Origin of the sequence: Amycolatopsis ruanii (assembly GCF_003385175.1) — a bacterium.
Taxonomy (GTDB): Bacteria; Actinomycetota; Actinomycetes; order Mycobacteriales; family Pseudonocardiaceae; genus Amycolatopsis_E; species Amycolatopsis_E thermalba.
Genome location: NZ_PQHY01000046.1, coordinates 1 through 54,877, shown reverse-complemented (window position 1 = coordinate 54,877; position 54,877 = coordinate 1). Strand labels below are relative to the sequence as shown.

The 54,877-nt window shown below is 72.4% G+C and carries 50 protein-coding genes and 1 pseudogene; 25 read left to right on the top strand and 26 right to left on the bottom strand.

From position 1 onward, the window contains the following. Positions 1 to 43: 43 nt before the first annotated feature. Genes D0D28_RS22955 through D0D28_RS22945 form a run of 3 tightly spaced genes read right to left on the bottom strand, consistent with a single transcriptional unit; the run spans position 44 to position 4,113 of the window. Positions 44 to 1,366 (bottom strand): carboxyl transferase domain-containing protein, encoded by a 1,323-nt coding sequence (locus D0D28_RS22955; RefSeq protein WP_116112248.1) that lies wholly within the window; start codon positions 1,364 to 1,366, stop codon positions 44 to 46. Next, positions 1,359 to 2,798, bottom strand: coding sequence for an acyl-CoA synthetase (locus D0D28_RS22950; RefSeq protein WP_116112246.1), 1,440 nt, complete (start codon positions 2,796 to 2,798; stop codon positions 1,359 to 1,361). Before D0D28_RS22950 ends, D0D28_RS22955 begins: the two co-directional genes overlap by 8 nt. A gap of 16 nt (positions 2,799 to 2,814) precedes the next feature. Further along, positions 2,815 to 4,113: an SLC13 family permease gene (locus tag D0D28_RS22945; protein ID WP_116112243.1), complete on the bottom strand. Its 1,299-nt coding sequence runs from the start codon at positions 4,111 to 4,113 to the stop codon at positions 2,815 to 2,817. A 115-nt stretch (positions 4,114 to 4,228) separates the two neighbouring features. Here D0D28_RS22945 and D0D28_RS22940 point away from each other — a divergent pair, with 115 nt between their 5' ends. From D0D28_RS22940 to D0D28_RS36935, 5 genes and pseudogenes are all read left to right on the top strand, one after another. Beyond that, positions 4,229 to 4,912 (top strand): FadR/GntR family transcriptional regulator, encoded by a 684-nt coding sequence (locus D0D28_RS22940; RefSeq protein ID WP_198958136.1) that lies wholly within the window; start codon positions 4,229 to 4,231, stop codon positions 4,910 to 4,912. A gap of 56 nt (positions 4,913 to 4,968) precedes the next feature. Beyond that, on the top strand, positions 4,969 to 5,622 hold the full coding sequence (gene tsaB / locus D0D28_RS22935) for a tRNA (adenosine(37)-N6)-threonylcarbamoyltransferase complex dimerization subunit type 1 TsaB (RefSeq protein ID WP_116112240.1): 654 nt from the start codon (positions 4,969 to 4,971) through the stop codon (positions 5,620 to 5,622). Then, positions 5,619 to 6,089 (top strand): ribosomal protein S18-alanine N-acetyltransferase, encoded by a 471-nt coding sequence (gene rimI, locus D0D28_RS22930; RefSeq protein WP_094003949.1) that lies wholly within the window; start codon positions 5,619 to 5,621, stop codon positions 6,087 to 6,089. Before tsaB ends, rimI begins: the two co-directional genes overlap by 4 nt. Then, a complete protein-coding gene (tsaD, locus tag D0D28_RS22925; RefSeq protein ID WP_116112237.1) occupies positions 6,089 to 7,135 on the top strand; it encodes a tRNA (adenosine(37)-N6)-threonylcarbamoyltransferase complex transferase subunit TsaD in 1,047 nt (348 codons plus the stop codon). The genes rimI and tsaD overlap by 1 nt, the downstream gene beginning before the upstream one ends. 118 nt (positions 7,136 to 7,253) lie before the next feature. Continuing rightward, a pseudogene (locus D0D28_RS36935) lies at positions 7,254 to 7,730 on the top strand (glutamate--cysteine ligase); the annotation flags it as partial. Between the two features lie 255 nt (positions 7,731 to 7,985). Here D0D28_RS36935 and D0D28_RS22915 read toward each other — a convergent pair. The 3 genes from D0D28_RS22915 to D0D28_RS22905 form a co-directional block, all read right to left on the bottom strand. Beyond that, on the bottom strand, positions 7,986 to 9,878 hold the full coding sequence (locus tag D0D28_RS22915) for an N-acetylmuramoyl-L-alanine amidase (protein WP_116112235.1): 1,893 nt from the start codon (positions 9,876 to 9,878) through the stop codon (positions 7,986 to 7,988). Positions 9,879 to 9,950: 72 nt separating this feature from the next. After that, positions 9,951 to 11,510, bottom strand: coding sequence for an alkaline phosphatase D family protein (locus D0D28_RS22910; protein WP_094003955.1), 1,560 nt, complete (start codon positions 11,508 to 11,510; stop codon positions 9,951 to 9,953). Positions 11,511 to 11,608: 98 nt separating this feature from the next. After that, positions 11,609 to 11,992 (bottom strand): winged helix-turn-helix transcriptional regulator, encoded by a 384-nt coding sequence (locus D0D28_RS22905; protein WP_094003956.1) that lies wholly within the window; start codon positions 11,990 to 11,992, stop codon positions 11,609 to 11,611. Between the two features lie 67 nt (positions 11,993 to 12,059). On the opposite strand from D0D28_RS22905, the gene D0D28_RS22900 reads away from it, so the two are divergent. The 3 genes from D0D28_RS22900 (at position 12,060) to groL (ending at position 15,667) form a co-directional block, all read left to right on the top strand. Next, positions 12,060 to 12,914, top strand: coding sequence for an NADP-dependent oxidoreductase (locus D0D28_RS22900; protein ID WP_116112233.1), 855 nt, complete (start codon positions 12,060 to 12,062; stop codon positions 12,912 to 12,914). 765 nt (positions 12,915 to 13,679) lie between these two features. Next, positions 13,680 to 13,973 carry a co-chaperone GroES gene (gene groES / locus D0D28_RS22890; RefSeq protein ID WP_026153773.1) on the top strand — a complete coding sequence of 98 codons (294 nt, stop codon included), beginning with the start codon at positions 13,680 to 13,682 and terminating at the stop codon, positions 13,971 to 13,973. 77 nt (positions 13,974 to 14,050) lie between these two features. Next, entirely contained in the window at positions 14,051 to 15,667 is a 1,617-nt protein-coding gene (gene groL / locus D0D28_RS22885; protein ID WP_116112230.1) for a chaperonin GroEL, read from the top strand. Between the two features lie 289 nt (positions 15,668 to 15,956). On the opposite strand, the gene D0D28_RS22880 is transcribed toward groL, so the two are convergent. Next, positions 15,957 to 16,697 (bottom strand): SDR family NAD(P)-dependent oxidoreductase, encoded by a 741-nt coding sequence (locus tag D0D28_RS22880; protein WP_116112260.1) that lies wholly within the window; start codon positions 16,695 to 16,697, stop codon positions 15,957 to 15,959. A gap of 95 nt (positions 16,698 to 16,792) precedes the next feature. On the opposite strand from D0D28_RS22880, the gene D0D28_RS22875 reads away from it, so the two are divergent. Continuing rightward, entirely contained in the window at positions 16,793 to 17,401 is a 609-nt protein-coding gene (locus tag D0D28_RS22875; RefSeq protein ID WP_205413336.1) for a TetR/AcrR family transcriptional regulator, read from the top strand. A 40-nt stretch (positions 17,402 to 17,441) separates the two neighbouring features. On the opposite strand, the gene D0D28_RS22870 is transcribed toward D0D28_RS22875, so the two are convergent. Then, positions 17,442 to 17,744 (bottom strand): WhiB family transcriptional regulator, encoded by a 303-nt coding sequence (locus tag D0D28_RS22870; protein WP_094003959.1) that lies wholly within the window; start codon positions 17,742 to 17,744, stop codon positions 17,442 to 17,444. A gap of 273 nt (positions 17,745 to 18,017) precedes the next feature. On the opposite strand from D0D28_RS22870, the gene D0D28_RS22865 reads away from it, so the two are divergent. The 5 genes from D0D28_RS22865 to D0D28_RS22845 all read left to right on the top strand — a co-directional run bounded on the left by D0D28_RS22865 (position 18,018) and on the right by D0D28_RS22845 (position 22,238). Continuing rightward, on the top strand, positions 18,018 to 18,917 hold the full coding sequence (locus D0D28_RS22865) for a MerR family transcriptional regulator (protein WP_240323317.1): 900 nt from the start codon (positions 18,018 to 18,020) through the stop codon (positions 18,915 to 18,917). Between the two features lies 1 nt (position 18,918). After that, positions 18,919 to 19,755 carry a hypothetical protein gene (locus tag D0D28_RS22860; RefSeq protein WP_116112224.1) on the top strand — a complete coding sequence of 279 codons (837 nt, stop codon included), beginning with the start codon at positions 18,919 to 18,921 and terminating at the stop codon, positions 19,753 to 19,755. Positions 19,756 to 19,896: 141 nt separating this feature from the next. After that, the gene (locus D0D28_RS22855; RefSeq protein ID WP_116112221.1) at positions 19,897 to 20,493 is read left to right on the top strand and encodes a response regulator transcription factor; all 597 of its coding nucleotides are present in this window, start codon (positions 19,897 to 19,899) and stop codon (positions 20,491 to 20,493) included. 254 nt (positions 20,494 to 20,747) lie between these two features. After that, positions 20,748 to 21,320, top strand: coding sequence for a sigma-70 family RNA polymerase sigma factor (locus tag D0D28_RS22850; protein ID WP_116112219.1), 573 nt, complete (start codon positions 20,748 to 20,750; stop codon positions 21,318 to 21,320). Further along, positions 21,321 to 22,238 carry an anti-sigma-D factor RsdA gene (locus D0D28_RS22845; RefSeq protein ID WP_116112216.1) on the top strand — a complete coding sequence of 306 codons (918 nt, stop codon included), beginning with the start codon at positions 21,321 to 21,323 and terminating at the stop codon, positions 22,236 to 22,238. It abuts the gene before it with no gap. 414 nt (positions 22,239 to 22,652) lie between these two features. Here D0D28_RS22845 and D0D28_RS22840 read toward each other — a convergent pair whose 3' ends face one another. Then, the gene (locus D0D28_RS22840) at positions 22,653 to 23,051 is read right to left on the bottom strand and encodes a DUF5319 domain-containing protein (RefSeq protein WP_162830649.1); all 399 of its coding nucleotides are present in this window, start codon (positions 23,049 to 23,051) and stop codon (positions 22,653 to 22,655) included. A gap of 164 nt (positions 23,052 to 23,215) precedes the next feature. Between D0D28_RS22840 and guaB the strand changes: the two genes are divergently transcribed. Both guaB and D0D28_RS22830 read left to right on the top strand, forming a co-directional pair. Continuing rightward, positions 23,216 to 24,718, top strand: a complete 1,503-nt coding sequence (gene guaB / locus D0D28_RS22835) for an IMP dehydrogenase (RefSeq protein WP_094003964.1) — start codon at positions 23,216 to 23,218, stop codon at positions 24,716 to 24,718. A 74-nt stretch (positions 24,719 to 24,792) separates the two neighbouring features. Then, complete coding sequence (locus tag D0D28_RS22830) at positions 24,793 to 25,926, top strand: GuaB3 family IMP dehydrogenase-related protein (RefSeq protein WP_116112214.1); 1,134 nt, start codon at positions 24,793 to 24,795, stop codon at positions 25,924 to 25,926. A 9-nt stretch (positions 25,927 to 25,935) separates the two neighbouring features. Here the strand turns inward: D0D28_RS22830 and D0D28_RS22825 are convergent, their stop codons facing one another. The 4 genes from D0D28_RS22825 to D0D28_RS22805 all read right to left on the bottom strand — a co-directional run bounded on the left by D0D28_RS22825 (position 25,936) and on the right by D0D28_RS22805 (position 31,629). Further along, positions 25,936 to 26,199, bottom strand: coding sequence for a hypothetical protein (locus D0D28_RS22825; RefSeq protein ID WP_240323315.1), 264 nt, complete (start codon positions 26,197 to 26,199; stop codon positions 25,936 to 25,938). A 512-nt stretch (positions 26,200 to 26,711) separates the two neighbouring features. After that, positions 26,712 to 28,064 carry a glucosyltransferase gene (locus tag D0D28_RS22815; RefSeq protein ID WP_116112211.1) on the bottom strand — a complete coding sequence of 451 codons (1,353 nt, stop codon included), beginning with the start codon at positions 28,062 to 28,064 and terminating at the stop codon, positions 26,712 to 26,714. Beyond that, positions 28,061 to 29,056, bottom strand: a complete 996-nt coding sequence (locus tag D0D28_RS22810; RefSeq protein WP_116112208.1) for a class I SAM-dependent methyltransferase — start codon at positions 29,054 to 29,056, stop codon at positions 28,061 to 28,063. The genes D0D28_RS22815 and D0D28_RS22810 overlap by 4 nt, the downstream gene beginning before the upstream one ends. Next, positions 29,053 to 31,629, bottom strand: a complete 2,577-nt coding sequence (locus tag D0D28_RS22805; protein WP_240323316.1) for an HAD family hydrolase — start codon at positions 31,627 to 31,629, stop codon at positions 29,053 to 29,055. Before D0D28_RS22805 ends, D0D28_RS22810 begins: the two co-directional genes overlap by 4 nt. A gap of 181 nt (positions 31,630 to 31,810) precedes the next feature. Here D0D28_RS22805 and D0D28_RS22800 point away from each other — a divergent pair, with 181 nt between their 5' ends. Beyond that, a complete protein-coding gene (locus tag D0D28_RS22800; protein WP_094003969.1) occupies positions 31,811 to 33,544 on the top strand; it encodes an FAD-dependent oxidoreductase in 1,734 nt (577 codons plus the stop codon). On the opposite strand, the gene D0D28_RS22795 is transcribed toward D0D28_RS22800, so the two are convergent. After that, positions 33,516 to 34,961: an aldehyde dehydrogenase family protein gene (locus D0D28_RS22795; protein WP_116112202.1), complete on the bottom strand. Its 1,446-nt coding sequence runs from the start codon at positions 34,959 to 34,961 to the stop codon at positions 33,516 to 33,518. The two genes, D0D28_RS22800 and D0D28_RS22795, sit on opposite strands and share 29 nt — an antisense overlap. 66 nt (positions 34,962 to 35,027) lie before the next feature. Continuing rightward, positions 35,028 to 35,609 carry a TetR/AcrR family transcriptional regulator gene (locus D0D28_RS22790; RefSeq protein ID WP_116112199.1) on the bottom strand — a complete coding sequence of 194 codons (582 nt, stop codon included), beginning with the start codon at positions 35,607 to 35,609 and terminating at the stop codon, positions 35,028 to 35,030. 68 nt (positions 35,610 to 35,677) lie between these two features. Here D0D28_RS22790 and D0D28_RS22785 point away from each other — a divergent pair, with 68 nt between their 5' ends. From D0D28_RS22785 to D0D28_RS22775, 3 genes are all read left to right on the top strand, one after another. After that, positions 35,678 to 36,085 (top strand): DUF4345 domain-containing protein, encoded by a 408-nt coding sequence (locus tag D0D28_RS22785; protein WP_116112197.1) that lies wholly within the window; start codon positions 35,678 to 35,680, stop codon positions 36,083 to 36,085. A gap of 233 nt (positions 36,086 to 36,318) precedes the next feature. Next, on the top strand, positions 36,319 to 37,878 hold the full coding sequence (gene guaA / locus D0D28_RS22780; protein ID WP_116112194.1) for a glutamine-hydrolyzing GMP synthase: 1,560 nt from the start codon (positions 36,319 to 36,321) through the stop codon (positions 37,876 to 37,878). Positions 37,879 to 37,913: 35 nt separating this feature from the next. Beyond that, entirely contained in the window at positions 37,914 to 38,435 is a 522-nt protein-coding gene (locus D0D28_RS22775) for a hypothetical protein (protein WP_162831157.1), read from the top strand. A gap of 130 nt (positions 38,436 to 38,565) precedes the next feature. Here D0D28_RS22775 and D0D28_RS22770 read toward each other — a convergent pair whose 3' ends face one another. Both D0D28_RS22770 and D0D28_RS22765 read right to left on the bottom strand, forming a co-directional pair. Continuing rightward, entirely contained in the window at positions 38,566 to 38,811 is a 246-nt protein-coding gene (locus D0D28_RS22770) for a hypothetical protein (RefSeq protein WP_094003973.1), read from the bottom strand. Beyond that, positions 38,804 to 40,066: a PspC domain-containing protein gene (locus D0D28_RS22765; protein WP_116112254.1), complete on the bottom strand. Its 1,263-nt coding sequence runs from the start codon at positions 40,064 to 40,066 to the stop codon at positions 38,804 to 38,806. Before D0D28_RS22765 ends, D0D28_RS22770 begins: the two co-directional genes overlap by 8 nt. A gap of 114 nt (positions 40,067 to 40,180) precedes the next feature. On the opposite strand from D0D28_RS22765, the gene D0D28_RS22760 reads away from it, so the two are divergent. Next, on the top strand, positions 40,181 to 41,530 hold the full coding sequence (locus D0D28_RS22760; protein WP_116112188.1) for an ATP-binding protein: 1,350 nt from the start codon (positions 40,181 to 40,183) through the stop codon (positions 41,528 to 41,530). Then, on the top strand, positions 41,527 to 42,201 hold the full coding sequence (locus tag D0D28_RS22755) for a response regulator (protein ID WP_094003976.1): 675 nt from the start codon (positions 41,527 to 41,529) through the stop codon (positions 42,199 to 42,201). The genes D0D28_RS22760 and D0D28_RS22755 overlap by 4 nt, the downstream gene beginning before the upstream one ends. Here the strand turns inward: D0D28_RS22755 and D0D28_RS22750 are convergent. Beyond that, positions 42,159 to 43,079, bottom strand: a complete 921-nt coding sequence (locus D0D28_RS22750) for a DMT family transporter (RefSeq protein WP_116112251.1) — start codon at positions 43,077 to 43,079, stop codon at positions 42,159 to 42,161. The genes D0D28_RS22755 and D0D28_RS22750 overlap by 43 nt on opposite strands. Before the next feature lie 83 nt (positions 43,080 to 43,162). Between D0D28_RS22750 and D0D28_RS22745 the strand changes: the two genes are divergently transcribed. Further along, entirely contained in the window at positions 43,163 to 44,065 is a 903-nt protein-coding gene (locus D0D28_RS22745) for a LysR family transcriptional regulator (RefSeq protein ID WP_116112186.1), read from the top strand. A gap of 244 nt (positions 44,066 to 44,309) precedes the next feature. Here D0D28_RS22745 and D0D28_RS22740 read toward each other — a convergent pair whose 3' ends face one another. The 7 genes from D0D28_RS22740 to D0D28_RS22710 all read right to left on the bottom strand — a co-directional run bounded on the left by D0D28_RS22740 (position 44,310) and on the right by D0D28_RS22710 (position 50,658). Further along, positions 44,310 to 45,254: a serine/threonine-protein kinase gene (locus tag D0D28_RS22740; RefSeq protein WP_116112184.1), complete on the bottom strand. Its 945-nt coding sequence runs from the start codon at positions 45,252 to 45,254 to the stop codon at positions 44,310 to 44,312. An 80-nt stretch (positions 45,255 to 45,334) separates the two neighbouring features. Next, on the bottom strand, positions 45,335 to 46,864 hold the full coding sequence (locus tag D0D28_RS22735) for a serine/threonine-protein kinase (RefSeq protein ID WP_116112181.1): 1,530 nt from the start codon (positions 46,862 to 46,864) through the stop codon (positions 45,335 to 45,337). A 184-nt stretch (positions 46,865 to 47,048) separates the two neighbouring features. Then, positions 47,049 to 47,891, bottom strand: coding sequence for a hypothetical protein (locus tag D0D28_RS22730; RefSeq protein ID WP_116112178.1), 843 nt, complete (start codon positions 47,889 to 47,891; stop codon positions 47,049 to 47,051). A gap of 163 nt (positions 47,892 to 48,054) precedes the next feature. After that, positions 48,055 to 49,086 (bottom strand): hypothetical protein, encoded by a 1,032-nt coding sequence (locus tag D0D28_RS22725; protein ID WP_094004036.1) that lies wholly within the window; start codon positions 49,084 to 49,086, stop codon positions 48,055 to 48,057. 342 nt (positions 49,087 to 49,428) lie between these two features. Beyond that, complete coding sequence (locus tag D0D28_RS22720; protein WP_094003981.1) at positions 49,429 to 49,734, bottom strand: hypothetical protein; 306 nt, start codon at positions 49,732 to 49,734, stop codon at positions 49,429 to 49,431. Between the two features lie 65 nt (positions 49,735 to 49,799). After that, positions 49,800 to 50,105 (bottom strand): chorismate mutase, encoded by a 306-nt coding sequence (locus D0D28_RS22715; RefSeq protein WP_094003982.1) that lies wholly within the window; start codon positions 50,103 to 50,105, stop codon positions 49,800 to 49,802. A gap of 166 nt (positions 50,106 to 50,271) precedes the next feature. Beyond that, on the bottom strand, positions 50,272 to 50,658 hold the full coding sequence (locus tag D0D28_RS22710) for a DUF1707 SHOCT-like domain-containing protein (protein WP_116112176.1): 387 nt from the start codon (positions 50,656 to 50,658) through the stop codon (positions 50,272 to 50,274). A gap of 110 nt (positions 50,659 to 50,768) precedes the next feature. Here D0D28_RS22710 and pcrA point away from each other — a divergent pair, with 110 nt between their 5' ends. Then, a complete protein-coding gene (gene pcrA, locus D0D28_RS22705; protein WP_116112173.1) occupies positions 50,769 to 53,174 on the top strand; it encodes a DNA helicase PcrA in 2,406 nt (801 codons plus the stop codon). 565 nt (positions 53,175 to 53,739) lie between these two features. Further along, a complete protein-coding gene (locus D0D28_RS22700; RefSeq protein WP_116112171.1) occupies positions 53,740 to 53,982 on the top strand; it encodes a hypothetical protein in 243 nt (80 codons plus the stop codon). A 19-nt stretch (positions 53,983 to 54,001) separates the two neighbouring features. Here the strand turns inward: D0D28_RS22700 and D0D28_RS22695 are convergent, their stop codons facing one another. After that, positions 54,002 to 54,817: a M23 family metallopeptidase gene (locus D0D28_RS22695; RefSeq protein WP_233157105.1), complete on the bottom strand. Its 816-nt coding sequence runs from the start codon at positions 54,815 to 54,817 to the stop codon at positions 54,002 to 54,004. Between the last annotated feature and the right edge of the window lie 60 nt (positions 54,818 to 54,877).

Genomic DNA, 54,877 nt, shown 5'->3' with positions numbered 1-54,877 from the left:
GTCGGGAACCTGCCCGCCCCGCCCAACCGCCCCCGCGCCGCCTTCAGCGGGTCACGATTCCCCGTGCGATGCCGAGCTCCACCAGGTCCTGCGGCCGCAACCGCAGCTGGTTGGCCGTCTCCGGGACCTCCGACGGCGCCCGCTTCAGGATCGATGCCGCCGCCTCCGGGGACGTCACCGAGAAGAAGCTGTCCGGCGTCACCCACGTCCGCTCGGGGTGGGCGAACGCCAGCGCGCCCCCGGAGCCGCCCTCGCCGATCACCAGCGTCGTCACCGGCACCCGCGCCCCGGCCACCGCCGCGAACACCTCCGCGATCGCCGCGCCCGCGCCCGCCCGCTCCGCCGCCGGGTCGTTCGCCGCGCCGGGGGTGTCCACCAGCGTCAGCACCGGGATCCCCAACCGGTCCGCCAGCCGGATCAGCCGCGCCGCCGTCCGGAAACCCGACGGCAGCGTCGCCGTCCCGCACTGCGCCGCATACGCCACCGTCACGCCCGAGCGCATCCCGAACCCGCACCGCACCCCGGGATCCACCCCACCGCAGCGATCACCGCTGATGTCCTCCCGCCAGTCGAAATACGCGTCCAAATAGGACTCCGCGCGCGGACGCGAAGGAGCCCGGGCGGCCCGCACCGCGGCCCAGCCATCCGACGGCAGGTCACCGGAACCGAGCGCCGACGGCGGCGGCGCGGGCGCACCATCGGCACCGGTCAGCAGCGACAACCACCGGCCCAGCCGCTCACCCAGCTCCGCCGCCGGCACGATCTGGTCCACGTGCCCCGACGCCAGCTGCGACTCCGCCGTGTAGGCCGCAGCGTCACCCGCCGGCCGCACCCGCGACCCGGCGAACCCGACCTGCGCCCCGGGCAGGGCCAGCGCCACGTCCGAACCCGCGCCGAGCGTGGCCCAGCCGCCACCGGTCGTCGGGTCCCGCACGACCGCGACCTGCGGCAACCCGGCGGCCCGGGTCAACGCCGCCTGCCGCGCGATCCGCTGCAGCTGGGACAGCGCCGCCATGCCCTCCTGCATGCGGCTGCCGCCGGTCGCGATCATCGACACGACCGGCGTCCGCAGCTCCCGCGCCCGCTCGAACGCCGCCTCGATCCGGTCACCGGTGCGCCGCCCGAGCGAACCGCCGAGGAACCCGAACTCCCACGCGATCACGGTCGCCTCGGTGCCGCCGAACTTGCCGACCCCGCACACCACCGATTCCTGTTCACCGGTGCGCTCCACGGCCCTGGCACGCGCGGAGTCGTAACCGGGCCAGCCGATCGGGCCGTCCACACCGGACTCATCGGGCTCCGGCGCCGGCAGCTCGGTGAACCCGGAGCACACCGAGCCGATCACCGCGCGGGCGCTCTCACGCATTCAGCGCCCGCTTCATGACCTTGCCCATGTCGTTGCGCGGCAACGCGTCCAGGAACCGCACGACCCGCGGCCGCTTGTGCGGCGACAGCAACCGCGCCACGTGGTCGGCCAGCTCCTGCTCCGCGGGCGGCTCCCCGGCCGGCACGATCCACGCCACGATCCGCTCGCCCAGGTCCGGGTCCGGCTCGCCGGTCACCGCGGCCTCGGCCACGCCCGGGTGCTCCAGCAGCGCGTTCTCGATCTCCCCGGCGCCGATCTTGTAGCCGCCGCTCTTGATCAGGTCGGTGGCCTTGCGCCCGACGATCCGGTAGTAGCCGTCGGCGTCCCGGGTCGCCATGTCGCCGGTGCGGAACCAGCCGTCGTCAAACACCTCCGCGGTCGCGTCCGGCCGGTTGAGGTACTCGGTGAACAGGTTCGGCCCGCGGACCTGGATCTCGCCGACCGTCTCACCGTCGCTGGTCTCGATCACCGCGCCGGACTCGTCGACCAGCCGCACCTCGACCCCGCGCAGCGGCACGCCGACCGTGCCGGGCTTGCGCTCGCCGTCGGCGCGGACGCTGGTGTTCATCAGCGTCTCGCTCATGCCGTAGCGCTCCACGACCCGCTGCCCGGTGGCCGCGCGGATGCGTTCGTGGTCGTGCACCGGCAGCGCCGCCGACCCGGACACCAGCAGCCGCGCCCCGCTCAACGCCTTCGCCAGCTCCGGGTTGCCGCCCACCTCCTCCGCGATGCGGTGGTACATCGTGGGCACGCCGAACATCATCGTCGCCTCGGTCGACAGCTCCCGCGCGATCACGTCGGTGGCGAACCTGCCGGTGTGGTGCACGGTGCCGCCGCGGCGCAGCGGGCCGAGGATTCCCAGGATCAGGCCGTGCACGTGGAACAGCGGCAGCGCGTGCACGAGCACGTCGTCCGCGCTCCACTGCCAGGCGTCCTCCAGCGCGTCGAGCGTGCTGGAGATCGCGCGCCGCGGCAGCACCACGCCCTTCGGCGGCCCGGTGGTACCCGAGGTGTAGACGATCAGCGCGGGAGCCTCGTCACCCGGCTCTTCGGGCAGGTCACCGGGGCTGCCGATCAACGCGACCTGCTGGCGCGGCAGGTTCGCCAGCCGCTCCGGCAGTTTCGCGCCCGGCTCGCTGAGCACGAGCGAGGGCGTGCTGTCGCTCACGATGTGGTCGAGTTCGCGTTCGCCGATCTTCGGGTTGACCGGAACCGCCGGGACGCCCGCGAGCAGTGCCGCGACCACGGCGACGCTCGTGTGGATGGTCGGCGTCGCCCACACCGCCACCCGGGTGGGGGACTGGGCGCGGATCTCCCGGGCGAGTGAACCGGCGATCGCCGCCAGTTCCGCGTAGTCGAGCGAGACCTCGCCGAAGCGCAGGGCTTCCTTCTCGGGCGGCTCCGCCAGGGCCGGGAACAACCGTTCGGGCACGTGAACTCCTTACAGATCAGCCGAATCCGGGCACGATGAACACGAGCCAGGCCACGGCGGGTACCACGGCGACCATGATGCCGCCGTAGACGAGCAGTTGCCGGAAGAAGGAATCCCGGTCCACCTCGCGGGCGTTGGCGAGCACCAGCGCGCCGTTGGTGGAGAACGGGCTGACGTCGACGACCGTCGCCGACACCGCGAGCGCGCAGATCATGCCGACCGGGCCGACCGTGCCGAGCGCGAGGAACGGCACCGCGAGCGGGATGAGCGCGCCCATGATCCCGACCGAGGACGCGAACGCCGACACGATCGCGCCGATGTAGCACAGCAGCAGCGCGGCGATCAGCGGTGCGCCGATGCCGCCGACGCCCTCGCCGGCCCACTCGATCGTGCCCATCTCCTGCAGCACGCCGACGTAGGTGAGCACGCCGCAGATCAGCAGCACGGTCGGCCAGGTGACCTCGCCGACGGCCTTCTTGCTGGTCGCGGGCCAGATCACGCTGAGCACGACGGCCAGGGTCATCGCGGTGAGGCCGACGTCGAGGTCGAACACCAGGGTGGCCACGACCAGCACGGCCAGGCTCGTGAGCGTGGCGATGCGGGGCGCGTTCAGACGGATGCGTTCGCGCGTTCCGGTGCCCGCCAGGCCGGTGGTGGTGGGCGGGCCGCCGGTGCCCGCGGCGACGAGTTCGCGCTCCTCGGCCGGCGCGGAGGCCACCTGCCGTTTGCGCAGCACCACGAACACGACCGCCGCGATGACCAGGTTGACGACGAAGCTGGCCAGGAAGAGCGTGATCTCGCTGCCGCCGAGGCGTTCGCGCGCGACGATGCCGTTGACGATCGTGCCGTAGACGCTGATCGGCGAGAAGCCGCCGGCCTGCGCGCCGTGCACGACCATCGCGCCCATGAGCAGCGGGTGGATGCCGTACTGGGCGGCGAACCCGAGCGCGACGGGCGCGACGATGGCGACCGCGGCCGGGCTGACCGCGCCGATCGCGGTGAGCAGCGCGGTGATCGCGAAGGTGACCCAGGGGATCAGCGCGACGCGGCCGCGGACGAGCCGGACGGCGGCGTCGACCAGCCAGTCCGTGGTGCCGTTGGCGCGGGCGATGGCGAACAGGAACGTGACGCCGACGAGCACGACGAACAGGTCGCCGGGGAAGCCGGCGAAAATCTCGTCGGCATCCATGTTCGCGGCCAGCGTGCCGACGCCGAACGCGGCCGCGAAGGACAGCACCCCCATGTTGATCGAGCGGGTCGTCGCTATCACGAAGACGACCGCGAGGACGAGGATCGAGATCAGCTCAGCGGACATCCGGAGAACTCCCGCCGTTGGGATTCAAGTGGCTGAGTGGCTGAACCACTTTGCGGCTCAGCCACTCAGCCTGTCAAGGGCTAGGCTGCGGAACGTGTCTGATGCGCTGAGTCCGATGGCTCGTCCACGGCTGTACGAGCAGGTCCTGGAGCGGTTGCGGGCGTACGCGGCCGATGCCGGGCTGCGCGCGGGTGACCGGTTGCCCGCGGAGCGTGACCTGGCGCAGCGGCTCGGGGTGAGCCGCGCGTCGGTGAAGCAGGCGATCGTCGTGCTGGAGGTGCAGGGCCTGGTCGAGACCCGCCACGGCGGCGGGACCTACCTGGTGCGGGACGCGCTGGACGCCGAGCCGGTCGAGCGGCTGGTGGAGCGCCGCCGCCGGTTGCCGGACGTGCTGGACGCGCGGGAGGCGCTGGAGACGAAGCTGGCCGAGCTGGCGGCGATGCGCCGGACCGAGGACGATCTGGCCGCGCTGGAGTCGGCGCTGGAGTTCATGGCCGCGGAGATCCGCGACGGGGGAGCCGGCGTCGAGGGTGACCGCCGGTTCCACGCCGCGGTCACCGGGGCCGCGCACAGCGCCCTGCTGGCCGAGTTCATGGACGCGATAGCCGACCAGATCACCGAGAGCCGCACCGAGTCGCTCCGCCAGCCGGGCCGTCCGCCGCGCTCGCTGGACCAGCACATCCGCATCGCGGAGGCGATCCGCGACCGCAACCCGAAAACCGCTGCCGAAGCGATGCGGGACCACCTCCGCACGGTCGCCGAGGTGCGCTTGCTGAGCTGGGACCCGGAAACCCCCTGACCACCCGCGTGGGGCGGTAACCGCAGGTCGGCGGGCACGCCGTACGCTGGAGTGCTGTGCTGGTACTGGCTCTGGACACGTCGACGCCCGCGGTGACCGCCGGGGTCGCCGAACTCGCCACGGGCGTCACCGTGCTCGCCGAGCGCGTGACGCTCGACGCGCGTGCGCACGGCGAACTCATCACCCCGCACGCCCTCGACGCCACGCGGGAAGCGGGCGTCGCGCTCAAGGACGTCGGCGCGATCGTCGTCGGCGCCGGGCCAGGGCCGTTCACCGGTCTGCGGGCCGGTCTCGGCACCGCCGCCGCCCTCGGGCACGCGCTCGGCGTCCCGGTCCACCCGGTCGGCAGCCTCGACGCGATCGCCCAGCAGGTCGACGCCGGCGAGCCGTTCTCCGTGGTCACCGACGCCCGCCGCCGCGAGGTCTACTGGGCCGCCTACGACGCGACCGGCGCCCGCACCGGCGGCCCGCACGTCCAGGCGCCCGCCGAGCTGTCCCTCGGCCTCGCCGCCGGGGACGGGGCCCGCCGCTACGCCGAGCAGCTCGGCGCGCGCGTGGTCGAGCCGTACTACCCGGGCACCGCGGGCCTGGTGGCAGCCGCCCGCGACGCGCTCACCTCGGGAGCCGCGCCCGCCCCGCTGACGCCGCTCTACCTGCGCCGCCCGGACGCCGTCGAGCCCGGCGCGCGGAAGCGGGTGACCACGTCGTGAAGCTCGCCAAGCTGCGCCGCAAGGACATCCCGCGCTGCGTGGAGATCGAACAGGTCCTCTTCGCCGGAGACGACCCGTGGAGCGCCCGCGCGTTCCACAGCGAGCTGGACTCCGGCGGCTACTACCTCGGCGCGTACACGCCCGAGGACGTCCTGATCGGCTACGGCGGCCTGGCGGTCGTCGGCAGCCGGGGCGACTACGAGGCCAGCGTCCACACGATCGGTGTCGACCCGGGCTACCAGGGCCAGGGCGTCGGCACCGCGTTGCTGCGGGCCCTGCTCGCCCGCGCCGACGAGGTGCGCGCGCCGGTGTTCCTCGAGGTCCGCACCGACAACGACCGGGCCCAGGAGCTGTACCGGCGGCACGGTTTCGAGCAGATCGGCCTGCGCAAGCGTTACTACCACCCGTCCGGTGCGGACGCGTACACGATGATGCGTCCCGCCGTGACCAAGCAGGAGGTGGGCTGATGTCCCGCGTCATCCTCGGCATCGAAAGCTCCTGCGATGAGACCGGCGTCGGCCTCGTGCGGCTGCACGACGACGGCACCGTCGAACTCCTCGCCGACGAGGTCGCCTCGAGCGTCGAACAGCACGCGCGCTTCGGCGGTGTGGTGCCGGAGGTCGCCAGCCGCGCCCACCTGGAGGCCATGGTGCCCACGGCCGAGCGGGCGTTCGCCGCGGCCGGGCTCGGGCTGTCCGATGTGGACGCCATCGCGGTGACCGCGGGCCCGGGGCTGGCCGGTGCGCTGCTGGTCGGCGTCTCCGCGGCGAAGGCCTACGCGGCGGCGCTGGACGTTCCGCTCTACGGCGTCAACCACCTGGCCGGGCACATCGCGGTGGACACCCTGCAGCACGGCCCGCTGCCGAAACCGTGCCTGGCGCTGCTGGTGTCCGGCGGGCACACGCAATTGCTGCGGGTGGACGACATCGCGGGCGAGATCACCGAGGTCGGGTCTACTGTGGACGATGCGGCGGGTGAGGCCTACGACAAGGTGGCCCGCGTGCTGGGCCTGCCGTACCCGGGCGGCCCGCCGATCGACAAGGCGGCTCGCGCGGGCAACCCGAGGGCGATCGGCTTCCCCCGCGGCATGACCGGTCCGCGCGACGCGAGGTTCGACTTCTCGTTCTCCGGGCTGAAGACCGCGGTGGCGCGGTGGGTGGAGAACGCCGAGCGCCGCGGCGAGCAGATCCCGGTCGACGACGTGGCGGCGTCCTTCCAGGAGGCGGTGGCCGACGTGCTGACCGCGAAGGCCGTGCGCGCGGCGAAGGAGATGGGCATCGGGACGCTCGTGATCTCCGGCGGCGTGGCGGCGAACTCGCGCCTGTCGGGCCTGGCGCGCGAGCGGTGCGAGGCCGCGGGGATCGAGTTGCGCGTCCCACGGCCGCGCCTGTGCACCGACAACGGCGCGATGATCGCGGCGCTGGGGGCGCACGTGGTGGCGGCGGAGAAGAAGCCGTCGGCGCTGGACCTGTCGGCGAACCCGGCGCTGCCGGTGGAGGTCGTCTCGCTCTGAAGCGCGCGCGGGAGCGTGGTTGCGGCGGTGCCTGAAGGCGTTCGCGCGCATGCTGCGCGAGTCGCACTTCGGGTTCGAGCGGCCGATGACCGGGTTCTAGATCGAGGTCAACCTGGACGACGTGCGCGCCAGCCTCAACTCCGCCGAGGCGAACGCCGGCCGCATCGGCGCGCAGCTCATCATGGTCGGCATCCTGCCCACCCTGCGGCAGGACCACCTGACCGGCGCCTCACTGTCGCCGAACCCGAACGCCTGCGGGCCACCTGCGACACGATCGTGCCCGAGGCGGAGTGCACAAGCAACCAGTTCCACCTGCAGGTGAGTCCCGCGCAGTTCCCCGCCTACTGGAACGCCGCGCAGGCCATCGCCGGGGTGCAGGTCGCGGTCGGCGCGAACTCGCCGTTCCTCCTCGGCAAGCACCGGTGGGCTGCACAACGGCACGATTTACCGCTGGAACCGGCCGATCTACGCGGTCACTCGCGACCGCGCCCATCTCCGGGTGGAGAACCGGGTCCTGCCCGCCGGGCCGACGGTCGTCGACGCCATGGCCAACGGGGCGTTCTACTTCGGACTCGTCCGCACCCTGGCCGGGGCTGGGCACCGTCCCGGTGGCGGAACTGGTCCTGCGGCGGCTCCTGCGCACCCTGGTCGGCGAGTACCGGGAGCACATGCACCAACGAGCAGGTGCCCACCCGGTCGGCTTAGAACACGCGCGCACGAACGTGGAACTCGCGCGCACGAACGTGGAACTCGCGCGCACGAACGTGGAACTCGCGCGCACGAGCGTGGGACTCGCGCGCGGGAGCGTGGGACTCGCGCGCACGAGCGTGGGACTCGCGCGGGCTGCGGGTCAGGGGCGCGTGCGCGACACCACCACGTCGTCGAGCTTCACGAAGCCCACCCGGTGCCCGAACTGGATCTGCACGTACTTCGTCCTCCCGCGGACCACCACGTGTTCCGCCGGGTCGAAGGTCGTCGCCGAGTAGTACTCCGCGGGCAGGGTCGGGCCGGCGGTGTACCTCTGGCCCGCGGGCAGCGTGTACTGCAGCGGCACGACCTCCTGCGGTGTGAGCCCCTCCGGGTACGCGGAAGCCTCCGGGTACGCGCGCCCGTACACCGGCACCGACGACCGCCCCGGCCGCGGCGTCACCACCTGCCCCAGCACCGGCACCACCCCGGACGAGCGCAGCCACCCCTTCTGCCCGAGGTACCACACGGCCGTCCAGTCGCCCCGGATTTCCGCCACCGCGTACCGCTGCCCGGCCGACACGCGGCTGCCCACGTCGGAGATCGCCACGGTGGACGGCCCGCCGTCCGGGTGCAGGCCGATGTCCGCGAGCAGGGGAGCGTCGTCGCGCGGCTCCACCCGCAGGAACAGCGCCGACGAACCGCGCGCGGGGCACGCGGCGCCCGGCGCCGCACACCCCGTGTACCCGGTCGGGTTCGACGCGAAGTCCGGCTTGACCATGACCATGCCCGTCGGCTGCCGCACCGGCCGCGGGTTCAGCGGCGCGCCGAGCAGGTCGAAGTAGTGCGCCCAGTCCCAGTACGGCGCCGGGTCCCAGTGCATGCCGGCGACCTTGTCCGCGGTCGTCCCCGGCACGTTGTCGTGCCCGATGACGTGCTCGCGGTCCAGCGGGATCCGGTACTTCCCGGCCAGGTAGCGCACCAGCTTCGCCGAGGTCCGGTACATCGCCTCGGTGTACCAGGTGCCCTGCGCCGCGAACCCCTCGTGCTCGACGCCGATCGACTTCGCGTTGAAGTACCAGTTCCCGGCGTGCCAGCCCACGTCCTTGGTCAGCACGTGCTGGGCGACGTGCCCGTCGGTCGAGCGCAGCGTGTAGTGCCACGCCAGGTACGCCGGGTCCTGCACGAGCCCGATCGCCGTGTCGTAGGTGCACTCCGTGTCGTGGATGACGATGTGCGTGATCCGCTGCGAGTTCGGCCGCTCGGCCTTGTCGTGGTTGCCGTAGTCGCCGTTGCCGAGGTCCTGGTAGGGCGCCGGGATCCACTCGACGGGCAGCCCGGGCGGCGCCTCGGCCGCGCCCTCCGCGACGGTGGACAACCCGAGCGCGCGGACCTGCTCGCGTCGCGGTGACACCGGCGTCGCGGGCAACGTGACCGCCTGCCCGTCGTCGGTGGTCCGGCTCGCCCCGGCGGCGATGGTCGCGAACACCTCGTCGGCGAAGAACGTCGCGGTCCCGGTGTCCGACGCGCCGCTGTAGCGGGCGACCGCGCCGTACCAGCCGGCCGGACCGTCCGCCCGCGCGCCGAGCTCGCGCTGGTAGTGGGCCAGCACCGCGGCGCCACCGCGGATGTTCTGCACCGGGTCCGTCCGCAGCGTCGCGGCGTCCACGCCGGTCAGCTCGGCGGCGAGGTCGACGGTCTGCAGCGCTGCCGACGTGTGCGGCCGCAGCTCCCCGCGCGCCGCGTCGCCCCGTGGGTCCTCGCCCTGGTCGTGGTGGCTCCCGCCGGCCGCGACGGCCCGCAGGTCCGTCAGGTGCAGCGGGCCGAACCCGGCGCCGGTGCTCGGCGCGCCGCCGTGGGAGTCCCAGCGGGACTTCAGGTACGACACGCCGAGCAGCACGGACTCCGGGACGCCGAACTCCGCCGCCGCGGCCGCGAACGCGCGCTGCCGCGCTCCGGTCGTGGCCGCGGACGCGCCGGTCGCGGCCACCACGGCCACACCGGCGGTGCCGACAGCGATCGCGCGCAGGGCGTTGCGGCGGGTGAACGACGTCATTGCGGCCTCCCCGGAACAGGTGCAGTCAGAAAACTACACACCGTCAAGGGGAGGAGGGAACCAACTTCCGTCTCAGACCCGGTGCAGGCTCGGGTCCCGGTCGGTCACCACGAAGCTGGCCGCGGTCTCGGCGGCCGCGCCCGGCCGGCTGACGTAGGGCAGGATCCGGTAGTCGGCCCGCAGCTCGTTCGCGGTGAAGCGGGTGCGGATGTAGCCGCGCCGGTTCTTGTGGAACTTGACGTGCGGGTTCTCGTCCAGCACCGACTGGAACGGGTCGTCGTTGCCGTCCCGGCCGCTGGTGATCGACGTCGTGATCAGCTCGACGCCCACGCCCTTCGAGTCCGGCTGCCCGTAGGTCTGCTTGACCTCCGACGCCCAGTGCCGGTGCACGTCCCCGGTGAGCACGACACCGTTGCGCACCCGCGAGTCGCCCATCGCCGCGGCGATGCGGTCCCGGTTGGCCTTGTAGCCGTCCCAGGCGTCCATGTTGTAGCCGAGCTGCGAGCCGGCGGTGAAGTCGATCTCGGAGAACACCACCTGCTGGCCCAGCACGTCCCACCGCGCCCGGCTCTGCCGGAACCCGTCGATCAGCCACTTCTCCTGCGCCGCGCCGGTGATGGTGCGGTTGGGGTTCAGGCGCTCGTCGCAGCTGACCTTGACGCCGTCGCCGCAGGCCTGGTCGTCGCGGTACTGCCGGGTGTCGAGCATGTGGAAGGTGGCCAGCTGCCCCCAGTGGATCCGCCGGTAGAGCTGCATGTCGATGCCCCGCGGCCGGGCGTTGCGGCGCAGCGGCATGTTCTCGTAGTAGGCCTGGAAGGCGACCTTGCGGCGGTCCAGGAACGACGCGCCGGGCGTCTGCGACGAGGCTTCGGGCACCTCGTCGGCCCAGTTGTTCTCGGTCTCGTGGTCGTCCCACACCACCAGCCACGGCGCGGTGGCGTGCGCGAGCTGGAGGTCGGGGTCGGTCTTGTACTGGGCGTGGCGCAGGCGGTAGTCGGCGAGCGTGACGGTCTCCGGGCCGACGACCGTGCGCACGTCGGTGGCCTTGGCCGCGTACTCGTACTGGTAGTCGCCCAGGTGCAGGATGAGGTCCGGGTGGTCCTCGGCGAGGCGGCGGTAGGCGGTGAAGTAGCCCTCGCCGTAGTGCGAGCACGACGCGAAGCACATGGTCAGCGGGGACAGCTGCCACGGCGCGGGCGCGGTGCGGGTGATGCCGGCCGGGGAGATCTCGCCGCCGACGCGGAACCGGTAGTAGTACTCGGTGCCCGGCTCCAGGCCGTCCGCCTCGACGTGCACGCTGTGCGCCGCCTCGGGCGCGGCCCACGTCTGTCCGGAGTGGACGATGCGGGTGAAGCGCTCGTCGCGGGCGATCTGCCACTGCACGGGCAGGGCCCGGTTCGGCATGCCGCCGAGGCCGTCCTCGGCGAGCGGGTCGGCGGCCAGCCGGGTCCACAGGACGACGCCGTCCGGCAGCGGATCGCCGGAGGCGACGCCGAGGTTGAAGACGTCGCCGACGGGCCCGGTGCCCGCTCCGGGCGAGGCGGAGGCGCGGGTGATTCCGGCGCTCAGCGCGACCGCCGCGGCGCCGCCGATCAGGACCTTGCGGCGGTTGAGTTTCGGGGTGTCCGGCACGTGCACTCCTCGTGGTGGGAACCAGTGGGGCCCATCGACGGTGCATCTCCGGGGCGAACGGGACGAAGGTGATCAGGTGGCTGGAAAGTGAATTTCCCTCAGCGGACCGGTTCCGGTGCCGGCCTGCTGTCGAAGGCCTCCCGCGCGGCGAGGATCTCGCCGACGTGCTCCTCGGCCCACTCGCCCAGGACGTTGAACATGTCGCCGACCTGCGTGCCGAGGCCGGTCAGGGAGTACTCGACGCGCGGCGGCACGGTCGGGTAGACGGCCCGGTCGACCAGGCCGTCGCGCTCCAGGGTGCGCAGGGTCTGGGTGAGCGATTTCTGGGTGATGCCCTCGAGCAGGCGGCGCAGCTCGTTGAACCGCATCGGGCCGTCGTGGCGGCGCAGCGAGCTGAGGACCAGCAGGCTCCACTTGTTGGCGAGCGCGTCGAGCACGGTGCGGGCCGGGCAGGCGGTCAGGTAGGACTGGACGGTATCCATGAGGTACCTGGATATCAGGAAGGTGCCTTCTTCACAACGGATACCGCCCGGGTCGACGATCTTCGGCATGAGAGCTGTCGATGTGTGGGCCCTGGGTGGCCCGGAAGTGCTCGAACTGGTGGACGCGCCGCGGCCGGTGCCGGGGGCGGGCGAGGTGCTGGTGCGGGTGCACGCGGTGGGGGTCAACCCGGCGGACTGGAAGCTGCGCCGCGGGCTCGTGGACGGGGTGGGGCTCGTGCCGCCGTTCCGGCTCGGGCTGGACTTCTCCGGCGTGGTCGAGGAGACGGGGGAGGAGGTGTTCGGGCTGGTGATGTCGCAGTGGGGTGCGTACGCCGAGTACGTGGCGGTGCCGTCGGCGGCGTTGGCGCCCAAGCCGGCGGGGCTGGACCACGTCACGGCGGCCGCTTCACCGACCGCGGTGCTGACGGCGGCGCAGGCGCTGGACGACGTGCGGCCGGGGCAGCGGGTGCTGATCCACGCGGCGGCCGGCGGGGTCGGGCACGTCGCGGTGCAGGTGGCGAAGGCACGCGGCGCGTACGTGATCGGCACCGCGCGATCGGCGAACCACGAGTTCCTGCGCGAGCTGGGCGCGGACGAGTTGATCGACCACACGGTGGCGGACTTCACGTCCGCCGTGTCGGACGTGGACGTGGTGTGCGACCTGGTCGGTGGCGACTACGGGGCGCGCTCGCTCAGGGTGCTGAGGCCGGACGGCGTGCTGATCGACGCGCAGGGCAACGACGCGACGGAGGACCCGCGCTACCGCCGGTTCCACGTGCAGCCGTCCGGGGCGGCTCTGGCGCGCGCGGTGGACGGCGTGCGGGTCCACGTCTCGCAGGTACTGCCCCTGGAGGACGCCGCGAAGGCCCACGAGCTGAGCGAGAGCGGCCGGGTGCGCGGGAAGATCGTGCTGACGGTGTGAACGAACGGCCCCGGGACCACGCCGTCGGGGTCCCGGGGCCGTTCAGGTCAAGGCCGGTGCTAGCAGCCTCCGCAGCAACCGCAACCGGGGCCACTGCACGAGCTGCAACAGCTGCAACCACCCATGGGAACACCAATCCTTCCAGTCGTGTCCGGGCCGTTTCCCAAGGTAGGGAGGCGCGGGCACGGCCAACACCGCCCAACGAGTGAGATGCTGGTATCGCTACGTGACGATGCGTGCCGGTGCCATCGATCCGAACGACACCCCGTCGTGACAAGGGGTGCGACCCGCACCGGGGGCCTCCTTGCGCGGCCGCCGTCGAGGAAGCCCTCGATCCGCCGGTTCGCGATGTCAGGGGTCCCGTGCGCGAACCGGGCGTAGACCTTCGCGAGCATGGTCACGGTGTGCCCCGCCCGCTCCGCGACGTCGGGCAGTGGGGCCGTCCCGCCAGCACCGACCGGACGAGGTTCGGCGGAAGGCCCAGCGGCCGGGCACGCCGCAAGACGTCGGTGCAAGGACGCGTTGCTGACCGACCGGCCGTCAAGCCGTCGCGGAACCAGCGCGGAACAAAGCCGCCGGTCAGGCCGCTTGGCACCCCGTTCGGGCAGCACCGGGGGACCCTCCTTGCGCGGCTAGCACTCCCGTGGCTAGAGTGCTAATCGAAGGCACCGCACACGCCCCGGCACCCGCGACGGCGGGGGTGGTAGGCGCCGAAACCAAGTAAGTACCTGCCAACGCTTTCGACGACCCGTGGAGGTCAACCCGGTGAGCGTGAACATCAAACCGCTCGAGGACAAGATCGTTGTCCAGACGAGCGAGGCCGAGGAGACGACCGCGTCCGGCCTCGTCATCCCCGACACCGCCAAGGAGAAGCCCCAGGAGGGCAAGGTTCTGGCCGTGGGCCCGGGCCGCGTCGACGACAAGGGGAACCGCATCCCCGTCGACGTCAACGTCGGCGACGTCGTCATCTACTCCAAGTACGGCGGCACCGAGGTCAAGTACAACGGTGAGGACTACCTGATCCTGTCCGCTCGCGACGTGCTGGCTGTCGTCAACTGACACAGGCGCTGCGGTGAACGCCCCGGGCCCCGCTGGAAAGCCGGGGACGGGGCGTTCTGCTGTCTGAGAGGACTTCCATGCCCAAGCAGATCAACTTCGACGAGGACGCTCGTCGAGCCCTCGAGCGCGGCGTCAACAAGCTCGCCGACGCGGTCAAGGTCACCCTCGGCCCGCGTGGTCGCCACGTCGTGCTCGACAAGAAGTTCGGCGGCCCCACGATCACCCTCGACGGCGTCACCGTCGCGCGGGAGATCGACCTGGAGGACCCGTTCGAGAACCTCGGTGCCCAGCTGGCCAAGAACGTGGCCACCAAAACCAACGACGTCGCCGGCGACGGCACCACCACGGCCACCGTGCTGGCGCAGTCTCTGGTGAAGGTCGGCCTCCGCAACGTGGCCGCCGGCGCCAACCCGGCCGCGCTCGGCAAGGGCATCGAGGCGGCCGCGGAGAAGGTCATCGAGGTGCTCAAGTCCAGGGCCACCCCGGTCAAGGGCCGCGACAACATCGCCCAGGTCGGCACGGTCACCTCGCGTGACGCCACCATCGGCGCCCTGCTCGGCGAGGCCGTGGAGCGGGTCGGCGAGGACGGTGTGATCACCGTGGAGGAGTCCTCCACGCTGGCCACCGAACTCGAGATCACCGAAGGTGTGCAGTTCGACAAGGGCTACCTGTCGGCGCACTTCGCGACCGACCCGGAGGAGCAGCGGGCGATCCTGGAGAACGCCTACGTGCTGCTGCACCGCGAGAAGATCTCGGCGCTGGCCGACCTGCTCCCGGTTCTGGAGAAGGTCGCCGAGTCGAAGAAGCCGCTGCTGATCATCGCCGAGGACGTCGAGGGCGAGGCGCTGTCCACCCTGGTGGTCAACGCCCTGCGCAAGACCCTCGTCGCGGTCGCGGTGAAGGCCCCGTTCTTCGGTGACCGCCGCAAGGCGTTCCTGGACGACCTGGCCGTCGTCACCGGCGCGCAGGTCATCTCCTCGGAGGTCGGCCTCAAGCTGTCCGAGATCGGCCTCGACTCGCTGGGCACCGCCCGGCGCATCGAGATCACCAAGGACAACACGACGATCGTCGACGGTGCCGGCACCAAGGCCGACATCGAGGCCCGCATCGCGCAGATCCGCAAGGAGATCGAGACCACCGACTCCGACTGGGACCGCGAGAAGCTGCAGGAGCGGCTGGCCAAGCTCGGCGGTGGCGTCGCGGTGATCAAGGTCGGCGCGGCCACCGAGACCGAGCTGAACGAGCGCAAGCACCGCATCGAGGACGCCGTGGCGTCGACCAAGGCGGCCGTCGAGGAGGGCATCGTGCCCGGCGGCGGCTCGGCGATCGTGCACGCGGTCAAGGAGCTCGAGGGCGACCTCGGCCTGACCGGCGACGAGGCCACGGGTGTCCGCATCGTGCGGGACGCCCTGACCGCGCCGCTGAACTGGATCGCCGCGAACGCCGGCTACGAGGGCCCGGTCATCGTGTCCAAGGTGCAGGAGCAGGGCTGGGGCTACGGCTTCAACGCCGCGACCGGCGAGATCACCGACCTGCTGCAGGCCGGCATCGTCGACCCGGTCAAGGTGACCCGCTCCGCGGTCGCGAACGCGGCCTCCATCGCCCGTCTCGTCCTCACCACGGAGAGCACCGTGGTGGACAAGCCGGTCGCGGAGCCCGAGAACACCGGCCACGGCCACGGCCACGCGCACTGACGAAGAACGAGAGGGCCCCCGCCACAAGCGGGGGCCCTTCTTCTTTTCTGCCCCACACACAAACCGCCACCCGGCAACGCAACCGGCCCACCCCTCTCCCGCAACCCGATCCCCAGCCAAATCGGTTGCCGAGCAGTCGGGTCAAGGCACGCTTTCCCGCCTTGACGCGACTTCTCGGCAACCGAACACTGAAAGATCGGGTTCGGGAGTGGCAAATCCGGGCGTAGCGAAGCGAAGCCGGCGCTTCCAGCCGCGCGCAGCGCAGATACGCGCGTAGCGCAGCGCCTACCTACGCATTAACCCCACCATCGACAGTGATCACCGACCCGGTGATGAACGCCCCAGCGGGCCCCGCGACATGTGCGACGGTCGCCGCCAGATCCTCCGGCGCCGCGTGCCGCCCGATGGCCGACAACGCGAGCGCGCTCGCGGCCCGCGGCCCGTCCGCCGGGTTCATGTCCGTGTCGGTCGGCCCCGGCTGCACGACCACCGACGTGATCCCCCGCGCCCCGAGATCGCGCGCGAACGCCCTGCTCAACCCCACCACGGCCGCCTTCGACGAGGCATAGGCGCTCAGGCCCTGCCGTGGCGCCCGCTCGCCCAGCGTGCTGCCGATCGTGATGATCCGTCCCCCGTCGGGCAGGTGCCGCACCGCGGCCTTGGTGGCGACGAACACCGCCCGCACGTTGACCGCCAGCGCCCGGTCGAAGTCCTCCAGGCTCAGCTCCTCGACCGTGCCGTGCGGGAACACCCCGGCGTTGTTGACCAGCACGTCCAGCCCGCCCAGCGCCTGGTCGGCCTGGTGCACCGCCGCGGTCAGCGCGTCCGCGTCGCCGCTGTCCGCCTGGATCGCGAGCGCCTTGCGGCCCAGCCCCTCGACCGAGGCCACCACCTCGGCTGCGCGGGAGGCGGCCCGCTCGTAGGTCACCGCGACGTGCGCGCCCTCCGCCGCGAGCTTCCGCGCGATCGCCGCGCCGATGCCCCTGCTGCCCCCGGTCACGAGCGCCACCTTGCCGTCCAGCGAAGCCATGGAGTCCTCCATTTCTGTAGTGATCGACACAGAAATTAACGGCGGCAGGATCTCGGGTCAAGACTTTCTGTGTCGATCGCTATAGAATGCGAACCATGTCACCACGCGGCCGCCCGAGGGCCTTCGACCGGGACGCGGCGCTCGACGAGGCGATGTACGTCTTCTGGGAGCGCGGCTACGAGGGCACCTCGCTGTCCGACCTCACCGCCGCCATGAAGATCAACTCGCCGAGCCTGTACGCGGCGTTCGGCGGGAAGGAGGCGTTGTTCCGGGAGGCGATCCAGCGCTACCGGGAGCGGTTCGCGCGCCGGCCGCCGGAGGAGGCGACCGCGCGCGACGCGGTCGAGGCGTGGCTGCGTCACAGCGCCCGCGGCTACGTCGAGGACGGGCACCCGCGCGGGTGCATGGTGGTACTCGCCGCGCTGAACTGCACGGAACAGAACCGGCCGGTCCGCGAATTCCTGACCGCCAAACGACGGAGCAACCTGACGGGCATCGCGGAGCGGCTGCGGCGCGCGGTGGCGGAGGGCGACCTGCCCGAGGACGCCGACATCGACGGCATCGTCCGGTTCTACGGCACGATTCTGCACGGGATGTCGATTCAGGCCCGCGACGGCGCGGAACTGACGGACCTGGAAGCGGTCATCGACACGGCGATGACCGTGTGGCCGCGATTCCTGGGAAAAAAGACGACACCCGGCTGACGGGCGTTCACCCGGGTGCCGTCCGCTTTTTCCGTTCCGGCTACTGACCGGAAAGGGTCAGCTGTGGTTTTCCGGTGCGGATGATCGTCTCCCGCTCGGCTTCCGACAGCCCGCCCCAGATCCCGTACGGCTCGTGCACCGCGAGCGCGTGCTCCCGGCACAGGTCCAGCACCGGGCAGGACTGGCAGATCGCCTTCGCGCGGGCCTCCCGCCGCGCTCTCGCCGGCCCCCGTTCGCCGTCCGGGTGGAAGAAGGCCCCGCTGTCCATCCCCCTGCACGACCCCCGCAGCTGCCAATCCCAGATATCGGCGTTCGGGCCCGGGAGCCTCCGCGTGTCTGCCATCCTGACCGCCTCCGATTCGGTCGTGCCACCCCTGCTTTGTTGCCCGGTGATTACTCCGAATGGCGCAACGGCGGTAACGTTAGAAGCGCGCCAATAGTTGTTCAAGGGAATCCCGGCGATTCAGCCGTTAGGTTTCCCCCGGATGCGTGAGATCAGGGCCGTAAACAGGGAAAATAACGAAACCGATTCAGGTTGCCCCGTTCGAGTGGTACCGGGATATTGGGTCGGGTGAGCCGTCCCAGGGGTGCCGGTCAGGCCGAGCCGACGATGCCCGTGGCCGCCGTCGCCCGGCGGCTCGGGGTCGCGCCCTCGACCCTGCGCACCTGGGACCGCCGCTACGGGCTCGGCCCGAGCCGGCACACCGGCGGCAAGCACCGCCGCTACTGCGCCTCCGACATCGGCCGCCTCGAACTGATGCAGCGCGCGCTGCTGCGCGGCGCCTCGACCGCGGAGGCCGCCCGCTGCGCGCTCCAGCAGATGCCGAAGTCGTTCGGCGCCGCTCCGGAGATCGCCGCCCAGCCGCTGCCGCCACCCGCCGAACAGCTGACGGCAGCGCAGAACGGCGCGGCGGCCCGGCGGTTGCGCGCGGCCGCGGTCGCGCTCGACGGCCGGGCGGTGCAGCAGACCCTCGACGACGCGATCGGCGGCGCCGGCGTCCTCGACGCGTGGGAGGGCGTGATCGCCCCGGTCCTCGACGCCTGCGGCAACGGCTGGCCGGGCAGCCCGGCCGGGGTCGAGGTGCAGGCCTTGCTGACCGAGTGCGTGCTGTCCGCCGTGGTGCGCGCGACCCCGGTGCTCGACCACCCCCGCAACCAGCGCCCGGTCCTGCTCAGCCGGGTCCCGGACGAGCCGGACGCGCTGCCGCTGCACGTGCTGGCCGCCGGTCTGGCCGGGCGCCGCACCGGCTCGCAGCTGTTCGGGCTCCCGCTGCCCGAGCCAGCGTTGTCGGCCGCCGTGCGGCGCAGCTCGCCCGCGGCCGTGGTGCTGTGGGCCGACCGTCCCGGCAACGCCGACGCGGAGCTGTTCCCCGAGGTGTCCCGCGGTGGCTTACGCAGCCGCCTGTTCGCCGCGGGCCGCGGCTGGCGCGCCGGGATGTTGCCCGACCGCGTCGAGCCGCTGCCCGACCTGCGGACGGCGGCTGACCGCATCGAGTACGTCCTGGTAGGGAAGTAACGTGCACGAGATCGAGTTCCGACGAGCGGCCTTCGGCGACCGGCCGGCGCCGCCGCCGGACGTGCTCGCGGCCGGCGGCCCGCCGAAGCGGCGCCTGCTCGGCGCGATCGTGCTCGGCGCCCAGGGCCGGTACGCGGCCGCGGCCACCCTGCTCGACGGGCTCGCCCGCGGCCGGGGCCAGGTGATCGCCGCGCTGGCGCTGGCCACCCTCGCCTCGCACCGCCGTCAGCTCGGCGGGCACGCCGTGGCCCGCGGACTCGACGGCTCCGCGCTCCGCCGGGCCGCCGCCGCGGAGTCGGAACCGGATCCCGACGGCCTGGACGCCCGCGGCGCGCTCGCCGACGCGCTGCTCGGACTGGCCGCCGACCACCTCGGCACCGGGCGGCTCACCGCGTCGCGGCGGGTCCTCGGCCGGGCGGCCGCCGCCGCGGACAACTGGCGCACCCGGACCCGGCTCGGCTGGGTCACCGCGGAACTGGCCCTCGCCTCGGGCGAGGCCGAGGCCGCCGTCGCGCCCGCCGAGGCGGCACTCGGCGAGGCCACCGCCGCCGGATCGATCCGGCACACCGTCAAGTCGCGGCTGGTGCTCGGCGCGGCGCTGGGCACCATCGGGCAGAAACGAAGAGCCGGGGAGCTCGTCTCCGGCGCCCTGGCCGACGCGGACAAGTACGAACTGTCCTCGCTCAGCTGGCCCGCCGGGCTGATCGCGGCCGATCTGTGGCCCGCCGAGGCGGACCGCCACCGATCGCGAACGGCCGCGGTGTTACACGCAGTGTTACTAAACTCCGATCCCGAGGGGAGGCGGATCGCGCATGGTTCACCGTGGGTTCCGGTCTGACCCCGGGTGCGGGGCCTCGGCCGGCCATACCGACATCCGGGCGAAGAAGTTCCAAAAAAAGCCACCGGATCGTGTCAAGGTACGGCCTCAAGCGTCCGATAGGGGATATGGAATGTCACCCGGCTGCAGGAAGGAACACCCGTGACGACGGTCTTGATCTGCGACGACCGACGCAGTGTCCGCGAAGGGCTCACCCGCGTGATGTCTGCTGTCCCCGGTGTCAGTCGCATCGACTGTGTAGCGCACGGTGACGAGTTGCTGGCCCGGTACTCGCGGCAGCCGGTCGACGTCGTGCTCGTCGGCACCCAGCGCGCGATGCCGGCCGGGGTGGAGGCGACTCGGCGGCTGGTGTCCGCCAACCCTCAGGCCAACGTGATCGTCTTCGGCGCGCCGGACGACGCCGGCAGCATCGCCGCCGCCATCGCCGGCGGTGCCCGCGGCTACCTGCGCTGGGACGCGTCCCGGCCGGAGCTGGTCGCCGCGCTCGCGCACACGCTCGCCAGCACCTCGGTGCCCGCGCCGCGCCAGCCGGCCGACCCGGGCGTCGAGCTCACCGAGCGCGAGCTGCAGGTGCTGCGCGGCATGAGCCAGGGCAAGAGCAACGGACAGATCGGCCGTGAGCTGTACCTGTCCGAGGACACCGTGAAGACCCACGCCCGCCGTCTGTTCCGCAAGCTCGGCGTGCGGGACCGGGCGCAGGCCGTGGCCCACGGCTTCCGTCGCGGTCTGGTCTCCTGACGCGGACGCGCGGATCGGCGGAGGACACTTCGCGGTTCCGCGCGCCGCGTGGCTTCATCGACCCCACTGCGAACCACATCCGTGCGATACTGGGCGGCCTCGGTTCGGCGAGGCCGGCGCGGCTGTAGAGCCGACCACGCATACGCGACACCGGCGTCGCCAGGTACCGTAGGCCTCACCGGTGTGAGCGATGTGGGGATTGCCGCGCCGTTGATTTTGCACGCCTACACGTAACGCTGGGACTGTTGTCTGCGATGGCCAATGTGGGGGACGGGCTGGATGAGCCAGTCGCCGCCGCTGTCGAGGGGGATCCCCAGGCGGTGGAGCGGCTGCTGGCCGCTATCCGTCCCCTGGTGGTGCGGTATTGCCGTGCCCGGGTCGGACGACAGGAGCGGTCGTTCGCCTCGGCAGACGATGTGGCCCAGGAGGTGTGTCTAGCAGTGCTCACGGCGTTGCCTTCGTACCGTGACCAAGGCCGTCCGTTCCTGGCCTTCGTGTACGGCATCGCCCAGCACAAGGTGGCCGACGCGCATCGGGCCGCCGCGCGCAACCGGACCGAGCCCGTCGCCGAGATCCCCGACGAGATCGAGGGCGACATCGGGCCCGAGCAGCGGGCTTTGCAGGGGGAGTTGAACGAGCGCATGGCACAGCTGCTCCGGGTCCTGCCCGACAAGCAGCGCGAGATCGTGGTGCTGCGGGTGGTCGTGGGCCTGTCCGCAGAGGAGACCGCGGAAGCGGTCGGTTCGACGCCGGGGGCCGTCCGTGTCGCCCAGCACCGCGCGCTGGCCCGGCTCCGCAAGGCGCTGGCGTCCGAGGAGGTGGCCTGAGTGACCGATCGCGAAGACGTCAGACGTGAGCTCGAGTTCGAGTCGACCATGAGTTCGTCACGGGCGGAGTTCGAGGCGGACCTCACCGCGATCCGCGCGGACGACGGTCTGCTGGACTCGCTGGGCGGGTCCGATCCCGGTATCGCCGACGACCTGGGCGATCAGGAACTCAACGCGCTGCTGCTGTCCTGGCGGCGCGACATCGACAGCGAGCCGCTCGCCGAGCTCATCGACACCGACACCGCGGTCACCACGATCAAGACGGCCGCGCTGGCCCGCCGCCACGGGCAGCGGGCGCGCCGTCGCCGCCTGCTCGTGCCGGTCGCCACGGCCGCCGCCGTCCTCGCCATCGGGTTCACCGGCACCAGCATCGCCGCGCGGGACGCCCAGCCCGGCGACACGCTGTGGGGCCTGACCAAGGTGCTCTACGCCGACCACGCGCGGTCGGTCGAGGCCGCCTCCGCGGCCCGCATCGACCTGCAGCAGGCCAGCATCGCCCTGTCCCAGGGCCGGATCGCCGAGGCGCAGCAGGCGCTGGCCGAGGCCGCCGCGAAGCTGAGCCAGGTCACCGAGGAGGAGAACCTCAGCCAGCTGATGGCCGAGCACCAGCAGCTCGCCTCGATGCTGCCGGACTCCTCCACGACCACGCCGGACTCGCCGACCTCGCTGCCGACGTCGGCCGCGCTGCCGCCGCCGAGCTCGACCAAGTCGCCGTCGCCGTCGAGCACGACGACGCCGCAGCCCACCACGACGCCGAGCCCGTCGGAGAGCAGCACCCCGTCGCCGAGCCCGACGACGGAGAGCAGCACGACGGCCCCGGGCGACGGCACCTCGGGCAGCACGGTGCGCTACGACACGCCGGACTCGGGAGCGGGCCAGGCGCCGGCCGGTGTGGACACCGGCACCAGCTCGAACTGACCACGCGCGAAGGGACCCGGCCGGGAGCGGCCGGGTCTTTCTTCGTTTCCGGGGGGAGCTGGCCTCGAACCGCAGGGTGGGGCTCGCCGGAGTCCTTCCGCCCGGAGCGCAGCGCCGGACCGTGGACCGGACGGCTCGGCAGGTCCAGGGCCGGACATGGCGAAGGCCGGCCTCCCGCGGCCCGGGGCTGCGGGGGCCGCGTCCCGCTGCCGGGACCGTCGCGCGTCGGACGTGTCAGGAGCGCCGCCGCTCTCCGCAGCCCCGGACCTGAGGAAGGTCCGGCCTTCGGCGGGCCGGGGCTGTGCGGCCGCGTCCCGGGGCCGGGGACTGTCGCGCGCTGGACGTGCCCCGCGCTTCACGCTCCCGGACATGGCGAAGGCCCGGCCTCCCGCGGCCGGGCCTCCTCGCTATCGGTCAGTAGGCGCTTTCGGTTGTCGTGATCCCGTCCGCGAAACCGCGGCAGTAGTCCCAGCTCACGTAGTCCGCCGGGTTGGGGTCGAAGGCCGGCTCGTGCGGGCGCATCCGCCCGTCCGCGAGCAACTGCTCGAGGCTCGCGCGCAGCAGGTGCCAGTCGTGGAAGTGCGGCTGATCGCATTCGCCGCAGTCGACCACGATCCCGCGCACCCCGCGCGGCTCCAGCAGCGCCTGGTAGACCGCCAGGTCGGACAGGTCCGCCAGGAGCTCGGCGCGCGCCTGCGCGTCCATCGGTTCGGCCAGCTCGTCGTCCCCGAAGCCGGCGAGCTCCCGGGCGGGGTCGTCCGGATCGTCGGCGAACGGGTCGGGGGGCAACACTTCGTGCGGCACGCGTCGCACCGTACCTGTCCGACCGGGTCGCTTGTCCAGGGCCTTTCCGTCCCCCCAAACGGGAGCGAGTTTCCCCGGTCACGTCTGGCCCCAGTCCGGGGGTTGCCGCGGCGGGCGCCAGATACCATCGATGAAAGGTTCACCCGCCACTGCCAGGAAGGTCAGCCACCCCCATGACGAGCGAGTTCGCCCCGGAAGACAAGTTCGCGATGCTCGGGCTGACCTTCGACGACGTGCTGCTGCTGCCGGCCGAGTCGGACGTCGTGCCCAGCAATGTCGACACGTCGACCCGGCTGTCCCGGAACATCACCCTGCGCATCCCGCTGGTGTCCGCCGCGATGGACACCGTCACCGAGGCGCGCATGGCGATCAGCATGGCCCGCCAGGGCGGCATGGGCGTCCTGCACCGCAACCTGCCGATCGAGGAGCAGGCCGCGGCCGTCGAGGTCGTCAAGCGGTCCGAGGCCGGCATGGTCACCGACCCGGTCACCTGCTCGCCCGACGACACGCTCGCCGAGGTCGACGCCCTGTGCGCGCGGTTCCGCATCTCCGGCCTGCCGGTGACCGACGCCTCCGGCACGCTGGTGGGCATCATCACCAACCGCGACATGCGGTTCGAGCTGGACCACAGCCGCCCGGTCAGCGAGGTGATGACCAAGGAGAACCTGATCACCGCGCAGGTCGGCGTCACCGCGGACGCGGCGCTGGGCCTGCTGCGCCGCCACAAGATCGAGAAGCTGCCGATCGTCGACGGCGCGGGCAAGCTGCGTGGGCTGATCACCGTCAAGGACTTCGTCAAGACCGAGCAGTACCCGCACGCCACGAAGGACCCGGACGGCCGCCTGGTCGTCGGCGCCGCGGTCGGCGTCGGCGCGGCCGGTCACCAGCGCGCGATGGCGCTCGCGGACGCGGGCGTGGACGTGCTGATGGTCGACACCGCGCACGGCCACTCGCGCGCGGTCATCGACATGGTCGCCACCCTGAAGAAGGAGCTGGGCGACACGGTCGACATCGTCGGCGGCAACGTCGCCACCCGCGCCGGCGCGCAGGCGCTGGTCGACGCGGGCGCGGACGCGGTCAAGGTGGGCGTCGGCCCGGGCTCGATCTGCACCACGCGCATCGTCGCCGGGGTCGGCGTGCCGCAGATCTCCGCGATCTACGAGGCCGACAAGGCCTGCCGCCCGGCCGGGGTGCCGGTGATCGGCGACGGCGGCATCCAGTACTCGGGTGACATCGCCAAGGCCATCACCGCCGGCGCGTCCACCGTGATGCTGGGCAGCCTGCTGGCCGGCACCGCCGAGTCACCGGGCGACCTGATCCTGGTCAACGGCAAGCAGTTCAAGACCTACCGCGGCATGGGGTCGCTGGGCGCGATGCAGTCGCGGGACGGGCGCAAGTCGTACTCGAAGGACCGCTACTCGCAGGACGACGTGCTCAGCGAGGACAAGCTGGTGCCGGAGGGCATCGAGGGCCGCATCGCGTTCCGCGGGCCGCTGGCCAACGTCGTGCACCAGCTCGTCGGCGGGCTGCGCTCGGGCATGGGCTACGCGGGCGCGGAGACCATCGAGCAGCTGCAGCAGGCGCAGCTGGTGCGGATCACCGCCGCGGGCCTGAAGGAGAGCCACCCGCACGACGTGACGATGACGGTCGAGGCGCCCAACTACACCTCGCGGTGACCCCCTGGTCGCAGGTCACACCGATGGCCTAGCGACAATGAACCGTCACTACTGGCGGCGAGAAGGGACCTGACGTGCGCGATCTGGTCGAGATCGGCATGGGACGCACCGCGCGGCGGGCGTACGACCTCGATGACGTGGAGATCGTCCCGTCCCGGCGGACCCGGTCGTCGGCGGTCGTGTCCACCGCGTGGCAGATCGACGCCTACCGGTTCGACATCCCGCTGGTCACCCACCCGACTGACGCGGTGGTGTCGCCGGAGACGGCGGTCGGGATCGGTAAGCTGGGCGGGCTGGGCGTGCTGAACGCCGAGGGCCTGTGGGCCCGGCACGCCAACGCCGAGCAGGCGCTGCTCCGGCTGGTGGACGCCGCGAAGGACGAGGACCGCACCGCGCTGGTGAGGACCCTGCAGGAGCTGCACTCCGCGCCGGTGCAGCCCGAGCTGCTGGCCGAGGCGATCCGGCGGGTGCGCGAGTCGGGGGTGACGGTCGCGGCGCGGGTGACCGCGCGGCGCGCGGCCGAGCTGACGCCGCACCTGATCGCGGCCGGGGTCGAGATCCTGGTCGTGCAGGGCACGATCATCTCCGCGGAGCACGTCGCCCACGACGACGCCGATCCGCTGGACCTCAAGGACTTCATCGGTGGCCTGGACGTCCCGGTGATCGCCGGTGGCGTGTCGGACTACCGCACGGCGATGCACCTGATGCGCACCGGCGCGGCCGGCGTGATCGTCGGCCACGGCTACACGCCGGGCGTGACGAGCACCGACCGCGTGCTGGGCATCGGCGTGCCGATGGCGACCGCGATCATCGACGCGGCCGCCGCCCGGCGTGACTACCTGGACGAGACGGGCGGCCGGTACGTGCACGTCCTGGCCGACGGTGGGATCACCAGCTCGGGCGACATCGCGAAGGCGATCGCCTGCGGCGCCGACGCCGTGGTGGTGGGCGCCCCGCTGGCGGCGGCGTCCGAGGCGCCCGGCCACGGCCTGTACTGGACCGCGGCCGCCGCCCACCCGAACCTGCCGCGCTCGCGGGTCGCCGCCGGGCCGGACATCGAGGTGGACCTGAAGACGCTGCTGTTCGGCCCCTCGTCCGACGCGGAGGGCGCGATCAACCTCTTCGGAGCGCTGCGCCGCGCGATGGCCAAGACCGGCTACTCCGACCTCAAGGAGTTCCAGCGCGTGGGCCTGTCGGTCCGCGGCTGACCCGGCCCCTCACGGGCGCGTCAGCGTGCCCTCGACCAGGGTGGTCTGGCCGGTCACGTACTCGCTCCACACGCCGGCCGCCACCTGGGTCCCGGGGCGGGCGAAGCTCTGCACGAAGCTGTGTCCCCGGTGGACGGCACCGAAGGTCACGGTGAACGCCGACGTGCTGGGCCGGTCCCGCGGCGGGACGCCGCTCGGCGGCACGATCTCGTCGAGCCCCCAGCCGTAGTCCTCGCGGTAGTCGCCCACCACGCGTTCCAGCGTGTTCTCCACGATGGCCCCGCTGACCGGGATCGGTCGGCGTCGAGCGCCGCCCGTCGAACGTGATGGCCACCCCGAACCGGGAACCGCCGTCCGGGGCGTAGGCGACCGTTCCGGTGTCGATGTTCTCCGGACCCGCCACGTCGGGTTCGTACGGCCGCTGCGGTCCGTGGGGCCTGGGGTGCGGATGGGTTTCGCCGACCCCACCCGCCGCGCGATCGTCCGCCTGCTCCAGGCCGAGGGCGACCGCCCGTGCGGGTGGACGCGGTGCTCGCGAACGCGGAGAGAGGTTAGTTGTGTGTTCGGGGACGTCGGTGATGGTCTGACCCGGGTTGGATGATCTTGATGTGGGTGAGGACCTCCGGGTTCGGTGTGGGTCACCACAACGCCGTTGGGCAGGGTGCGGCCGGCCCGGTGGGCCGGGCGTTACCGCGCCCACGGCCCGGCGGCTACCCCCGACTCCACACCGGCATCGGCAGCCACACCCCAGCCCACCGCGGAACCAACCTCACCAGACAACACAACTAGTCCCGCAACTCCGTGCACGGCACGACCACCGCGAACAGCAGTGGCTCACCGGGTGGCGGCACCGGCGCGACGACGATCGTGACGTCGTCGGGTCCGGGGAAGATCGGCACGGCGTACCGGCCCGCTTCCTCGGCCACCAGCGGCACCGGCTGCGGCGGACGGACCGGTGTCGCGCACGCGGCCCGCGCCTCGGCCACGGACGCGCGCCACGACGGGCCGCCGGTGCGCACGCTCGAACCCGCCCAGTCGCTGAGCACCTGCACGCCCAGGAACACCGCGACCGCGCCGCCGACGACCGCCCGCGGCCGCAACCGGTCCAGCAGCGCCGCCACCGCGACCCAGAACAACAGCAGCGGCACGATCGTGTACCGCGACCCGTTCAGCGAGAACTCCGCGCGCTCCAGGAACCCGCCGGTGCCCCGCAACCCGACCGGCACCGCCAGGTACGCCACCGAACACACCAGGCCCACCACCGCGACCTGCCGCGCCACCCGGTCCGCGCGCCACAGCAGCAGCGCCACGGCCAGCGCCACCACCACGCCGACGACCGCCACCAGCACCAGCCCGGCCGCCTGGTACACCGGCCCCAGCAGGCGGTCCCCGGTCAGCGCGCTCAGCACCACCCGCAGCCCGTAGATCGACGGCAGATCACCGGCCACCGTCTCGCTCGCCCGGTACCCGGCCGCGCGGGTCAGGTGCACCCAGCCCTGCACGGCCAGCGCCACCACCATCACCGCCGGCGCGATGCCGGCGACCAGCCGGCGCGGCGCCCGTGCGATCCCGACGACCGCGGCGGGCAGCACCAGCGCGGTCAGCGGATCGGACAGCGCCGCCAGCGCCACCACCGCCGCCGAACCCACCTGCCCGGCCACCGATCGCGGCGGCGCGAGCAGCACCCAGAACGCCGCGTAGGCCAGGTACCAGTGCAGGTCGCTGACCGCCGCGTTCACCTCGAACCCGGCCTGCGGCAGCAGCGGCACGATCGCGGTCACCAGTACCCGCGCCCAGGCCGACCGCAGCACATGTCCACTGTGGAACCACACCAGCAGCGAGATCAACGCGACCACCAGCGCCGCACCCGTCGCCAGCGCGGCCGCCGCCCACTGCGGCGGCAGCGCCGCGACCGGCTGCGCCACCAGCTTCGCGACCACCTGCAGGTACCCGGCGTGCGGGGTGACCAGGTTGTGCCACAAGGAATGCCGCATCGCCTGGTTCAGGAAGACACCGCCGTCCTCCGCCCACACCACGTCGTACGCACGCAGCCCGGGACCACGCATGAGCTGCAACCAGGTCGCGGCCAGCACCCAGGCCACGCTCGCCGCGACCGTCGCGGTGCGAGCCCGGTTCACTGCCGTCGCAGGACGCGGTCGGCGAGCGTCGCGGGACGCTCGTCGAGCATCGCCCGCAGCCGTTCGTTCTGCCTGCGCAGCTCGTCGGCCTCGGCCCGCAGGTCGGCGGTCTCCGTCGCGAGCCGGTCGAGGTCGTGCCGCTGCCGCGCGATCGTCTCCGCCATCGCGTCCGCGTTCTCCGCGTGCGCCACCATTTCGTACTGCAGCTGCAGCAACCGGGTGTAGAGCGCGATGCGGTTGTTCTCCATCGTGTAGAGCAGCCGCGAGTCGCGGTAGGGCCGCAGCGCGTCCAGCAACTCCTCGTCGCGCGTCACCACGCCGACGCCGAAGATCGCCGGGATCATCGCCAGCTGCCAGTCCTCGGTCAGCACGTCCTCGACCGCGGTGAGCACGCCGTTGCGCTCGCCGCCCGCCTCCTGAGCGCAGGTGAACGCACCCAGGCCGACGAACCCGGCGCGGGTCAGCTCGTCGTGCCACACGGTCGGACCCTCCGAACTGGACGGATGGCGGTCCTCCGGCGCGAGCCGGGACGGCAGGTAGTACTGGTCCCGTCGCGAGCACGGCCACAGCAGGTCGTGCAGCACGACCACGGCGTCCCGCGCGTTCGCCAGCACCCAGGCCAGTTCGGCCCGCACGGTGGCGTAGTTGTGGTCGCCGTCCAGCACGTAGAGGTCCGCGACCGGGAGGTCCGGCAGCACGTCCGGGGAGTGGTCCTCGACCAGGTGCAGGGCCGGGTTGCCGGCCAGCGCGGCGCGCAGGCTGTCGGTCGGGGCCGGGTCCACGCAGTACACCGCCTCGGCGCCCAGCTCCGTGTAGATGCCGCTGACCTGCCCCGATTCGACGCCGACCTCGACCACCGTGGAGATCGGGTGGTGCGCGTAGACGACCTCGAAGATCTCCCGGAAACAGGACAGCGAGTGCAGCAGCAGGGGCGCCTGGCGGGCCGCGCGGGCCTGCGCGTGCGGGTCGGTGCGGGTGCCGTAGTCGTTCACTTGCCGCTCCGCAGCTGCCGCACGGCGATGCGCGCCGCCGACGTGGCCAGTCCGACCGGTCCGTGCGTGCGCAGCTCCTCGCGCACCCGGCTCGTCACGCGGGTCAGCCGCGGCGCCGACGGCGGGTGGACGCCCAGCCCGGTGCGCGACTTCGGCAGCATCGCGAAGGCGACCGTCACCTGCCCGGACGTCACCGGCGCGCCGAACCGGGTGGCGACCGGGAACCACACCGCCCCCTCGTCGGCCTCGAACTCGAACAGCGTGCCGCCCAGCCACCGGCAGGCGGCGTGGATCAGCCCGGCGAAGTCCTCGGGGTGTTCCCAGCGCTCGACCCGCGGCACGCTCTGACCGGGCACGATCGCCTTCACCTCGACCCAGTCGATCCGCACCAGCGCGGGCCGCCCGGGCACCGCGACCGCCACGTCGGTGACGTCGGCCGAGCGGAAGTCCAGTCGCGCGAAGGACAGTCCGTCGTGGTTGATCCGCACCCGGCGGCGCGGCCCGTCGTGCCATTCGCCGTCGCCGGTGCGGAAGCTCAGCCGGGTCTCGGCGGGATTGTCGGACGGCTCGAACAGGTCGGCGTCCACCTGCCGCTCGGCGAGCGCGCGGGCCCCGGCGGCCAGGCGGGTGTCCGAGGCCGCGAGCAGGGCGGGCCAGAACGCGTCGCGCATGGTCAGGTCGGCCAGGTCGGCGGGGGAGAGGTAGGGGATCGCGGGCACCAGGTCCTCCGGCACCACGCGGGTGATCAGCGCGGAGCCGAAGTTGTCCTCGTGCGCCCAGTTGCCGAACACCGCGGCCTCCGCGGTGGTGGGGGCCTTCAGCGCGGACACCAGGATGTTCGCCAGCCGGTGCCGCGCGGCGCCGGTCAGGTCCGGCCAGCCGTCGCCCGCGTAGCGGTTCCACTGGGCCTGGAACTCGCGGATGCCGTCCTGGACCGCGCGGCGCTGCGCCAGCTGGTCCGCGCCGTCGGAGGCCGGGCCGAGCACGGGCGAGCCGTCGTCGGCGAAGTCCAGCAGCGAGCCGCAGAAGTCGTTGACCGATTGCTCCAGCACCTCCGGGCTGCGGCTGACAGTCCGCGCGATCTCCGGCGGCTGCCCGCCCTGACTCAGGTAGCCCTCGATGCGCAGCCCGGCCCGGTACACGCGGGTGGACCGGTCGTCGGTGGCGAGGTAGAAGCCGGCCGGGCGGGCGCCGATGCCGGCGACGTCGAGCAGTTTGCCCAGGTAGTACTGGATCGTGCCGCCCCAGCCGAGGTCGACCAGCGCCGGCTCGGGCTCGTCCAGCATCCCGGCGCGGCGCAGCTCGCCGAGCACGCGCTCGCGGATGCGGGTGACCGTGACCGTCAGCTTGTTGCGCAGGTGGGCGGTCTCGGTGAGCACGTCGGTGACCAGCCCGGCCTCGCGGCCGTTGTCCAGGACGGTGTCCAGCATCTCGGCCAGCGGCGGCACGTCGCCCGGCCGCAGGTGCAGGGCCTGCATGAGCTGGCGGACGGTGAGCCCGTGGCGCTGCTCGATGAACTGGCGCAGCGAGTCCGCGTCGGCCGGGTCGAGCGCGGCCAGCGAGGTGACGTGCCGGGACAGCCAGACCGGCCGGGCTTCGACCTGCCAGCCGCGTGCCTGCGTGGCGTTGTTGATCAGCGCGGAGAGCAGGGTGCCCTCACGCATCGGGCACCACAGCACGGAGATGCCGGACTGGTGGGCGCGCAGCGCGACCCACTCGGCGAACCCGGTCAGCACCGGCCCGAGCACCGAGGCGCCGTACCGCCACGCGGTGCGGACCGGGGTCGGCGCCGCGGGGTCGGCGCGCTGGAGGGTCTTCGCGCGCAGGCTGGTGATGCCGTAGTCGCCCTGGCCGGTGTCGAGGTGCTCGCCCAGCGGGTCCTCCAGGCCGAGCGGCTCGCGCTCCCGCTCCAGCACCGCGCGGAACTCCTCGTCCAGCCGCTCGTAGTACACGGTCCGGATCCCCAGCTCGCGCGGCACCTCGATGTCGGCGACCGCGTTGTCCCCGATGTGCACGACCTGCTCGGGGTGCACGCCGAGGTTGTCCAGGACGATCTCCCACAGCCCGGACGCCTTGTCCAGCCCGTGCTGGTGCGAGCGGAAGATCCGGGCCTCGCGCAGCGCGCCCAGGCCGGGCCGGTCCAGCAGCTCGGCCAGGTGCTCCTCGGTGAAGTAGGTGTCCGACACCAGCACGGTCGGCACGTGGTGCTTCGCGGCGAGTTCGACCAGCTCGGCGATGTCGAGGTCGGGCACGGTGAAGTCGCGCTCGCAGGTCACCTCGGCGCGGACCAGCTCGGGCAGCTCGGCGCCGAAGATCCGCAGCGGCATGTGCTGCCAGATGTCGGACAGCGACACCTCGGTGCCCAGCGCCTCCTCGCTCTGCCGCGCCCGCTGCTCCGCGACGATCCGCATGCGCCGGAACGCGGCCGGCGTGACCCAGCCCGGGCACCGGCCGTCGCGCACGAGCCGCGCCCCCAGCACGGCGAACACGTCGGTGGGCCGAGGGGTGCGCCGCCACAGGATGGTGTCGAAGACGTCCAGTGACAGGGCGGCGCACGAGCCGTCGGTGATCATCCGGCGCACCCGGGCGAGCGAAGGCGGTAGCGACAAGTCGATCTCCCCAGTGAATGTGATGAGTGATACCAAGAGAATCACTCTTATGGGGGAAATACGTTACGCGCGGCGAAAAGGTTGCCCCGACTGATCGGTAACTTACTACTGGTCAGAACCCTGTGGTGGTGGTTACGCTTTACCTGTGACCTCGCGTAACAGCAATGCGGCTGACTATGACGTCATCGTGGTCGGATCGGGGTTCGGCGGCAGCGTCGCCGCGCTCCGGCTGACCGAGAAGGGCTACCGGGTGGCCGTCGTGGAGGCGGGCCGCCGGTTCGCCGACGACGAGTTCGCCAAGACGTCCTGGGACCTCAAGCGCTACCTGTGGGCGCCGGCGCTGGGCTGCTTCGGCATCCAGCGGATCCACCTGCTCCGCGACGTGATGATCCTGGCCGGCGCCGGGGTCGGCGGCGGGTCGCTGGTGTACGCCAACACGCTGTACCGGCCGCTCAAGCCGTTCTACCAGGACAAGCAGTGGGCGCACATCACCGACTGGGAGTCCGAGCTGGCGCCGTACTACGACCAGGCGAGCCGGATGCTCGGGGTGGTCACGAACCCCACGGTGACGCCGTCGGACGAGGTCATCCAGAAGGTCGCCGCCGACATGGGCGTGGCCGACAGCTACCACCCGACGCCGGTCGGGGTGTTCTTCGACAAGCCGGGGCAGCGGGTGCCCGACCCGTACTTCGGCGGGGCCGGGCCGGAGCGGACGGGCTGCACCGAGTGCGGCTCGTGCATGACCGGCTGCCGGGTCGGCGCGAAGAACACGCTGGTCAAGAACTACCTGTACCTCGCCGAACAGGGCGGCGCGCAGGTCATCCCGCTGACCACGGTCACCGCTGTCCGCCCGCGCGGGGACGGCTCGTTCGAGGTCGACGTGCGCAAGACCGGCACCAGGTCGAAGCGGTTCCGCACCACGCTCACCGCCGGGCGGGTCGTGCTCGCCGCGGGCACCTGGGGCACGCAGCGGCTGCTGCACGAGATGCGCGACCAGGGCGTGCTGCCCCGGCTGTCGCCGCGGCTGGGCGAGCTGACCCGCACCAACTCCGAGGCCATCATCGGCGCCGGCCGCCCGACCGTCGACCCGGAGCGCGACTTCAGCAAGGGCGTGGCGATCACGTCGTCGTTCCACCCCGACGAGTCCACCCACATCGAGCCGGTGCGCTACGGCAAGGGCAGCAACGCGATGAGCCTGCTGCAGACGATCGCCACCGACGGTTCGGTGCCGACGCCGCGCTGGCTGCAGGCGGTGCGGTTCCTGGCCAGGCACCCGGTGCAGAGCGCGAAGCTGCTCAACGGGTACCGGTGGAGCGAGCGGACCGTGATCCTGCTGGTGATGCAGAGCCTGGACAACTCGATCACCACCTACACCAGGCGCGGCCTGTTCGGGCGGCGCAAGTACACGTCGAAGCAGGGCCACGGCGAGCCGAACCCGACGTTCATCCCGGCCGGCCACCAGGCGAACGAGCTGACCGCCAAGCACATCGACGGCACCGCGGGCGGCACCTGGGGCGAGGTCTTCGACATCCCGCTCACCGCGCACTTCATCGGCGGCGCGCCGATCGGCACCAGCCCCGAGGACGGGGTGATCGACCCGTACCACCGGGTGTTCGGCTACCCCGGACTGTCCATCGTGGACGGTACCGCGATCACCGCGAACCTCGGCGTGAACCCGTCGCTGACCATCACCGCGCAGGCCGAGCGCGCGTTCTCGTTCTGGCCCAACAAGGGCGAGGCGGACCAGCGGCCGGACCAGTCGAAGGGCTACCGGCGGATCAAGCCGGTCGCGCCGAAGAACCCGGCGGTCCCGGCCGACGCGCCGGCCGCCCTCCGACTGCCGCTGGTGTCTACAGGTCGATCCCGGCGAACACGGTGACCCGCTCCTCGGTGAGGTCGTGCATGGCGGCGAGCACGCCTTCCCGGCCCACCCCGGAGCCCTTCACCCCGCCGTAGGGCATCTGGTCGGCGCGGTAGGACGGCACGTCCCCGATGATCACGCCGCCGACCTCGAGTTCGGCGGAGGCGCGGAAGGCGAGGCGGACGTCGCGGGTGAAGACACCGGCCTGCAGGCCGTAGGCGGAGGCGTTGACCGCGGCGAACGCCTCGTCGGCGTCGTCCACCACGGAGACGGCCAGCACCGGGCCGAAGATCTCCTCCGACCAGGCCTTGGTGTCGGCCGGGACGCTGGTGAGCAGGGTCGGCTCGACGGTCGCGCCCTGGCGCGAGCCGCCGGCCAGGAGCTTGGCGCCGGCGGCGACGGCCTCGTCCACCCAGGCCACGATCCGCTCCGCGGCGGCCTCGTCGACGACCGGGCCGACGTCCACAGTGGAGTCGTAGGGGTCGCCGGTGCGCAGTGCGCCGATGGCTTCGGCGAGCGCGGGGATGAACTCGTCGGCCACCGAGCGCTCGACCAGGACCCGCTGCACCGCGATGCACGACTGGCCGGCCTGGTAGTTGCCGAAGGTCGCGATGCGCTGGGCCGCGCCCGCCAGGTCGGGCCAGTCGCCGAGCACGACCGCGGCCGCGTTGCCGCCCAGTTCGAGGACGACGTGCTTGCGCGGGGCGGCCTCGGCCAGCGACCAGCCGACCGGGCCGGAGCCGGTGAACGACACGACCGGCAGGCGCGGGTCGGCGACCAGCTTCGCGGTGTCCTCGTTGCCGAGGGGCAGGACCGAGAACGCGCCCGCCGGCAGGTCGGTCTCGGCCAGGATCTCGCCCAGGACCAGCGCGGACAGCGGGGTGCGCGGGGCGGGCTTGACGATGATCGGGGCGCCGACGGCGAGCGCGGGGGCGACCTTGTGGGCGACGAGGTTGAGCGGGAAGTTGAACGGCGCGATGCCCAGGACCGGGCCGCGCGGGATCCGGCGGACCATGGCCAGGCGGTTTTCGCCCGCGGTGTCGGTGTCCAGGCGCTGCAGGTCGCCGGAGAAGCGGCGGGCCTCCTCGGCGGCGATGCGGAAGACGTTGACCGCGCGGCGCACCTCGGCCTCGGCCCACTTGAGCGGCTTGCCGTTCTCGGCGGTGATCAGCTCGGCGAGTTCCTCGGCGCGCGCGGCGAGTTGCTGCGAGGTGTGGTCCAGCGCGGCGGCCCGGACGTGCGCTGGTGTCCGGCGCAGCTTCGGCGCGACGGCGACCGCGGCGGCCACCGCACGCTCGATCTGATCCGCCTCCGGCACTGCGACGGTCGCCACCTCGCTGCCGTCGAACGGGTGATGCACGTCCAGGGTGGCCGTCCCCTGCTCCGCCCGGCCGGCGATCCAGGCCGGCCGCGGTTCCGGCGTGATGGTGTCCATGACAACAACTTAGGCGCCTGACGGAGCGTGGTTTCGCGGTCGGCGCGGGCTACCCGATCGGGTTACTCAGAGCTCCACGACGTCCCGGAGCGCACCCAGGAGCGCGCCGAGGCAGATGTCGTGCAACTGCTCGCGGGTGACCGACCCGGTGGTGAGCCATTCCACGCACAGGGTGCGGACGAAGGTGAGCCAGCTCAGCACGATCGCGGAGACGACGCCGCGGACCTCGTCGGGGAGCCGGGCCGCGTCCAGCACGCGTTCGCGGAGAACGGTCAGCTCGTCGTCGATGACCGCCTGCACCCCGCGGTCACCGGCGAGGGTCCGGTTGGCGGCCAGCACGGTGTTGCGGTGAGCCGCGAAGTAGTCGAAGTGGGCTTCGAGTGCGGCCGAGATCTGGTCCGGGATCGACGCGCCGGACTCGAAGCGCGCCTGGGACAGGAGGTTGTCCGCGGCCTGCCGGTACACGGCGGCGAACAGGCCGGGCTTGGTGGGGAAGTAGCGGTACAGCAGCGCGCGGGAGACGCCGGCCTCGTCGGCGATGTCCTCCATCAAGACCTCGTCGTACGGCTTGGCCGCGAACAGGCGCGCGCCGACGTCGAGGAGTTCCGCGCGACGGGCGGCGGGAGTGAGGCGGCGGCGTGCGGTCACGCCCCCACGTTACTTGACATTCGTCTACTAGTAGGGCTTAGTAGATACACGTCTACTAAGGGGTTGACATGGCTCGGGCGTTGAAGTGGCTGATGCTGGTGATGGGCGTCGTCTGCGCGGCGATCGGGGTGTTCCACTTCGTCGGCGGGATCGCGTCGGTCCCCGGCGAGGGGGGCGCGGGAGCGACGGTGGACAGCCGGGAACGCTTCTACGGCGCGCTGTTCTTCGGGTACGGGCTGGCGTGGATCTGGGCCGCGCGGCGGGTGCCGATCCCGGCTTCCGCGGTCCGATGGCTCGCGGTGATCTTCTGGCTCGGCGCCGCCGGCCGGCTGGTGTCACTGGCCGTGCACGGGTGGCCGCAGTGGTTCCAGCTGGCGCTGACGGCGGTCGAGGTCGCGCTGCCGCCGGTGTTCCTGTGGCTGGCCGCGGCGGACGAGAAGGCGCGGGCCGGCGCGGAACCGGCACGACCCCGGTGATGGAATACCCGCCGCGCCGCCCCTGTTGTACGAGCTGGTCGGTGCGGTCCGTGTCCCCCGGGCCTCACCCTTCACCGTCAGGGAACACCGGTTCGCCCGGAGCCCTGTTCGGACCTTTCGCCGAGAGGCGACCGCCGCACCGGCCCCCAGTCTCGAAGAACCCCGTCCCCGGGCGCACGTGACCGAGCCCACCTGGGACGATGGGAGACACACGTCGTCCTGATGGAGGTCCGGTGTCCAATCCGAGCGGTCCGGTGCTCGTCGTCGACTTCGGCGCGCAGTACGCGCAGCTGATCGCCCGCCGGGTCCGCGAGGCCCAGGTCTACTCCGAGGTGGTGCCGCACACCGCGTCGGTCGACGAGATCCTCGCCAAGAACCCCTCCGCGATCGTCCTGTCCGGCGGCCCGGCCAGCGCCTACTCGCCCGACGCGCCCGGCATGGACCCCGCGCTGGCCAAGTCCGGCGTCCCGATCTTCGGCATCTGCTACGGCTTCCAGGTCCTCGCCCAGGCGCTCGGCGGCACCGTCGAAGCCACCGGCAACCGCGAGTACGGCCGCACCGAGGTGCACATCCCGGCCGACGGCGGCGTCCTGCACCGCGAGCTGCCCGAGCGGCACCAGGTGTGGATGAGCCACGGCGACAGCGTCACCAAACCCCCCGCGGGCGCGAAGGTCACCGCGACCTCCGAGGGCGCCCCGGTCGCCGCCTACGAGAACACCGACGACCGCATCGCCGGCGTCCAGTACCACCCCGAGGTCCTGCACTCGCCGCACGGCCAGGAGGTCCTGCGCCGGTTCCTGCACGACATCGCCGGCATCAAGCCCCAGTGGACGACCGCCTCGATCGTCGAGGAGCAGATCGGCCGCATCCGCGAGCAGATCGGCGAGGACGGCCGCGCGATCTGCGGCCTGTCCGGCGGCGTCGACTCCGCCGTCGCCGCCGCGCTGGCCCAGCGCGCCATCGGCGACCGGCTCACCTGCGTCTTCGTCGACCACGGCCTGCTGCGCCGCGGCGAGCGCGCCCAGGTCGAGCGCGACTTCGTCGCCGCCACCGGCGTGAACCTGGTGACCGTCGACGCCCGCGAGCGCTTCCTCGACGCGCTGGCCGGCGTCACCGACCCGGAGCAGAAGCGCAAGATCATCGGCCGCGAGTTCATCCGCGTCTTCGAGCAGGCCGAGCGCGACCTCAAGGCCGAGGGCGACTACCGCTTCCTCGTCCAGGGCACGCTGTACCCGGACGTCGTCGAGTCCGGCGGCGGCACCGGCGCGGCCAACATCAAGAGCCACCACAACGTCGGCGGCCTGCCCGAGGACCTGCAGTTCGAGCTGGTCGAGCCGCTGCGGCTGCTGTTCAAGGACGAGGTCCGCCGCGTCGGGCTGGAGCTGGGCCTGCCGGAGACGATCGTGCACCGGCAGCCGTTCCCCGGGCCCGGCCTGGGCATCCGGATCATCGGCGAGGTCACCGCGGACCGGCTGGAGACGCTGCGCGCCGCCGACGGGATCGCCCGCGAGGAGCTGACCGCGGCCGGCCTGGACCGCGACATCTGGCAGTGCCCGGTGGTGCTGCTCGCGGACGTCCGCAGCGTCGGCGTCCAGGGCGACGGCCGCACCTACGGTCACCCCGTCGTGCTGCGCCCGGTGTCCAGCGAGGACGCCATGACGGCCGACTGGACCCGCCTGCCCTACGACGTGCTGGAACGCATCTCCACCCGCATCACCAACGAGGTTCCCGAGGTCAACCGGGTCGTGCTGGACGTGACCAGCAAGCCGCCGGGCACCATCGAGTGGGAGTGATCCGGAACCACTGACCCGGGGGCGACGTGCTGCTGGTGGGCATCGCGTTGATCGTCGTGGCGGCGGTGCTGTTCCGCCGCGCGCGGAAGGCGGGCGCGCCGGTGCGGACCATGGCCGCCACCCCGACCCTGTCCGTCGCGCAGTTGGAGCAGCTGCGGCGGATGGTCCCGCGGCCACGTCCCGAGGGCGGCTTCCGCCGGATCACCGAGGTGGTCGGCGACGCGCAGCTGGGCGCGGGAGGCCTGGTGACCGCGGAACTCAGCAAGACGCCCTGCGTCTGGTACGGCTACCGCGTCCGGCGGCACTGGTACTACCGCACCCGCAAGGGGCACTATCGGGAGCGCTGGGAGACGGTCGCCGAGGGGCAGGCGCCGCGGAGCTTCGTGCTCGTCGACCAGCAGCGCGGCGCCATCGAGGTGGTTCCGTTGGGCGCCCGGCCGGAGGCCGTCGAGAAGCCGGTCGATTCCTACCAGACCGATCTCCGGGCCGACACGGTCGAATTCCTCGGTCTGCACTGGCCGCGCGGCCGGGGCACCGTCGGCTTCCAGTACTGGTGATCGGGAAACCGGGGGACGGCAGCGGCTCCATCATCGCCGGCGGCCTCCGGCGTCGGCTTCTGGATGCTCACCTGGTGACGAAAAAGGGAGCCGCGAACGGCTCCCTTTCCCTGGCCTGGCAACGACCGGCTCAGTCCCGCCGGCCTCCGCGCATCGACGCCCCCAGCATCAGCACCCCGACGAGCACCGCGCCGCCCGCCAGCACCCACTTCAGGTCGAAGGAGGGTAGCCAGGTGGCGCCGTCGGACAACACGTACGCCGAGACCAGCAGCGTCGCGATGCCGATGATCAGCGTGAAGACGTCGACCCCGCGGCGGCGCTCCGGCTCCGCGGGCGTCTCCGTGTCGTAGGAGTACGGGTTCTCCCGCTCAGCCACGACGCACCTCCAGCGTCCCGACGCCCTGGTCGGCCGTCAGCGTCAGCTGCAGCCCGCCCGGACCGTCCGTTCCGTAGTCCACCCCGGTGATCGGAGCGGCCCCGACCCCGCTCGTCTGGCGGCCGAAGCAGTTCGCCTCACCGAACTGCGACACGCACGTGTAGGTGACGTCCGCCGTCGCCGGCACGCGCACCGTCGTGTCGCCCGCGCCGAGGTGCACCTCGGTCCGCACCGGCACGTCCGCGGGCAGCCTGGTCAGATCCAGGTCGACCGTCCCGGCTGTGCGCTGGTAGCTCGGCAGCACCTCGGCCGCGGTCGCCGGCGTGACCCGCAGGTCGCCCATCCCGCCGGAGTAGTCGCCGACCGGCATGGTGGTCAACGCGACGCCCACGATCGACAGCGGCACCGCCAGCACGGCCAGCTTGCGGCCGCCGCCGGCGAACGCACCGGCCACCATCCCGACGCCCAGGACCCCGAGCACCAGGCCGATGACGTGCTGCGGCGAGAACCATGCCTCACCGGACGAACCGATCGCCGCGCCGACCCCGGCGACCAGCAGCGCGATGCCGAAGGTCGCGACACCGATCTTGCTCGTCCGCCGCGGCGCGCGCGGCGGACGCGGCGGCGGCGAGGCCGGCGGCGGAACCGGGTCCGGCAGGTCCCACGCCATCGGGTCCGCGCCCAGCGGGTCCCACCCGGACTCGGCCCGCTCGGTGGTGCCCGGCGCGCTCATCGAGAACGCCGCGGGACCGACCGTGGTGGCCGCGGGCGTCACCGGCACCGGCCGGTTGAGGTGCCCGCGCCCGCGGTGCAGCAGGTACAGCGCGGTGACCATCATCGCCGCCCCGATGATGCCGCCCCCGTTGAACCAGCCACCGGCGAACGCCCAGCTGGACAGCGGGAAGAACAGGATGCCCAGCACGATCGTGAGGTGCTTGGACATCGAGCTGCGGCCCTGCCCGAACAGCGACTCGACCGGCGACACCTCGTCGCCCTCGGCCGGGAACAGCAGCCAGCACAGCAGGTACAGCGAAGCGCCGACCCCGCCGAACACGGTCGCCGTCACGAACGCCACCCGCACGATCACCGGATCGATGCCGTACCGGTTGCCGATGGCCGCCGCGACACCGCCGATCTTGCCGCCCCGGGTGGGACGGCGCGGGCGGCTGGCCCAGAAGTCCTTCACGGTCTCCTCGAAACCGCCCAGGCCATGCGGTTTCGGAGCCTCTGCCGTGTCGTTCATGGTGCCCAGCATGCGGGAGCCGGGCCGCACGCACATCGGGGAACGACCCTGAGTTTGCCGCGGCCGCGATCCCCGGGGTTTTCCCGGATGAATCGTGCCTTGCGGGCGTGTGACCATGGCAGAACCATGGATCACGTGCAGGAGAAGCCGCGGACCGAGACCGGTATGCCGCTGCCGCGCCCACCGGGCGAGGCGGCGGTGGTGCCGGCCGCCGGGAGCGCGGTGACGGAGGCCGACGAGCGGCCCAAGATGTACCGGCGCCGGTCCAGCCGGGTGGTGGCGGGGGTCGCCTCCGGTCTGGCCGACCACCTCGGCATCAAGGTGCTCTGGGTGCGCGCGACGTTCGCGATACTGGCGGCGTTCGGCGGGGCCGGTCTGGTGGCCTACGGGCTGCTGTGGGTGTTCGTGCCGCAGCGGCGCCGCGAGGAGACCGAGACGCCGGCCACGCCGAAGGAGAAGCAGCAGGCGATCGGCCTGGTCATCCTGGGCATCGGCCTGCTGGTCGCCGGTGGCGCCCTCACCGGCGCGATCAACGGCTGGGTCGCGGTGCCGCTCGCGCTGGCGCTGGTCGGCGCCGCGGTCGTGTGGCGGGAGGCCGACGAGTCGCAGCGCCGCCGATGGCGGGACGGGGCGCGCTCGGGTGTCGCGGGCATGGTGCTCGGCGGCGGGGGGTGGTCGGCGGCGATCCGGATCCTGGCCGGCGTCGCGCTGGTGATCACCGGGATCGGTGTCGTCGTGCTGCGCACCGGATCGCTCGACCAGGTGCAGTTCGCGCTGCTCGCGGTGCTCGCGACGCTGGTCGGGGTGGCGGTGCTGACCGTGCCGTTCTGGCTGCGGATGGGCCGCGACCTGGGGGAGGAGCGCCGGGCCCGCATCCGCACCGAGGAGCGCGCGGAGATCGCCGCGCACCTGCACGATTCGGTCCTGCAGACCCTGGCGCTGATCCAGAAGCAGTCGGAGTCGCCGAAGGAGGTCGCCCGCCTGGCACGCAGCCAGGAACGCGAGCTGCGTGGCTGGCTCTACGGCCCGTCCGGCTACGGCACGCCGAAGCAGGAGGGTAAGGACCAGTTGACTGTGTTTTCCAGGGCGGTCGCGACCGCTTGCGGCGAGGTCGAGGACACGTTCGCGATCTCGGTGTCGCAGGTGGTGGTCGGCGACGCGCAGCTGGACGAGCGGCTCACCGCGCTGGTGCTGGCGGCCCGTGAGGCGATGGTCAACGCGGCCAAGCACGCGGGGGTCGACGAGGTGAGCGTGTACGCCGAGGTGGAGCCCACCGGGGTCACCGTGTTCGTGCGGGACCGGGGCAAGGGCTTCGACCCGGAGACCGTGTCGGAGGACCGGCATGGCCTCGCGGACTCCATCCGGGGGAGGATGGAGCGCAACGGCGGCACGGTACGGCTGCGCACGGCGCCCGGGGACGGCACCGAGGTGCAGCTGGAAATGCCGGTGAAAGCCGAATCTGGAGGGACGCGTTGAGCGAGACACCGCAGCCGAAGGCCCCCATCAGCGTGTTCCTGGTCGACGACCACGCGCTGTTCCGGGCCGGGGTGCGCACCGAACTGGACTCGATCACCGACGAGGTGCGGGTGGTGGGCGAGGCCGGCTCGGTCGCCGAGGCGGTCGCCGGGATCGCCCGGACGAAACCGCAGGTCGTGCTGCTCGACGTGCACATGCCCGACGGCGGTGGTGCGGAGGTGCTCCGCCGCGTCCGCACCGACCTGCCCGACGTCGTGTTCCTGGCCCTGTCGGTGTCCGACGCGGCCGAGGACGTCATCGCGGTCATCCGCGCCGGCGCCCGCGGGTACGTCACCAAGACCATCTCGTCGAAGGAGCTGGTGCGGGCCATCGCGCGGGTGTCCGAGGGCGACGCGGTGTTCTCGCCGCGGCTGGCCGGTTTCGTGCTGGACGCGTTCGCCGACCGGCCGGGCTCGGCGCCGATCAGCGACCCCGAGCTGGACCTGCTGACCCCGCGCGAGCGGGACGTGCTGCGCCTGCTCGCGCGGGGCTACGCCTACAAGGAGATCGCCTCGGAGCTGTACATCTCGGTGAAGACCGTCGAGACGCACGTGTCGAGCGTCCTGCGCAAGACCCAGCTGTCCAACCGCTACGAGCTCTCCCGCTGGGCCTCGGACCGCAGGCTGGTCTGAACCAGGACGCGGCGCCGCACGCGCGTCAGGGCGACCCCGGCGAGCACGACCGCGACCCCGGCGAGGATCCGCGGGTTCAGGTCCTCGCCGAGGAAGAGCGCGCCGAGCGCCAGTGACACGACGGGCAGCAGGTAGCCGACGGTGGAGGCGGTGACCGCGCCTTCGGTCGCCAGCAGGCGGTAGCTCAGCGCGAACGCGAACCCGGTGGAGAACACCCCGAGGATCACCACGGCGATCACCGGACCGGCGGACAGGTGCACCGGCGTGGTGCCACCGGCGGGCATGGCGAGCAGCGTGAACCCGGTCGCCGCGGTCATCTGCGCGCCGGCCAGCGCGACCGGCGACGAGCCGGTGCCGGACAGGTGCTTGCCCTCGTAGACGAAGACGAACCCGTAGCTCACCGCGGCGGCGAGGCAGGCCAGCGCACCCCAGCTGAGCAGACCGGACTCCTGCCAGGGCGCGAAGATCAGCACGGTGCCGACGAGCCCGGCGAGCAGCCCGGTGAGCTTCGGCGGGTCGAGCCGCCGTTCGACGCCCATCAGCACGGCCATGAGCAGCGTCCACAGCGGGGTGGTCGCGTTCAGCACGCCGGTGACGCCGGAGCTGACGGTCTGCTCGCCGATCGCGAACAGCAGGAACGGCAGCGCGTTGTGGAACAGCGCGGCGACCAGCAGGTGCGTCCAGATCCGCCGTCCGGCCGGGAGCCGGTCCCGGGCGGCGTAGCAGAGCCCGACGAGCACCGCGCTGCCCAGTGCGGTGCGGATGAGCACGATCTGGACCGGCGTGAACGCCTGCAGCCCGATCTTGATCCACAGGAAGCTCGATCCCCACATGAGTGCCAGCGCGGCCAGGCGCAGCAGAGTTTTCGTTTCGGCCACGACCTTCACGATCGCGCCGGCGATCTGTAAGAACAAGCGAAATTATCTACACGCTGCTGTAAGCAGAACTGTATTCTCGGGGCATGCTCGACGTCCGCCGGTTGCAGGTGCTGCGGGCCGTGGTGTCCAGCGGGTCGATCAGCGCGGCCGCCCGCAACCTCGGCTACACCCCGTCCGCGATCAGCCAGCAGTTGTCCACTTTGGAGCGCGAGGCGGGTACCGCGCTGCTGGAGCGGGTCGGCCGCGGGGTGCGGCCCACCCCGGCCGGCGCGTTGTTGTCCCAGCACGCCGAGGTCGTGTGCGCGCAGTTGTCCAAGGCCGAGTCGGAGCTGGCGGACCTGAAGGCGGGCCGGACGGGCCGCCTGGCGATCCGCTACTTCGCGACGGCCGGCGCGTCGCTGGTACCGCCCGCGGTGGCGGCGTTGCGGGCCGAGTACCCGGGCGTGCAGCTGGACCTGCGGCTCCTGGAACCCGTGGACGCGCTGCCACAGGTGGAAAACGGCGACGCCGACGTGGCGATCGTGGTGTTCGCCGGCCCGTACTCGAAGCCGGGCGTCGAGCTGTACCACCTGTTCGACGACCCGTACCGCGTGGCGCTGCCGAAGAGCCACCCGCTGGCCCGCAAGAGGGTCGTGGACCTGGCCGACCTGGCCGACGAGCCGTGGATCAACAACGAGGGCGTACCCGGCCCGTGCCGGGACGTGCTCATGGCCGCCTGCGGGGCCGCCGGTTTCGTGCCGAACTTCGTCATGGAGTGCGAGGACTACGCCACCGCGCAGGGCTTCGTCGCGGCGGGGCTGGGCATCAGCCTGGTCCCGGTGCTGGGCCTGGGCGCCCCCCAACCCGGCGCGGTGGTCCGGCGAATCCGCAACCCGGAACCCATCCGCCCGATCCACGCCGCGGTATCCACCCGCTCACGCGACCAGCCAGCGCTCCGCCACCTACTGAAGGTGCTCAAGGAGACAAGAACGGACGTCGCCGCATAAAGCACAACCCCACAGCACGAACCGCCACCCGGCAACGCAACGCACCACCCCCACGAGCCACCCCCTCTCCCGCAACCCGATCCCCAGCCAAATCGGTTGCCGAGCAGCGGGGTCAAGGTACTCTTTCCAGCCTTGACGCCGCTTCTCGGCAACCGAACAATTGAAGATCGGGTTCGGGAGGGGCAAATCCGGGCGTAGCGAAGCGAAGCCGACGCAGTAGATACGCGCGTAGCGCCCACCCAGCTCACAAGAACAAAAGCTGAGTAACCCCGATCCCAATGGCCGCCGCAACGAGCACAGCCATGGTCGCCAAAATCAACTGCCGCACCCGCACCGGCGAAATCCGCACAATCGGCTCCTTCGGCGGCGAAGGCGGCGGCGTCTGCGGCCGGAACGCGGGCACCGTCGGCAGGGCGGGCGCGGTCGGCGGGATGAACGCCGTCTGCCGCCCCTGCGTGATGGCCTGGAACGAGGTGATGCTGTCGCCCAGCGTGGGGCGGCTCAGCGGGTCCTCGCGCAGCAGCTTCATCAACGCGGGCGCGAGCACGCCGGCCTTCTCCGGCTGCCGCAGCGAGCCGCCGCCGTGGTCGCCGTAGGGCGGCACGCCCTCGACCGCCGTGTAGAGCGTCGCCCCGAGGGAGAACGCGTCGGTGGCCGGTGCGGCGGTCGCGCCGCGCGAGAGTTCCGGCGCCCGGTAGGCGGGGTTGAACCCGGCGCCGGTGAACCCGATGTCGGTGACCTTGACGCCGCCGTCGTCGGCGAGCAGCACGTTGCCCGGCTCCAGCCCGCGGTGCACGACACCGGCCCGGTGCGCCGCGGCCAGCGCGGACGCGAGCTGGATGCCCAGGAACGCGGTCTGCTCGGGCGTGAGCGTGCCGTACTCGGCGAGGAAGTCCGCCATGTTGCGCGAGGGCACGTACTCCATGACGACCCACGGGTTCGCCCCGTCACGCAGCACGTCGTACACGCCGATGGCGCAGTTGTGCTGGATCCGCATCGCCGCGCGGCCCTCGTCCAGCGCGGCGGCGATCGACTGCTCGCTGTGCCCCGGCGCGACCGGCATCTTCTTCGCGGCCACCGTGCGGTTCAGCTGCGTGTCGTACGCCAGCCACACGATTCCGGCGCGGCCACGACCGATCGGCTGGTCCAACCGGTACCGGCCGCCGACGAGTGCGCCCTCAGTACCCACTACACCCTCTCGTCGTCCCGGCGTGTCGGATAGTCACCCACCACCCTACTGGCCGATCCTGAACGTTTCCGGCAGTCGACTTACTGGGTTGGCGAGGTGGCCCCAGTGCTCGGCTCTTCTTCCTCGCTGGACGAGGAGGTCGGGGTCTTCGTCGGGCTCGACTTGCTGGGTGACGAGGTCCGCGGCGTCGAGGTCTCCTCCACGGAACTGCGGCGCGAAGAGGAGGGCCGGGTCTGCTCGTTGCTCTCGCTCCACCGCGTCACGGTGGGCGTCGAGCTCTCCGTCGTCTCGACCGACGAGCTGGTCACCGGCGGCGGCAGCACCGGCGGGCTGGTCTCGGTGGTGTTCGTGGCGTGGTCCGGCTGGCTGAACAGCCAGATGCCGAGCGCCACGAGGCCGGCCACCACGACGGCGCCGATCGCGGCCGGCACCTTCCACTTGCCCCGCTTCTCGTCCGCTTCCTCCGCCGCCGGGCGGGGCTCGTCGTCGTAGCCGTCGTACCCGGCGGGCACCGCGCGCGTCCCGCCCTGGCGGTCGTAGTCGTCCGTCGGGTAGGCGGCTGTGCTGCCGTACGGGTCCGCGTAGTCGTCGTACTCGTCGTAGAACTGGTCGCTCGCGCCGCCGGCCAGCGTGCCGGAGTGCGCGCCCAGGTCGTCGCCCCGGAAGGCTCGCGTGGCACCCGCGCCCGCGGCTGCCCCCAGCGCACCGGCGGCCAGCGCGCCACCGGCGAGCGCCCCGCCGGAGGGCGAGAACTGGGTCTCGTCGTCCGGCCCGCCCAGCGGCGTCTCACCGCGCGCCACGGCGGCGAGCAGCTCCTCGGCCTCGGCGGCGGTCGGGCGGTGCTGGACCTCGGGGTGCAGCAGCACGGCCAGCACGCTCGCCAGCGGACCGGACTGCCGCGGCGGGTTGATCTGCCCCGCGGCGACCGCGTGCAGCAGGCTCAGGGTGTTCTCGCTCAGCCCGAACGGGGGCTGGCCCTCGCACGCGGCGTACAGCGTGGAGCCCAGGGAGAACACGTCGGCCTCCGGACCGGGGTCGCCGCCGATCGCGACCTCCGGCGCCAGGTAGGCGGGGGTGCCGGCGATCATGCCGGTCTTGGTGACCGTGACGTCGTCCTTGGCGCGCGAGATGCCGAAGTCGGTGATCTTCACCACACCGTTGTCGGCGAGCAGGATGTTGCCCGGCTTGATGTCCCGGTGCACGATCCCGACCGCGTGCGCCTCCTTGAGCGCGGCCGCGATCTGGGCGCCGATGCGCGCCACCTCGCGCGGCGGCAGCGTCTTCCGGTCCCGCAGCAGCTCGGCCAGGCTGGTCGAGGGCAGGTACTCCATCACCAGGCACGGGTGGCCGTTGTCGTCGGTGACGACGTCGAACACGGAGATGGCGTTCGGGTGGTGCAGACGGGCGGCGATGCGCCCCTCGCGCATGGTGCGCTGCTTGGCGTCCTCGGCCTCGTGCTGGTCCAGCCCCGGTTGCAGAAGCAACTGCTTGATCGCGACGGCGCGACCGAGTACGTCGTCGTGCGCCTGCCACACGGCGCCCATGGCGCCGGAGCCGATTCGCCGTTCGATCCGGTACCGGCCGGCGACCAGGCGACCCTCGTCGCTCACGCGACCTCCTTCGGGGGCTGTTTCAGGGCGCGACGCAGTGCCGCACGTCTGGGAGCCTATGCACGTAGCTCGGCCCGTAGGCCGGGGTGGGCCAGATCCGTTCAGTCAAGGCTAGGGTGCTCACTCTGCGCGCATGCATCCGGCACTGTCTGGGGCGGCCCGGGCCACGCCTGCTATGGCGGCGCTACAGCTCCTCGGCGGCCAGCAGGACCGCCTCCGAGATGCTGCGTCCGGCCTCGTCGAGACCCAGCTGCTGGGTGACGCGCAGCCGCGTGCCGTCGTCGCGGCGCATCAGCACCACGGCGAGCACCGACCCGTCCGGCTGGACGTCCGCCTGCGTCACCTCGACCTGGCGCATGGTGCTCCAGGCCCGCACCAGGTCACCGGCCTCCTCACCGGCCAGTGCCGGGCTGAGCAGGTCCAGCGCCTTCTCCGGCGCGGAGTCCACCCGCCGGTAGAACTCGTTGACCACCGCCAGCTTCTCCGCGTCGGTCAGCTCGGGGGTGGTCGTCGTCGGCGCGGCGGAGCCCTCGGGAGCGCTCGTCACCCCGGCCGCGGGTGCCTGGGTCTGCGTCACCGGCACCTGGGCGGCCGGCGCGAGGTTCAGCTGGGGGTGGCCGGGGGTGCGACCGCCGTGCTGCTCGTCCGGGGCGCCCCCGGAGGCGAACCCGCCGAGCGCGGCCGCGCCGGTGATCTGCGGCGTGGCGGAGCTGGCCGGCGCGGCCGACTGGTCGCGGCCCCGGCTGAGCAGCGACGACGCCACGACCGCGCCGACGAGCAGCGTGCCGGCCATGGTCAGCCCGGTGAGCTTGGCGAGCTTCGCGCCCCGGCTCTCCGGTTCCCGCCGCGGTTCGGTCCGGGTCCGCACGCGCGGGGGCGGCAGGTACTTCCGCGGCTCGCGGAACACCTGCGTGAGGTACTCGCGGTCGACCATCTCGTTGTCGAGGATCTCGGGGGAGATCAGCTCCTCGACGCGGAGTGCGTCCGGCGTGCGGATGGCGCGACGCCGTTCGTGTGCGACTCTCATGGACCTGTCGTCTGGATCTTCCGTCTCGGGGGGACTCGCCGGGGGTGTCTAGCTGTTCATCAGCGAACCCCGGTACCGCGTTACCGGCCACCCCCGATCGGTGGAGGGGCACCCGGGCACGACGAACGGCAGTTGCCGTCACCCACCTGGACCAACGTGCTGGTCAGGCCCCGTCGCTGGTGATCTTGTCGCCGGAGAACTCGAGGGTGCGCTGCTCGGTGACCTGGGTGCCGTCCTTGTAGACGGTCTGCACGGTGCACACCGTCTTGCCGTCGTACTGGTGCACGCGGATGTGCTTGACCTGGAAGTACGCCACGTTCGCGTACTTGCGCGCCAGCCCCTGCGGACCCTCCTGCCGCAGCTCGCCGCTGGTCATCGAGGCGGCCGCCTCGGGGTTCTCGGTGACCGTGTCGAGGTAGCTCTGCGAGGTGCTGGCCAGCGTCTTCGGGTCCTCGTCCGCGTACACGGTGAACCGGTACGGGTCGGCCTCGTAGGGCGCGGGGGAGGGCGGCGGCTTGCGCGGGACCGAGCTGGTGGTCGGCGTCGGTGTGGCCGAGCCGCTGGTGGGGCCACCGGCGGTGGAGGTCTCGCGGACCGTGCTCGGGCTGGGAGCCCGCACGCCCGCGCTCTCGGTCGGCTGGACGCTGGTCGTGCCCGCCACCGGGACGTCGTCAGGGGACGTGCTGCCGGCGGAGTCGCCCTGCGCGCCGCCTCCGGTGGGCGGCGCGAGCTGCTCGCCGGACAGCGTGGGCACGCCGCCGCCGAGGCCCGGGACCCACCCGCCGCCCGCCTGGTCGGGCGCCGGTTTCGCGACGAACGCCGAGCCGGCGAACATCAGCGCGACGACGACGCCGCCCGAGGAGGCGGTGGCGAACCAGGCGGCCTTGCGCCAGCTGCGCGGCGGGGTCACCGAGGCCGGCACGTTGCCGAGGTCGAAGGAGCCGAGGCCGGTGACCGGCGCCGCCTCGTACACGCGCACGTCGGTGTCCTCGGCGTCGCGGTTGCGCGGCGGGGTCAGCTTGACCTTGGTGCGCTGGGGTCGCCGCCCGGCCGGGCTCGCCTGCACCGGCTGGGGCGGGGGAACGGGGAGCTCACCGTGCGCGGAGGGGAACACCTCGGCGCAGGGCCGGGTGTCCGGGATGCGTTCGGTCAGCGGCAGGGAACCGCGGGCGGGTGCGTCGAACGGTTGCGGCACCCGCCGGACGGCCGGCTGGTTCGCCGGGACGACCGGGGTCCAGGTTCCGGCGCCACGGCGGTGCCGGCCGGTCCGGGAACGAGAGCTTTCCGTGAATTCGGCCCCGCGTGTCATGCCGTGTGGACACCGCCCTCTGCGTCCTCTGACGCCGGAGGAAGGCCGATTCGACCGAATGGAGCAGGCCGTGCATGTGCGGGTGCACGTTCGTCTGCACGCGCACGACCTGTCGCCGGGCGCGTGGTGCCGAATCTGGGCCGTTCCACGCCCTCAAGAGTAGGAGCCCGCGGCTGTTGTCAAAGCGTGAGCCCGCAAGTTCACTCTGTTGGGGCGTCGGCGTTCCCGTCACCCACCGCTTCGGTAGCGCGCCTGGGTCGACTGGAGGGCCTTGGTGGCGACTGCGCCGCTGCCCGCGGCGACGATGATCGCGAGGATGTCCATTCCGGTGCCACCCGACGTGAACAGCCACGCGAGCAGCGCCGCGGCGGAGGTTCCCCCGGCGAGCGCCCACCGGCCGCGGACGTACTGCGCGACCGGCGCGCCGCCGGCCCGCTTGTTCGCCGCGTTGTTCAGCAGTGCCAAGTAACCCACATGGGCTAGCGAGGCGAGCACACTGGCGATCGCGATGATGACCGCGATGACGTTAATCATGTCTCCAGTGTGCCCGTCCGCCGAGCCACCGGACCTCCGGGAAGCCCCGGAAATCGGACGATTTTTCAGCGGCCGAGCCGGCCGCGCCCCAGGTTCAGCAGCGCCATCGCGAGCTGGCGGCCGTCCGGGCCGAGTTCGCGGTAGCGGGCGAGCACGTCCATCTCGCGGTTGTAGACGATGCGGGTGCCGCCCGCGGCCATCCGCGCGGCGCCGATCGTCTGGGACACCTCGACCCGGCGCTTGACGAGCCGCAGGATCTCGGAGTCGAGCCAGTCGATCTCCTTGCGCAGCTCGGCGATCTCCTCGGCCGAAGCGACGGGTTCGCCCGAGGTCTCCGGCGAGCTGTCCTTCTCATTCGTGCGTGCGTTCATCGGGCCCTCCGGTCGGTTTCCGGACCCGCACGGCCCCGAAGCCGACGAAAGCCCCGGGTCCGCGGACTCCGGGGCTTGTGGTGACGGTGGTGTGGGCACCTACGCGATCACGGGAGCCGGAGTCCGGATCCCGTAGAAAAATCGGTACGCGTGGTGCTGCACGAGATCAGTATGGCACAACTCGTCCCCGGCCGCGGACGGCCGCGTGTGCGAGCAGGCTCACGCCGAGCCAGAACACCGGGAACACCGGCCAGAAGAACTCCGCGTCCGACACCGCGAACCGGACCACGAGCAGCGCGGACAGCACGGCCACGACCGCGGCGTGCACCTGCAGCGGTCGTGGGAAGCGCGGCGGCCGCGGCGGCGTTGGTTCCGGTAGGTCGCGCGTGAGCGCGGTCAGTTCGTCGACGTAGGTCGCGGCGTAGGCGGCCGCGAGCCGCTCTTCGGCTTCGCCTAGGGTCAGCCTGCCCTCGCCGCTCGCCTCCTGCAGCCGGGTCGCCACGCGCTCCCGGTCCTGGTCCCCGGCGCGGATCCGGGTCGATGGTGTGGTCATGTCGTCGATCCTCCGCGCGGCGAGCGCCTCGCGCGTCCGTCCGCCGTCGACACCTGGCGGTACGTCCGGCGCGGTAAACCGTCAGTGCCCCCGAGTAGCGTGGAGAACCGATGAGCACCCTGTTCGACCTCCCCGCCGAGCCGCCCGCGCGCCCCGCGCCGGGCCGCGGCGCCGATCTGCTCGCCGACCTCAACCCCGCGCAGCGGGAGGCGGTCACGCACGCCGGGGCGCCGCTGCTGGTCGTCGCGGGCGCCGGGTCGGGCAAGACCCGGGTGCTGACCCGCCGGATCGCCTACCTGCTGGCCGAGCGCGGCGTGCACCCCGGCGAGATCATGGCGATCACGTTCACCAACAAGGCCGCGGCCGAGATGCGCGAGCGCGTCAGCGAACTGGTCGGCAGGCGGGCGAACGCGATGTGGGTCTCCACGTTCCACTCGATGTGCGTGCGGTTGCTGCGCCGCGAGGCCAAGACGCTGGACATGTCGTCGAACTTCTCGATCTACGACGCCGACGACACCCGGCGCCTGGTCACGCTCGTGGCGCGCGACCTGGACATCGACCCCAAGCGCTACCCGGCCCGCGCGCTGGCCGTGCACATCTCCAACCACAAGAACGAGCTGGCCGACCCGGAGGACGCCACCGCGAAGGCGTCCAACGACCTGGAGCGCCGCGTCGCCGAGGTCTACACCGAGTACCAGCGGCGGCTCCGGCTGGCCAACGCGTTCGACTTCGACGACCTGATCATGCGCACGGTCGAGCTGTTCCAGACCTTCCCCGACGTGGCCGAGCACTACCGCCGCCGGTTCCGGCACGTCCTGGTCGACGAGTACCAGGACACCAACCACGCCCAGTACACGCTGGTGCGGGAGCTGGTCGGCACCGCGACCAGCGAGTCCGGCGTCGAGCCGGCCGAGCTGTGCGTGGTCGGTGACGCCGACCAGTCGATCTACGCCTTCCGCGGCGCCACGATCCGCAACATCGAGGAGTTCGAGCGGGACTTCCCGGACGCCCGCACGATCCTGCTGGAGCAGAACTACCGCTCCACCCAGACCATCCTGTCCGCGGCCAACGCGGTCATCGCGCGCAACCCGAACCGGCGGGACAAGCGGCTGTGGACCGACTCCGGCGACGGCGAGAAGATCGGCGTGTACGTCGCCGACAACGAGCACGACGAGGCGGCCTTCGTCGCGGGCGAGATCGACGCGCTGGTCGACCAGGGCCAGGCGAAGTACTCCGACGTCGCGGTCTTCTACCGCACGAACAACCAGTCGCGGGTGTTCGAGGAGATCTTCATCCGGCTCGGGCTGCCCTACCGGGTGGTCGGCGGCGTCCGGTTCTACGAGCGGCGCGAGGTGCGGGACGCGCTGGCCTACCTGCGGGTGCTGGCCAACCCGGAGGACACGGTCAGCCTGCGGCGGATCCTGAACGTGCCCAAGCGGGGCATCGGCGAGCGGGCCGAGGCGTGCGTGGCCACGCACGCCGAGCGCGAGCGGATCTCCTTCGCGGCCGCGTTGCGCGACGCCGCGGCGGGCCGGGTGGCGCTGCTCAACCCGCGGTCGGCCAAGGCGATCGCCGGGTTCGTGGAGCTGCTCGACGGGTTGATCGAGCTGGTCGACGGTGGCGCCGAGGTCGCGGACGTGCTGGAAGCCGTGCTGGAGCGCACCGGGTACCGGGCCGAGCTGGAGGAGTCCGACGACCCGCAGGACGCCTCGCGGGTGGACAACCTGACCGAGCTGATCACGGTCGCGCGCGAGTTCGCGGAGCAGGCGGCCGAGATGGCGCCGCTCGCCGAGGACGACGCCGGGGTGCCCGAACCGGGCTCGCTGCCCGCGTTCCTGGAGCGGGTGTCGCTGGTCGCGGACGCGGATTCGGTGCCGAGCCCGGACGAGGACGGTGCGGAAGAGGACTCGGGCGTGGTCACGCTGATGACCGTGCACACCGCCAAGGGGCTGGAGTACCCGGTGGTGTTCTGCACGGGCTGGGAGGACGGTGTCTTCCCGCACCTGCGTGCGCTGGGCGAGCCGGCCGAGCTGGCGGAGGAACGGCGGCTGGCGTACGTGGCGATCACGCGGGCGCGGCAGCGGCTGTACCTGAGCCGGGCGATCACCCGGTCGGCGTGGGGGCAGCCGATGACGAACCCGGCGTCCCGGTTCTTCGACGAGGTGCCCGCCGAGCTGCTCGACTGGCGCCGCGAGGAGCCGTCGTCGGCCGCCGAGCCGTCCTTCGGCTCACCGCGCGCCGCGACGACGTGGGGACGGCGGTCGCGCTTCGGCGAGGACTCCGCGCAGGCCGGCATCGCGGCCCGCGGCATGCGGTCGACGCCGTTCAAGGGCTGGCAGAACACGGTCGCGCTGAAGCTCGAGGTGGGCGACCGGGTCAACCACGACAAGTACGGACTGGGCACGGTGGTCGAAGCCTCCGGCGAGGGCCCCCGCGCCACGGCGACGATCGATTTCGGCAGTGCCGGCAAGGTGAAGCTGATGCTGATCGGCAGCGTGCCGATGGTGAAGCTGTAGCCGCTGTGTGCCCGGCTGCGGAGGGCGCGGCTGTGGCCGCTCGCCGGGGCGCGGAGGGGGCGGCCGCAGGCGCCGCTCGCCGGGGCGTGGAGGCTGCGGCCGCAGCCGCCGCTCGGCGGTGGGCCGGTTCGTGCGGCTGCCCGTTCGCTGGTGCGGCAAATCTGCCCCAGCCGGTGTTGAGGGTGCGGCTATAGCTTCATCGCCGCTCGCCGCGCGTGGCGATGAAGCTGTAGCCGCCGCTCGCTGGGCTCCGACGGCGAAGCTGCATCCGCTGCTCGCCAGCGGGCCGTTCGCTTGTGCGCCACCGGTGCACCGGCTGAGGCCGCCGGTGCGATCACGGCCCGCACCGCCCCGGCGCACCTCCACTCCGAGGCCACTTCCGGCGCCCACCATCTCCAGCCCTCAGCCGGATCGCGCGCACGGCGTTCTCGCCCCCCGCACCGGCCACTCCCCACGCCCCACTAACTCGATCGGGCGATCATCGAGCCCCAACCAACCCAAAACTGTCAGACCCCTCCGCTATACCTGTCTCGAACGAAAGTTCGAACCCTCGGGAGGTCATGGTGTGGGCAGGCAGTGGTTCCCGTACGTGCGAGCAGCCGTCCTGGAGCGCATCGAGCGCATGGTCGCGCGTGCGGCTCGCGACGGGGCATTACCGGCCGCGGAGGCGCTCGTCGTACTCGGAGCCTGGCAGGCGCTCCTGGAGCGGCACGGCGGGCCCGATGGACGGTGCGTGCTGTGCCGGCGCACGTCGCGGAGGCTGTGCACGGTCTGGCAGGTCGCGGTGGCCTACTTCGTGCGGCCGTGAACGAGCGCGGGAGGGGCCGTCAGAGGTACACGCCGCGGGCGGCGAGCCAGCTGCGCGGGTCGACCTTCTTGACGCCGTTGAGCCAGACCTCGAAGTGCAGGTGCGGGCCGGTGCTCTGGCCGCGGTTGCCGATCTCGGCGATCTTCTGCCCGCACTTGACCTTCTGGCCCTCGCGCACCGAGTAGCTGTTCATGTGGCCGTACACCTGGACGGTGCCGTCCTCCAGCTGGATCTTCACCCACAGGCCGAAGCCGCTGGCGGGGCCGGCCTCGATCACCACGCCGTCGGAGGCGGCGTAGATCGGGGTGCCGATCGAGTTGGCGATGTCGATGCCGTAGTGGCTGGTGCCCCAGCGGGCGCCGAAGCCGGAGGTGTAGGTGCCCTTCGCGGGCGCGCAGGTCTTCGGGCGAGCGGCCTCTTCGGCGGCGATGCGGGCGGCCTCGGCGTCGCGGGCCTGGCGGGCCATCGTGACGTTCTCGCTGTCGGTGAGGCGCTGCACCTCGGCCGAGGCGTCCGTGAAGTTGGCCGCGGGAAGGATCTCGGGAGCGCCGGTGGGGGCGTCACCACCGACGGCGAACGACGCGCTGGCGTCCTCGGCGTTGGCCAGAGGGGTCACGCCGGCGTCGGAAGTCTGTACGGCTTGGAGCGTCTGTCCCGCGGCGGCCGCGGCGAACGCGCCGGCCGCGACGGCGGCGACCACGACCCGGCCACGCAGCGCCGACGAGGGCGCGGGGAGCCGGTGAGCGCCCCGGACCCGGACGACGGCGCCGTCCAGAGCGTCGTCATCGAGTGCCGGGGAAGGAGCTTGGCCGCCGGGGGAGCGGTATCGAGCCAAGTCGAGGCCTTCCGTTACTCGGGGGGTCAGACAGCGGGCGCCGGGCGGGGGATCCCGGTG

Coding starts and splice junctions, on each gene's coding strand:
- D0D28_RS22955 (WP_116112248.1), bottom strand. CDS start 1,366: ATGCGTGAGAGCGCCCGCGCGGTGATCGGCTCGGTGTGCTCCGGGTTC.
- D0D28_RS22945 (WP_116112243.1), bottom strand. CDS start 4,113: ATGTCCGCTGAGCTGATCTCGATCCTCGTCCTCGCGGTCGTCTTCGTG.
- D0D28_RS22940 (WP_198958136.1), top strand. CDS start 4,229: ATGGCTCGTCCACGGCTGTACGAGCAGGTCCTGGAGCGGTTGCGGGCG.
- tsaD (WP_116112237.1), top strand. CDS start 6,089: ATGTCCCGCGTCATCCTCGGCATCGAAAGCTCCTGCGATGAGACCGGC.
- D0D28_RS22915 (WP_116112235.1), bottom strand. CDS start 9,878: ATGACGTCGTTCACCCGCCGCAACGCCCTGCGCGCGATCGCTGTCGGC.
- D0D28_RS22905 (WP_094003956.1), bottom strand. CDS start 11,992: ATGGATACCGTCCAGTCCTACCTGACCGCCTGCCCGGCCCGCACCGTG.
- D0D28_RS22900 (WP_116112233.1), top strand. CDS start 12,060: ATGAGAGCTGTCGATGTGTGGGCCCTGGGTGGCCCGGAAGTGCTCGAA.
- groL (WP_116112230.1), top strand. CDS start 14,051: ATGCCCAAGCAGATCAACTTCGACGAGGACGCTCGTCGAGCCCTCGAG.
- D0D28_RS22880 (WP_116112260.1), bottom strand. CDS start 16,697: ATGGCTTCGCTGGACGGCAAGGTGGCGCTCGTGACCGGGGGCAGCAGG.
- D0D28_RS22875 (WP_205413336.1), top strand. CDS start 16,793: ATGTCACCACGCGGCCGCCCGAGGGCCTTCGACCGGGACGCGGCGCTC.
- D0D28_RS22870 (WP_094003959.1), bottom strand. CDS start 17,744: ATGGCAGACACGCGGAGGCTCCCGGGCCCGAACGCCGATATCTGGGAT.
- D0D28_RS22850 (WP_116112219.1), top strand. CDS start 20,748: ATGGCCAATGTGGGGGACGGGCTGGATGAGCCAGTCGCCGCCGCTGTC.
- guaB (WP_094003964.1), top strand. CDS start 23,216: ATGACGAGCGAGTTCGCCCCGGAAGACAAGTTCGCGATGCTCGGGCTG.
- D0D28_RS22805 (WP_240323316.1), bottom strand. CDS start 31,629: ATGATCACCGACGGCTCGTGCGCCGCCCTGTCACTGGACGTCTTCGAC.
- D0D28_RS22795 (WP_116112202.1), bottom strand. CDS start 34,961: ATGGACACCATCACGCCGGAACCGCGGCCGGCCTGGATCGCCGGCCGG.
- D0D28_RS22785 (WP_116112197.1), top strand. CDS start 35,678: ATGGCTCGGGCGTTGAAGTGGCTGATGCTGGTGATGGGCGTCGTCTGC.
- D0D28_RS22765 (WP_116112254.1), bottom strand. CDS start 40,066: ATGCTGGGCACCATGAACGACACGGCAGAGGCTCCGAAACCGCATGGC.
- D0D28_RS22760 (WP_116112188.1), top strand. CDS start 40,181: ATGGATCACGTGCAGGAGAAGCCGCGGACCGAGACCGGTATGCCGCTG.
- D0D28_RS22745 (WP_116112186.1), top strand. CDS start 43,163: ATGCTCGACGTCCGCCGGTTGCAGGTGCTGCGGGCCGTGGTGTCCAGC.
- D0D28_RS22730 (WP_116112178.1), bottom strand. CDS start 47,891: ATGAGAGTCGCACACGAACGGCGTCGCGCCATCCGCACGCCGGACGCA.
- D0D28_RS22720 (WP_094003981.1), bottom strand. CDS start 49,734: ATGATTAACGTCATCGCGGTCATCATCGCGATCGCCAGTGTGCTCGCC.
- D0D28_RS22715 (WP_094003982.1), bottom strand. CDS start 50,105: ATGAACGCACGCACGAATGAGAAGGACAGCTCGCCGGAGACCTCGGGC.
- D0D28_RS22710 (WP_116112176.1), bottom strand. CDS start 50,658: ATGACCACACCATCGACCCGGATCCGCGCCGGGGACCAGGACCGGGAG.
- pcrA (WP_116112173.1), top strand. CDS start 50,769: ATGAGCACCCTGTTCGACCTCCCCGCCGAGCCGCCCGCGCGCCCCGCG.